The 57529-nt window shown below is 54.1% G+C and carries 55 protein-coding genes and 2 pseudogenes (2 of these 57 cut by a window edge); 45 read left to right on the top strand and 12 right to left on the bottom strand.

The window, feature by feature from the left end; genetic code table 11:
• The 3 genes from polA to yfbR all read right to left on the bottom strand — a co-directional run.
• Positions 1-1025 carry the 5' portion of a DNA polymerase I gene (polA, locus tag ADH66_RS14935; RefSeq protein ID WP_066539134.1) on the bottom strand. Its footprint begins 1543 nt before the window's first position, so the window shows 1025 of its 2568 coding nt (coding positions 1-1025); it begins with the start codon at positions 1023-1025; its stop codon lies beyond the left edge, outside the window.
• Positions 1026-1153: 128 nt separating this feature from the next.
• Positions 1154-2140, bottom strand: coding sequence for a tRNA dihydrouridine synthase DusB (dusB, locus tag ADH66_RS14930; RefSeq protein WP_066539135.1), 987 nt, complete (start codon positions 2138-2140; stop codon positions 1154-1156).
• A 328-nt stretch (positions 2141-2468) separates the two neighbouring features.
• Positions 2469-3116, bottom strand: coding sequence for a 5'-deoxynucleotidase (gene yfbR, locus ADH66_RS14925; RefSeq protein WP_066539136.1), 648 nt, complete (start codon positions 3114-3116; stop codon positions 2469-2471).
• A 152-nt stretch (positions 3117-3268) separates the two neighbouring features.
• Between yfbR and ADH66_RS14920 the strand changes: the two genes are divergently transcribed.
• The 22 genes and pseudogenes from ADH66_RS14920 (at position 3269) to leuS (ending at position 27702) form a co-directional block, all read left to right on the top strand.
• Positions 3269-5956 carry a YfhO family protein gene (locus ADH66_RS14920; protein ID WP_066539138.1) on the top strand — a complete coding sequence of 896 codons (2688 nt, stop codon included), beginning with the start codon at positions 3269-3271 and terminating at the stop codon, positions 5954-5956.
• Positions 5957-6931: a glycosyltransferase family 2 protein gene (locus tag ADH66_RS14915; RefSeq protein WP_066539140.1), complete on the top strand. Its 975-nt coding sequence runs from the start codon at positions 5957-5959 to the stop codon at positions 6929-6931.
• Positions 6932-7168: 237 nt separating this feature from the next.
• Complete coding sequence (gene infC, locus ADH66_RS14910; protein WP_066539142.1) at positions 7169-7702, top strand: translation initiation factor IF-3; 534 nt, start codon at positions 7169-7171, stop codon at positions 7700-7702.
• Between the two features lie 63 nt (positions 7703-7765).
• Positions 7766-7969: a 50S ribosomal protein L35 gene (gene rpmI, locus ADH66_RS14905; protein WP_066539144.1), complete on the top strand. Its 204-nt coding sequence runs from the start codon at positions 7766-7768 to the stop codon at positions 7967-7969.
• An 88-nt stretch (positions 7970-8057) separates the two neighbouring features.
• The gene (gene rplT, locus ADH66_RS14900) at positions 8058-8411 is read left to right on the top strand and encodes a 50S ribosomal protein L20 (RefSeq protein ID WP_066539146.1); all 354 of its coding nucleotides are present in this window, start codon (positions 8058-8060) and stop codon (positions 8409-8411) included.
• A gap of 82 nt (positions 8412-8493) precedes the next feature.
• Positions 8494-9312 (top strand): TrmH family RNA methyltransferase, encoded by an 819-nt coding sequence (locus tag ADH66_RS14895; protein ID WP_066539151.1) that lies wholly within the window; start codon positions 8494-8496, stop codon positions 9310-9312.
• Positions 9296-10441, top strand: coding sequence for a DNA-processing protein DprA (locus ADH66_RS14890; protein ID WP_066539158.1), 1146 nt, complete (start codon positions 9296-9298; stop codon positions 10439-10441). Before ADH66_RS14895 ends, ADH66_RS14890 begins: the two co-directional genes overlap by 17 nt.
• 19 nt (positions 10442-10460) lie before the next feature.
• On the top strand, positions 10461-12545 hold the full coding sequence (gene topA / locus ADH66_RS14885) for a type I DNA topoisomerase (protein ID WP_066539159.1): 2085 nt from the start codon (positions 10461-10463) through the stop codon (positions 12543-12545).
• A 4-nt stretch (positions 12546-12549) separates the two neighbouring features.
• The gene (gene trmFO, locus ADH66_RS14880; protein WP_066539160.1) at positions 12550-13881 is read left to right on the top strand and encodes a methylenetetrahydrofolate--tRNA-(uracil(54)-C(5))-methyltransferase (FADH(2)-oxidizing) TrmFO; all 1332 of its coding nucleotides are present in this window, start codon (positions 12550-12552) and stop codon (positions 13879-13881) included.
• The gene (gene plsX / locus ADH66_RS14875; RefSeq protein ID WP_066539162.1) at positions 13869-14864 is read left to right on the top strand and encodes a phosphate acyltransferase PlsX; all 996 of its coding nucleotides are present in this window, start codon (positions 13869-13871) and stop codon (positions 14862-14864) included. The genes trmFO and plsX overlap by 13 nt, the downstream gene beginning before the upstream one ends.
• 18 nt (positions 14865-14882) lie before the next feature.
• Positions 14883-15563, top strand: a complete 681-nt coding sequence (gene rnc, locus ADH66_RS14870; RefSeq protein WP_066539164.1) for a ribonuclease III — start codon at positions 14883-14885, stop codon at positions 15561-15563.
• Positions 15563-16567 (top strand): elongator complex protein 3, encoded by a 1005-nt coding sequence (locus ADH66_RS14865; RefSeq protein WP_066539165.1) that lies wholly within the window; start codon positions 15563-15565, stop codon positions 16565-16567. Before rnc ends, ADH66_RS14865 begins: the two co-directional genes overlap by 1 nt.
• A complete protein-coding gene (locus ADH66_RS14860; RefSeq protein ID WP_066539168.1) occupies positions 16567-17064 on the top strand; it encodes an AAA family ATPase in 498 nt (165 codons plus the stop codon). The genes ADH66_RS14865 and ADH66_RS14860 overlap by 1 nt, the downstream gene beginning before the upstream one ends.
• Entirely contained in the window at positions 17054-17593 is a 540-nt protein-coding gene (locus ADH66_RS14855; protein WP_066539169.1) for a GNAT family N-acetyltransferase, read from the top strand. Before ADH66_RS14860 ends, ADH66_RS14855 begins: the two co-directional genes overlap by 11 nt.
• On the top strand, positions 17544-21107 hold the full coding sequence (gene smc / locus ADH66_RS14850; protein ID WP_066539172.1) for a chromosome segregation protein SMC: 3564 nt from the start codon (positions 17544-17546) through the stop codon (positions 21105-21107). Before ADH66_RS14855 ends, smc begins: the two co-directional genes overlap by 50 nt.
• 20 nt (positions 21108-21127) lie before the next feature.
• Positions 21128-22036: pseudogene (gene ftsY, locus ADH66_RS14845) on the top strand (signal recognition particle-docking protein FtsY); the annotation flags it as partial.
• Between the two features lie 341 nt (positions 22037-22377).
• Positions 22378-22953: an RdgB/HAM1 family non-canonical purine NTP pyrophosphatase gene (gene rdgB, locus ADH66_RS14840; protein ID WP_066539174.1), complete on the top strand. Its 576-nt coding sequence runs from the start codon at positions 22378-22380 to the stop codon at positions 22951-22953.
• Positions 22954-22960: 7 nt separating this feature from the next.
• Positions 22961-23257: a YhbY family RNA-binding protein gene (locus tag ADH66_RS14835; RefSeq protein WP_066541904.1), complete on the top strand. Its 297-nt coding sequence runs from the start codon at positions 22961-22963 to the stop codon at positions 23255-23257.
• Complete coding sequence (nadD, locus tag ADH66_RS14830) at positions 23254-23862, top strand: nicotinate-nucleotide adenylyltransferase (RefSeq protein ID WP_066539176.1); 609 nt, start codon at positions 23254-23256, stop codon at positions 23860-23862. Before ADH66_RS14835 ends, nadD begins: the two co-directional genes overlap by 4 nt.
• Positions 23859-24440 (top strand): bis(5'-nucleosyl)-tetraphosphatase (symmetrical) YqeK, encoded by a 582-nt coding sequence (yqeK, locus tag ADH66_RS14825; RefSeq protein ID WP_066539178.1) that lies wholly within the window; start codon positions 23859-23861, stop codon positions 24438-24440. Before nadD ends, yqeK begins: the two co-directional genes overlap by 4 nt.
• A gap of 5 nt (positions 24441-24445) precedes the next feature.
• Positions 24446-24835, top strand: coding sequence for a ribosome silencing factor (gene rsfS, locus ADH66_RS14820; RefSeq protein ID WP_066539179.1), 390 nt, complete (start codon positions 24446-24448; stop codon positions 24833-24835).
• Between the two features lie 335 nt (positions 24836-25170).
• Positions 25171-27702 carry a leucine--tRNA ligase gene (gene leuS, locus ADH66_RS14815; RefSeq protein WP_066539181.1) on the top strand — a complete coding sequence of 844 codons (2532 nt, stop codon included), beginning with the start codon at positions 25171-25173 and terminating at the stop codon, positions 27700-27702.
• Between the two features lie 52 nt (positions 27703-27754).
• Here the strand turns inward: leuS and ADH66_RS14810 are convergent, their stop codons facing one another.
• The 6 genes from ADH66_RS14810 to ADH66_RS14785 form a co-directional block, all read right to left on the bottom strand.
• Complete coding sequence (locus tag ADH66_RS14810; RefSeq protein ID WP_066539183.1) at positions 27755-28069, bottom strand: hypothetical protein; 315 nt, start codon at positions 28067-28069, stop codon at positions 27755-27757.
• 24 nt (positions 28070-28093) lie between these two features.
• A complete protein-coding gene (locus ADH66_RS14805; protein ID WP_066539185.1) occupies positions 28094-30127 on the bottom strand; it encodes an ABC transporter permease in 2034 nt (677 codons plus the stop codon).
• Entirely contained in the window at positions 30120-30896 is a 777-nt protein-coding gene (locus tag ADH66_RS14800) for an ABC transporter ATP-binding protein (RefSeq protein WP_066539188.1), read from the bottom strand. The genes ADH66_RS14805 and ADH66_RS14800 overlap by 8 nt, the downstream gene beginning before the upstream one ends.
• 243 nt (positions 30897-31139) lie before the next feature.
• Positions 31140-32135, bottom strand: coding sequence for a sensor histidine kinase (locus ADH66_RS14795; protein ID WP_066539190.1), 996 nt, complete (start codon positions 32133-32135; stop codon positions 31140-31142).
• Between the two features lie 12 nt (positions 32136-32147).
• Positions 32148-32819: a response regulator transcription factor gene (locus tag ADH66_RS14790; protein ID WP_066539191.1), complete on the bottom strand. Its 672-nt coding sequence runs from the start codon at positions 32817-32819 to the stop codon at positions 32148-32150.
• Positions 32812-33510, bottom strand: a complete 699-nt coding sequence (locus tag ADH66_RS14785; protein ID WP_066539193.1) for a YjjG family noncanonical pyrimidine nucleotidase — start codon at positions 33508-33510, stop codon at positions 32812-32814. The genes ADH66_RS14790 and ADH66_RS14785 overlap by 8 nt, the downstream gene beginning before the upstream one ends.
• Positions 33511-33590: 80 nt before the next feature.
• On the opposite strand from ADH66_RS14785, the gene ADH66_RS14780 reads away from it, so the two are divergent.
• On the top strand, positions 33591-34838 hold the full coding sequence (locus tag ADH66_RS14780; protein WP_066539195.1) for a glycoside hydrolase family 10 protein: 1248 nt from the start codon (positions 33591-33593) through the stop codon (positions 34836-34838).
• 40 nt (positions 34839-34878) lie between these two features.
• On the opposite strand, the gene ADH66_RS14775 is transcribed toward ADH66_RS14780, so the two are convergent.
• Together ADH66_RS14775 and ADH66_RS14770 are read right to left on the bottom strand one after the other, a co-directional pair.
• On the bottom strand, positions 34879-35340 hold the full coding sequence (locus tag ADH66_RS14775; RefSeq protein WP_236757252.1) for a manganese catalase family protein: 462 nt from the start codon (positions 35338-35340) through the stop codon (positions 34879-34881).
• 520 nt (positions 35341-35860) lie between these two features.
• Complete coding sequence (locus ADH66_RS14770; RefSeq protein ID WP_066539196.1) at positions 35861-37084, bottom strand: IS110 family RNA-guided transposase; 1224 nt, start codon at positions 37082-37084, stop codon at positions 35861-35863.
• A 364-nt stretch (positions 37085-37448) separates the two neighbouring features.
• On the opposite strand from ADH66_RS14770, the gene ADH66_RS14765 reads away from it, so the two are divergent.
• From ADH66_RS14765 to ADH66_RS20165, 18 genes and pseudogenes are all read left to right on the top strand, one after another.
• On the top strand, positions 37449-38348 hold the full coding sequence (locus ADH66_RS14765; protein WP_066539197.1) for an AAA family ATPase: 900 nt from the start codon (positions 37449-37451) through the stop codon (positions 38346-38348).
• A gap of 242 nt (positions 38349-38590) precedes the next feature.
• Positions 38591-39178 (top strand): ComF family protein, encoded by a 588-nt coding sequence (locus ADH66_RS14760; RefSeq protein ID WP_066539200.1) that lies wholly within the window; start codon positions 38591-38593, stop codon positions 39176-39178.
• Between the two features lie 30 nt (positions 39179-39208).
• The gene (locus ADH66_RS14755) at positions 39209-40150 is read left to right on the top strand and encodes a DNA-processing protein DprA (protein WP_066539201.1); all 942 of its coding nucleotides are present in this window, start codon (positions 39209-39211) and stop codon (positions 40148-40150) included.
• 725 nt (positions 40151-40875) lie between these two features.
• Complete coding sequence (locus ADH66_RS14750) at positions 40876-42114, top strand: AAA family ATPase (protein ID WP_066539203.1); 1239 nt, start codon at positions 40876-40878, stop codon at positions 42112-42114.
• Between the two features lie 2 nt (positions 42115-42116).
• Positions 42117-42758: an RloB family protein gene (locus tag ADH66_RS14745; protein ID WP_201448080.1), complete on the top strand. Its 642-nt coding sequence runs from the start codon at positions 42117-42119 to the stop codon at positions 42756-42758.
• Positions 42759-42958: 200 nt separating this feature from the next.
• Positions 42959-43567: a type IV toxin-antitoxin system AbiEi family antitoxin domain-containing protein gene (locus ADH66_RS14740; protein ID WP_066539207.1), complete on the top strand. Its 609-nt coding sequence runs from the start codon at positions 42959-42961 to the stop codon at positions 43565-43567.
• A 122-nt stretch (positions 43568-43689) separates the two neighbouring features.
• Entirely contained in the window at positions 43690-44508 is an 819-nt protein-coding gene (locus ADH66_RS14735) for a ParA family protein (RefSeq protein ID WP_066539209.1), read from the top strand.
• Positions 44474-45421, top strand: coding sequence for a ParB/RepB/Spo0J family partition protein (locus tag ADH66_RS14730; protein WP_456236494.1), 948 nt, complete (start codon positions 44474-44476; stop codon positions 45419-45421). The genes ADH66_RS14735 and ADH66_RS14730 overlap by 35 nt, the downstream gene beginning before the upstream one ends.
• 19 nt (positions 45422-45440) lie before the next feature.
• Positions 45441-45806 carry an LPD28 domain-containing protein gene (locus tag ADH66_RS14725; protein WP_066539213.1) on the top strand — a complete coding sequence of 122 codons (366 nt, stop codon included), beginning with the start codon at positions 45441-45443 and terminating at the stop codon, positions 45804-45806.
• Between the two features lie 841 nt (positions 45807-46647).
• Complete coding sequence (locus tag ADH66_RS14715; RefSeq protein ID WP_066539218.1) at positions 46648-47001, top strand: TnpV protein; 354 nt, start codon at positions 46648-46650, stop codon at positions 46999-47001.
• A gap of 1919 nt (positions 47002-48920) precedes the next feature.
• A pseudogene (locus ADH66_RS22015) lies at positions 48921-49766 on the top strand (N-6 DNA methylase); the annotation flags it as partial.
• Positions 49767-50195: 429 nt separating this feature from the next.
• Complete coding sequence (locus ADH66_RS14705; RefSeq protein ID WP_162288760.1) at positions 50196-50900, top strand: lantibiotic protection ABC transporter ATP-binding protein; 705 nt, start codon at positions 50196-50198, stop codon at positions 50898-50900.
• Positions 50900-51649 carry a lantibiotic immunity ABC transporter MutE/EpiE family permease subunit gene (locus tag ADH66_RS14700; RefSeq protein WP_066539230.1) on the top strand — a complete coding sequence of 250 codons (750 nt, stop codon included), beginning with the start codon at positions 50900-50902 and terminating at the stop codon, positions 51647-51649. Before ADH66_RS14705 ends, ADH66_RS14700 begins: the two co-directional genes overlap by 1 nt.
• Positions 51649-52392 carry a lantibiotic immunity ABC transporter MutG family permease subunit gene (locus ADH66_RS14695; protein WP_016219410.1) on the top strand — a complete coding sequence of 248 codons (744 nt, stop codon included), beginning with the start codon at positions 51649-51651 and terminating at the stop codon, positions 52390-52392. The genes ADH66_RS14700 and ADH66_RS14695 overlap by 1 nt, the downstream gene beginning before the upstream one ends.
• 94 nt (positions 52393-52486) lie before the next feature.
• Positions 52487-52747, top strand: coding sequence for a NisI/SpaI family lantibiotic immunity lipoprotein (locus ADH66_RS14690; RefSeq protein ID WP_207652996.1), 261 nt, complete (start codon positions 52487-52489; stop codon positions 52745-52747).
• Positions 52748-52765: 18 nt separating this feature from the next.
• The gene (locus tag ADH66_RS14685) at positions 52766-53431 is read left to right on the top strand and encodes a response regulator transcription factor (RefSeq protein ID WP_066539232.1); all 666 of its coding nucleotides are present in this window, start codon (positions 52766-52768) and stop codon (positions 53429-53431) included.
• A complete protein-coding gene (locus tag ADH66_RS14680) occupies positions 53419-54786 on the top strand; it encodes a sensor histidine kinase (protein WP_066539234.1) in 1368 nt (455 codons plus the stop codon). The genes ADH66_RS14685 and ADH66_RS14680 overlap by 13 nt, the downstream gene beginning before the upstream one ends.
• A 361-nt stretch (positions 54787-55147) precedes the next feature.
• Positions 55148-55312, top strand: a complete 165-nt coding sequence (locus ADH66_RS20165) for a hypothetical protein (protein WP_157130672.1) — start codon at positions 55148-55150, stop codon at positions 55310-55312.
• 43 nt (positions 55313-55355) lie between these two features.
• Here ADH66_RS20165 and ADH66_RS14675 read toward each other — a convergent pair whose 3' ends face one another.
• Positions 55356-55712 carry a helix-turn-helix domain-containing protein gene (locus ADH66_RS14675; RefSeq protein WP_066539236.1) on the bottom strand — a complete coding sequence of 119 codons (357 nt, stop codon included), beginning with the start codon at positions 55710-55712 and terminating at the stop codon, positions 55356-55358.
• Between the two features lie 159 nt (positions 55713-55871).
• Here ADH66_RS14675 and ADH66_RS14670 point away from each other — a divergent pair, with 159 nt between their 5' ends.
• The 4 genes from ADH66_RS14670 to ADH66_RS14655 all read left to right on the top strand — a co-directional run.
• On the top strand, positions 55872-56195 hold the full coding sequence (locus tag ADH66_RS14670; RefSeq protein ID WP_066539238.1) for a DUF6664 family protein: 324 nt from the start codon (positions 55872-55874) through the stop codon (positions 56193-56195).
• Between the two features lie 76 nt (positions 56196-56271).
• A complete protein-coding gene (locus ADH66_RS14665) occupies positions 56272-56916 on the top strand; it encodes a hypothetical protein (protein WP_066541905.1) in 645 nt (214 codons plus the stop codon).
• A gap of 24 nt (positions 56917-56940) precedes the next feature.
• Complete coding sequence (locus ADH66_RS14660) at positions 56941-57318, top strand: DUF3783 domain-containing protein (protein ID WP_066539240.1); 378 nt, start codon at positions 56941-56943, stop codon at positions 57316-57318.
• A 75-nt stretch (positions 57319-57393) separates the two neighbouring features.
• A protein-coding gene (locus tag ADH66_RS14655; RefSeq protein WP_066539242.1) for a DUF3991 and TOPRIM domain-containing protein crosses the window boundary here: on the top strand, positions 57394-57529 show its 5' end (the start). It continues 833 nt past the right edge of the window; 136 of the gene's 969 nt are visible here — the first part of the coding sequence; the start codon lies at positions 57394-57396; its stop codon lies off the right edge, out of view.

The raw sequence follows: 57529 nt of genomic DNA, 5'->3' as shown, positions 1-57529 counted from the left end.
GCGAAGATAAGTGACAGGAGCTCCCCGGACTTGTCCCAGTGGCAGTAGAAGCAGGCCGCGCCCGCGTCCTCAAGCCGGGCCAGCAGGGGCGCGCCGTCCGGGAGCTCTATGACCTCGGGTCTGCCCGCGGCGACGGTGGTCTCCTGGGCGGGCGCGGCGGTAAGGCCAAACTTTTCTATCAGGGAAAATAGCTCCAGGCGCACCATTGTGCTCCCGGCGCTCTGGGGGTCGCCGGAGGTGGGGACATACTGGGAGAGGTCCGTCTCAATGGGCGCGTCCCGGCGGATGGTGCCCAGCTCGTAGCTCATAAAGGCGTTGTCCTTTGAAGCTTCAAGCTTCCTGCGGGCGGCGGGCTTTATCTCCGGGTCGTCGAGATTATTGTAGATATTTTCCAGGGAGCCGTACTTCTGCACCAGCTCCCCCGCGCCCTTGGGGCCGATGCCCGCCACGCCGGGGATGCAGTCGGAGCTGTCGCCCTGGAGGGCCTTGAGGTCAATCATCTGATGGGGGGTCACGCCGTACTCCTCCATAATTTTGGCCTCGTCGTAGACCGTCACCTGGGGCTGGCCGAACTTGGTGCTCATGAGCCGGACGGTGGTGGCGGAGGAGACCAGCTGCAGGCTGTCCCGGTCGCCGGTGGCGATGACGCAGGCGCTGCCCTCCCGCTCGGCGGCGGCGGAGAGGGTGCCCAAAATGTCATCGGCCTCCCAGCCCTCGCAGGTGACTATGCGGTAGCCAAGGTCCTTTAGAAGCTGCTGAAGGACCGGGAGCTGCTGGGCCAGCTCCTCGGGCATACCCTTGCGGTTGGACTTATAGCCGGCGTACTGCTTGTGGCGGAAGGTGGGGGCCCGCATATCGAAGGCGATGGCAACGGCGTCGGGCTCGGTTTCGTCATAAATTTTTCGGAACATGGTGAGAAAGCCGTAGATGCCGTTGGTGAAGTCGCCGGACTTGGTGGAGAGGAGCTTGATGCCGAAGAAGGCGCGGTTGAGGAGGCTGTTGCCGTCGAGGACTAAAAGTTTCATTGAGCACACTCCTTTGGGGATAGCTTATACAAAGAAACCCCGGAGTGCCGTCTCCGGGGTGAAGCCTTGCGCTTTACGAGTATATTTTAACACATATAAAGCAAAAATGCAAGGGTAATTTTGGCAGTTTATTTTTCTGAAAGGGAGGCTCTGTACACGTCCTCAATGAGCCTGTCCAGGTCCTCAAGGGTACAGAGCTCCCCGGCCCGCCGCCGGAACTCCGCCGCCCCGCGCATACCCTTTAAGTACCAGCCCACATGCTTGCGGGCTTCACGCATGGCCCGGCCCTCGGTCTTGTACTCGCACATCATGGAGATATGCCTGCGCATAGTCAGGAGCCGCTGGGAAAGGGGCGGAGGAGGTATTATAAGGCTTAGGTCTCGTATATGGGCGTTGATATCCCTGAACACCCAGGGGTTCCCAAGGGCGGCGCGGCCCACCATCACCAGGTCGCAGCCGGTCTCCGAAAGCATACGGCCGGCGGAGAGGGGGTCTGTCACGTCGCCGTTGCCGATTACCGGGAGGGACACCGCCTCCTTGACGGCCTTTATAATGGACCAGTCGGCGGCGCCCGAGTAGAACTGCTCCCGGGTGCGGGCGTGGACGGCTATGGCGTCGGCCCCGGCCTGTTCGCATATTTTGGCGGTCTCTACGGCGTTTATGTGCTCCGGGTCCCAGCCGGAGCGTATTTTTACGGTCACGGGCAGGCCGGACGGTTTTACGGCTTTTTTTACGGCATGGACGATCTCGCCGCATTTTTGCGGGTCCTTTAAAAGGGCGCTGCCTGCGCCGGAGTTCACTATCTTTGGGACCGGGCAGCCCATGTTTATGTCAATACCCGCCGGGGAGAGCGCCGCCATCTTCTCCGCGGCACGGCCCATGCAGGCGGGGTCGTCTCCAAATATCTGGAGGAATACCGGGCCCTGGTCGCGGGAAAGGTCACAGAGCTCCAGGCTCTTGCGGTCGTTAAAGTCCAGGGCCCGGGAGCTTATCATCTCCGTGACGGTGTAGGCTGCGCCGATGTCCGCGCATACACGGCGGAAGGCCGCGTCGGTGACTCCGGCCATGGGGGCCAGGGCGGCGGGGCCCTTTATCTCAAGGTTTCCTATTTTCAAGGGCGGGTCCTCCTTTACTTTATGTTGACAGAATTATACAATATAGGTTATAATGTGTTTGCTTGCCACCACCTACTCTGCAAGCAGAGAGGGGGTGAAAAGATGCAAGAGGCAATGTTATCTTTTGTGATGGCTGTCGCAGTAAATGTAGCATCGCACTACATAATCAAGTGGCTTGACAGCCTGAAGGGCGGCAAGTAAGCCTAAATGAACCCCCGGAGAGTGGCTTCTCCGGGGGTTCGCTTTGGTGAAAACATGCAAGAAATATTATCTTTTGCACTGTCATTATACCACGCCCGCCCAGAAAATGCAAGCAGGAAATCAAGAATTATTCCAGCGCCTTGGAAAAGAACATCTGGGAGTCCTCCGACACCTTCACCCCGGCGGTGGTGGAGTAGTTCTGCTCGTCCAGGGTCAGGCCGTAGCTGGGAAGGAACTCGCCTATAAAGTATTCCGCCTCGGGCAGGTCCATGTCTTTAATGAGCTTCATGGTGCTGCGTTCGGCCTCCCGGAAGTCCTGGTTGCCGGAAAGACGCTCCTCTATGCACTTTATGGCGGCGGAGATGCGGTCGGCAGCCTTTATCAGGAGCTTAAGCTCTCCGTCCCCCGGGGCGGACATGGTCATCAGTTCCCTATAATATGGGCGGAACTCCTCGGGCAGCAGGGCCACAAGGCGCTCCACCGCCAGGTTTTCCACCTCGGCATAAGCCTTGCGTATCTCCTCTGAGTGGTATTTTACCGGCGTGGGCATATCCCCGGTGATTATCTCCGACGCGTCGTGGAGAAGGGCCAGGGCCGCCGCCCGCTGGGGATCGTAGCTTTTGCCGAAGCGGGTGTTTCCTATAACCGCCAGGGCGTGGGCGATTATGGCCGTCTCTAAGGAGTGCTCTGAGAGGTTCTCGCTGCGGGTGTTGCGCATAAGGCCCCAGCGGTTTATGTACTTCATGCGGGAGAGCATGGCGAAAAAGTGGTACATCTTACGGCTCCTTTCAAGCTTATAGGGACTTTATTATAGAACAAGCTGCCGAGGCCTGTCAATATGGGGCGAAGGAAGAAAATAAAAAAGACTTCCCCCTGGCCAAGGATTGTGCTATAATATGGTAATAATATGCTTACGAGGTTGATACTATGGCGATAAAGACTCCGCAAAAGACCGGCTGGCGGGAGAACTATTTTCTCAAGGCTTTTCTCCTGGGGCTGGGGCTCAGCTTTGTGATATTCCTGCCCTTTATAATAGTGGACGGCGGCCGTTTCCTGTTCTACGGCGACTTCAACGTGCAGCAGGTACCCTTTTACAGGCTCTGCCACGACGCGATACGCTCCGGGAACTGGGGCTGGAACAGCCGCACGGACCTGGGGGCGAATTTCATCGGCTCCTACTCCTTCTACCTTCTGGGCAGCCCCTTCTTCTGGCTGACCATACCCTTCCCCTCGGAGTGGGTGCAGTTTCTGATGGGCCCGCTGCTGGTGCTGAAATTCGCCTGCGCCACCTTCACGGGGTATGTGTATATCCACCGCTATACCAAAAGCAAGGACTCGGCACTTTTGGGGGCGGTGCTCTATGCCTTCTCGGGCTTTTCAATATATAATATTTTCTTCAACCACTTCCACGAGGCCATCATATTCTTTCCCCTGCTGCTGGCCGCCTTGGACGAGTATATGTATAAACGCAGAAGGGGCGTGTTCGCCCTGGCGGTGTTCGGCTGCTGTCTGGTAAACTACTACTTCTTTGTGGGCATGGTGACCTTCACGCTTATTTACTTCTTTCTGCGGCTAATAGCGGGCAGCTGGCGTATAGGTCTTCGGGACTTTCTGCTTTTGGCCCTGGAGGCGGTGCTGGGGGTGGCCCTCTCGGGGGTGCTGCTGCTGCCGTCGGTGCTGGCGGTGCTGCAGAACAACCGGGTTTCTAACCCCGTAAACGGCTGGAACGGGGTGCTCTATAACCGCAACCAGCGGTATATGCACATAATCGAGTGCTTCTTCTTCCCCCCGGACCTGCCCGCCCGGCCCAACTTTACCCCGGACTCGGAGTCCAAATGGTCGTCTTTAGGGGCGTGGCTGCCGCTTTTCGGCATGACCGGCGTTATCGGCTGGCTCCAGCTTAGGAGAAAACACTGGCTGAAGAAGATGCTCTGGGTGCTGTTCACCATGGCTCTGGTGCCCTTTTTGAACGCCGCCTTCCAGCTGATGAACTCGGCCTACTACGCCCGGTGGTTCTATATGCTGACGCTTATGATGGCCCTCTCGACGGTGCTGGCCCTGGAGAACGATCGGGTGGACTGGAGGAGGGCAATAACCTGGAACTTTGTAATAGTCATAGCTATCGCGGGGGTAATAGGCTTTATGCCCGCGAAGGAGACCGTGGACGGCGTGGAGAGCTGGGACGTGGGGCTTATGGACTATCCCACCCGGTTCTGGAGCTATGTGGCCATATCCCTTGTGTGCCTGGGGCTGGTGGTGTTTCTGTTCCTCTTTTGCAGAAGCCGCAAGGCCTTCAAGAGGGGGGCCTTCGGGTGCCTGTCGGTGGTGACGGTGCTCTACTCCATCTTCTTCATCTCCCTTGGAAAGACCCAGTCGGACTATACCTGGGACCACCTTATCCCCTATGAGCTCAACGGCGGGGTAAATGTGCCCATCACAGACCTGCAGAGCTGCCGCTCGGACTTCTACGAGTCCATGGACAACGCGGCCATGTTCTGGCAGATACCCAGTATCCAGGCCTTCCACAGCATTGTGCCCGGGTCCGTTATGGAGTTCTATGATTCCATCGGAGTCCAGCGGGACGTGGGCTCCCGGCCCAAGGTGAGCCATTACGCCATAAGGGGCCTTCTGTCGGTAAGGTGGCTCTTTGACGACGAGTCGGACACGGAGTATTTTGCCGGCAGCGAGATGGACAACACGGCCATGCCCGGCTGGGCGTATTATGGCAACGCCAACGGATATGATATATGGGAGAACGAGTTTTACGTGCCCATGGGCTTCACCTATAAATACTACCTGCCCAGAAGCGAGTACGAGGAGCTTACAAAGGGCAGCGACACCTCTGTGGGGCAAAGGGAGCTCTCCATGCTCCGGGCCCTGATAGTGGAGGACGAGGACGTCCCGAAGGTGGAGGGGCTGTTGGAGCTTTTGCCCGAAGATATGCGGCACTTCAGCGAGCGGAACTATATGGACGACTGCCTTGAGCGGGCGGCGGAGGCCTGTAAGTCCTTTGGCTATAATAACTCCGGCTTCTCCGCGGAGATAGACACCGGCGGGGACCAGCTGGTTTTCTTCAGCGTGCCCTATGAGCCCGGCTGGAGCGCCCAGGTCAACGGCCAGAAGGCGGAGATACTCCGGGTTAACGTGGGCTTTATGGCGGTGGCGGCGCCGGGGGGAGAGAGTGTGCATATTGACTTTACTTATTCCACCCCGGGGCTTACGGCGGGAATACTCATGAGCCTGGCGGCGCTTGCGGGGCTGATAGCGTATCTTGCCGTTATGAAGCGTATGCCGGAGCCCGAGGGGCCCAAGTACCCGAAGCTCATGCGCGTGGGGAACGTGGCGGCCTGGGCGAAGAAGAACAGCCCCCAGAGCCGCAGGCCCGTAAGGCTAAGGCGCAGGCCGGTGCGCCGGGCGGCTCTGCCCCGGGTGGCTCCTGCGCCGCCAAGGGCCCCGGCACAGCCGGAGCCGCCAGGGAAGCAGGAGAAGAAGGAACAGGCCCCGAAAAGGTTCCAGCCCAGGCCTTGGCCTCAGCTTGAGGAGCCGGAGGGAGCTGCCGGGGAGGAAAAGAGACCGGAGGATACCCCGAAGACTGAGCGGAAGGAGGACGTATAAATGGGTCCGACTGTATATTTTGTGATACCCTGCTATAACGAGGAGGAGGTGCTGCCGGAGACCGTGCGGCGGCTGACGGAGAAGCTGGACTCCATGAGGGCGGGCGGCCTTGCGAACGAAAAAAGCCGTATGCTTTTGGTGGACGACGGCAGCCGCGACAGGACCTGGGAAATAATCTCGGGGCTAAACAGGGAGAACCCCTATGTGGAGGGGGTAAAGCTGGCCCATAACAGGGGGCACCAGAACGCCCTTCTGTGCGGGCTGATGACGGCCAAGGAATACTGCGACTGCGCCATAAGCCTGGACGCGGATTTGCAGGACGACGTGGACGCTCTGGACAAGTTCGTGGAGAAGCACCTTGAGGGCTGCGACGTGGTCTATGGGGTCAGGAACAAGCGGGAGACGGACACCTGGTTCAAGCGCACCACCGCCGAGGGGTTCTATAAGGTGATGAAGCTTTTGGGTGTGGATATAGTCTTTAACCATGCGGACTACAGGCTCATGAGCAAAAGGGCGCTTCAGGGCCTTTCGGAGTATAAAGAGGTGAACCTGTTCCTTAGGGGCATTGTGCCGCTTATAGGCTATAGGAGCGACTATGTGTACTACGACAGGCACGAGCGCTTTGCGGGGGAGAGTAAGTACCCCTTGAAGAAGATGATCTCCTTTGCCCTGGACGGCATCACCAGCTTCAGCGTAAAGCCCCTAAAGCTCATATCGAACTTCGGGATACTCATATCAATACTCAGTATATTCGGGCTTTTATACGCCCTGATATCCTACTTCGCGGGCCTGGCGGTGTCCGGCTGGACGGCCATAGTCTGCTCCATCTGGCTTCTGGGGGGGCTTCAGATGCTCTGCCTTGGCGTGGTGGGCGGGTATATCGGCAAGATATACAGCGAGGTGAAGGCCCGGCCCAGGTACAGGGTGGAGGAGCATTTGAGAAATACGGAAAACCCCCTTGACAAAGGGAAATAAATAGCGTATAATACCAGAGGAAAATAAAGCGGGAGACTTTGCGTAAGCGAATGTCAGACTTTGCGTAAGCGAACGTCATGCTTAGCGCAACGAAGTCTTCTCCACCTGCGGTGCAAATACGTACCATAGGTCAATACGGTTTGAGGGCCTGTTTTACGGGCCTTTACGCTATGTGTTGATCCTGCGGGTGGAGCGCGTTCCACCCGCTTTTTCCGTGAGGAACGAGGATATCGCTTGATGGAGGTGCGGAACATTAGCAGCAAGGAACTACAGATCAACGAACAGATCCGTGACAGGGAGATAAGGGTGATTGATTCCGACGGCTCCCAGCTGGGGATAATGCCAGCAAGGCGGGCCATGGAGCTGGCGGAGCAGAAGAATCTGGATCTGGTGAAGATCGCGCCCCAGGCGACCCCGCCGGTGTGCAAGATCATCGACTATGGCAAGTACCGCTTTGAGCAGAGCAAGCGGGAAAAGGAGCAGCGCAAGAACCAGCGGGTGGTGGAGATAAAAGAGGTTCGCCTGTCGCTGAACATTGACGTCCACGACTTTGAAACCAAGAAGAATCATGCCATGCGCTTTATCTCAGAGGGGAACAAGGTCAAGGCCTCCATCCGTTTCAGGGGCCGCGAAATGGGTCACCCGGAGCTGGGGCTGGAGATAATGAAGCGCTTTTCAGAGGCCATGGCCGAGGTGGCCAACGTGGAGCGCCAGCCGAAGCTGGAGGGCCGCACCATGATGATGTTCTTGGCGCCAAAACCGGCAAAGTGAGCGCCGTCCGATATTCTAGGGATGGGGCTTAATATTGGCTTTAATATCAAGGAGGAATAAAGTATGCCTAAACTGAAGACTCACAGCGGCGCGAAAAAGCGCTTCAAGCTCTCGAAAAACGGCAAGGTGATCCGCGCCCATGCGTTCACAAGCCACCTGTTCAACGGCCACGGCAAGACCCCCAAGGTCAAGCGCCATGCCAGGGGCACCACTGTTACCGACAAGACCAACACCGCAGCCGTAAAGCGGATGCTGCCCTATAAATAAGACTTGGGAAACTGCGTATATAAGCTTATGATAAGATAAAATGCGCGGAGCAGCTGTCCGCGTTTAACCGGGAAAGGATTGAGAAGCTATGGCAAGAGTAAAGGGTGCGCTGATGACGCGCAAGAGAAGGAAAAAGGTTCTGAAGCTGGCAAAGGGCTACTGGGGTTCAAAGAGCCGCCACTTTAAAATGGCCAAACAGGCCGTGATGAAATCCGGCAACTATGCCTACATCGGCCGCAAGCAGCGCAAGCGCGATTTCCGCCGCCTGTGGATAACCCGCATCTCTGCGGGCTGCCGCATGAACGGGGTCAACTACTCCACCTTTATGAATGGGCTTAAAAAGGCCGGGGTAACGCTGAACCGCAAGATGCTCTCTGAGATCGCCATCGCCGACCCCCAGGGCTTTACCGCTCTGGTGGAGAAGGCCAAGGCGGCACTGTAAACTGCCCGCCGCATACCGCGGCACCCGCGCCTGAGGCTCCCTGCCTTGGGCGTTTATATTCTGTATACGGGAGGGGAGCACTATGGAGCGTATCACCAGCCGCCGCAATCCCCTGGTAAGGTCCGCCGCGGCCCTGCTGGGCTCCTCCCGGGAGCGGCGGGAGCGGCGGGAGTTCCTGTGCGAGGGGGCAAGGCTCTGCCGGGACGCTGCGGCTTCCGGCGTGAAGATAAAGACGTGTTTCTTTACCCCCAGGGCTCGGGAAAAATACCGGGGATACCTGGAGAGGATACTGGGCGCGGCGGAGTCGGTCTATATGATAGAGGACCCGGTGGCCGGGCTTCTCTCGGACACCAAGAGCCCCCAGGGAATATTCTGCCTGTGCGCCTGGCCCCGGCAGGCGGCTAATAACGGGCAGGCGGCTCCTGACGAGCCGTGCCTGGTGCTGGAGAACCTCCAGGACCCCGGGAACCTGGGGACCATACTGCGCACCGCCGAGGCGTTGGGGCGTTTTCGGGTGTTCCTTTTGGGGGACTGCTGCGACCCCCTGTCCCCCAAGGCCCTGCGGGCCTCCATGGGCGCGGCTTTCCGGCTTTGGCCGGAGGGGGCGGCTTCGGCGGAGGAACTGCTTTGGCGGCTTAAGAACGAGGGGTATTCTATCCACGGCGCGGTGCCGGCGGAGACGGCCAGACCTGTTACCGGCATAGACTTTACCAAGGGCCGTCACACGGTGGTAATAGGCAACGAGGGCAGCGGACTTACCAGGGAGACGGCGGGACTCTGCCATGACCTTATCACCATACCCATGGGCGGCCGGGCGGAGTCGCTGAACGCGGCGGCGGCGGCCACGGTCCTGCTCTGGGAGCTTTTACGAAGGGGGGAGTCCGATGGCACAGCGGAATAATATAGTGTTCTGGATGTGGGCCCAGCAGGCCTTCGGCCCGGGCAGCGGCACGCCCTGGCACATATACAAGAGCTTCCCCGGGGGCTTGGAGGGCTTTTACCGGGCGGGGCCCAGGTGCTGGAACAGGCTGGACTATGTGTCGGAGGTCCAGACCGAGTCTCTGGCCGTGTGTACAGCGGAGGAGGCCATGGCCCGGCTGGAGTACGCCCTGCGGCTGGGCTGGCAGGTGGTAACGCCGGAGTGTGAGCAATATCCCCAGGAACTGAGGAATATTTCTGACCCTCCTGCGGTACTGTATATTAAGGGCGCGGAGCCCCGGGGGCTTACGGGCCCGAAGGTGGCCGTGGCGGGGGCCAGAAAGGCCCTGCCCGAGAGCCTTGACGCCGCGAGAAGCATAGGCTATCAGCTGGCCACGGCGGGCGGCGTTGTAGTTACCGGAGAGGCCGTTGGCGTGGACGCCGGAGTAATGGAGGGCGTTATCGCCGCAGGCGGCCGGGCCGTATGCGTGCTGCCGGTGGATCTGAGCAGCCCCTATATGGCCAAGACCGCCCATCTGCGCCGAAGGGTGCTGGAGCAGGGCGGGGCGCTTATGACGGAGTATTTCTCCCAGCGCAGTCCGGCCCAGGGCGGTTTTCAGCTGCGCAACCGGCTGATAACCGGGCTCTGTCCCAAGGTGGTGCTGATACAGGCCGCAGAGAAGAGCGGCACCATGATTTACGCCCGGCACGCCGCAGGACAGGGCAGGAGACTCTATGTGTTCCCGGGACCCGAAGGGGCCGGGGAGTTTGCCGGGAGCCGCAGGCTTCTCCGGGAGGGAGCCGTGCCTGTGTACAGCGGCAGCGAGGTACTGGGCACGGACAGGGCGATTGCAATGGAGACCCCGACGGCAGTAAAAAGCCCCGAAGGGGAACCGCCAAAGAAGCAGGGGCTGCCAGAGAGACAAGAATTGTCTTTTGAACAACAGGCGGTGCTGGCTCAGCTTGAGGAGGGCCCGCACACGGTGGACGAGCTCACGGAGGGCTGCGGCATGGACCCGGGAAAGCTTTTGCGGCTTCTGACCCGGATGGAGATGCAGGGGCTTATCGAGAGCGCCCCGGGCCGCAGATACAGCCGCCCGCTTAAACTATAAGAGATAGAGGAAACGAGATATGTCTAAATTAGTCATTGTGGAGTCGCCTTCAAAGGCGAAGACCATACAGAAATACCTGGGGCCGGACTATCAGGTGGTGGCCTCCATGGGCCACGTGCGGGACCTGCCGAAGGCAAGGCTCTGCGTGGACGTAAAGGACAATTTCAGGCCAAAATACACCATTATAAAGGGCAAGGAGCAGCTGGTGAAGGACCTGAAGGCCGCAGCCCAGAAGTCCGACGGAGTGCTGCTGGCTACCGACCCGGACCGGGAGGGGGAGGCCATCTCCTGGCATCTGGCGTACCTTCTGGACCTGCCCGAGGACGCTTTGGACCGGGTGACCTTCAACGAGATAACCAAGACCGGTGTATCCGAGGGCATGGCCCATCCCAGGACCATCGATATGGATCTGGTGAACGCCCAGCAGGCAAGGCGTATTCTTGACAGGCTTGTGGGCTATACCTTAAGCCCTTTCTTGGTAAAGACCATCAGAAAGGGCCTTTCCGCCGGGCGGGTGCAGTCCGTGGCGGTGCGCATGATAGTGGACCGGGAGGAGGAGATACGCGCCTTTGTGCCAAAGGAATATTGGAGCATAGACGCGAAGCTCACCGCGCCCCCTGCAAGGGTGGTGTTCCCGGCGGCGTTCTATGGGGACGAGAGCGGCGAGATAGAGATAACGAACAAGGAGCAGGCCGACGCGATACTCTCCGAGATACAGAAGGAGGAGTTTGTGGTGGGCCCGGTGAAAAAGGGCAGGCGGAGCCGCCAGCCCGCCCCGCCCTTTATCACCTCTACCCTTCAGCAGGAGGCTTCGAAGCGGCTGGGCTTCCAGGCCTACCGCACCATGCGGGCGGCCCAGGAGCTGTATGAGGGCGTGGACGTGGAGGGCCACGGGGCCGTGGGCCTTATCACCTATATGCGTACCGACTCCCTTCGGGTGTCCGAGGACGCCCTTCGGGACGCGTCGGAGTTTATAAAGGGCCGCTGGGGAGAGAAGTACCTGCCCCCGAAGCCACGGCACTATAAGTCCCGGGCTGGGGCCCAGGACGGCCACGAGGCCATACGACCCTCTACCATCAGCCTGACCCCGGAGCAGGTGAAGGGGTCCTTGACCCCGGACCAGTTTAAGCTCTATAAGCTCATCTGGGAGCGGTTCATCTCCAGCCAGATGGCAAACTGTGTGCTGAACACCACCCAGGCCAATATAAAGGCCGGGAGATATATCTTCAAGGCCAGCGGCTTCAACGTGAACTTTGAGGGCTTTACGGCCCTGTATGAGGAGACGAAGGAGGACGACGAGAAGGCCGGGAGGGACCTGCCGCCCCTGGAGGAGGGCATGAAGCTGCGGGTCCGGGAGCTGCTGCCGAACCAGCACTTTACCCAGCCGCCCCCGAGATATACCGAGGCCTCGCTGATAAAGACCCTGGAGGAGAACGGCATAGGCCGGCCCTCCACCTACGCGGCCACCATCTCCACCATCACCATGCGGGAGTACGTCACCAGAGAGGGCAAGGCCTTTAAACCCACGGAGCTGGGAGAGGTCATCACCAAGCTCATGAAGGAGCAGTTCCCCAAAATCGTGAACGTGCGCTTCACCGCCCAGGTGGAGGACGACCTGGACGCGGTGCAGCGGGGGGACGAGGAGTGGGTGGATACTCTGCATACCTTCTATGACGACTTTGACAAGACTGTTCAAAAGGCCAAAAAGGCCATGGACGGGGTGAAGATACACCTGAAGGAGGACGAGACCGACGAGATCTGCGACAAGTGCGGGCGGCCCATGGTGGTGAAGCACGGGCGCTTCGGCAAGTTTATCGCCTGTTCGGGGTACCCCGAGTGCCAGAACATCAAGAAGATTGTGAAGCCCACCGGGGCCGAGTGCCCCAAGTGCGGAGGGAACATTATAGAGCGCAAATCCAAGAAGGGCCGGGTGTTCTACGGCTGCGACCGCTATCCCGAGTGCGACTTCGTCAGCTGGGACCCGCCCAGTAAGGAGAAGTGCCCGGTCTGCGGCAAGGTGCTCCTGCAAAAGAAGACCAAGGATAAGCGGCTGTACTGCGTCACAGAGGGCTGCACCTTCCAGGGGAAGGTGCCCAAGGAGTGAGCCTATGGAGAGCATAACCGTTATCGGCGGGGGGCTGGCCGGGTGCGAGGCCGCGTGGCAGATTGCCAAAAGGGGCGTGCCGGTGAAGCTCTATGAGATGAAGCCGGAGAGGTTTTCCCCGGCCCATAAGAGCCCGGGGCTCGCCGAGCTCATCTGCTCCAACTCCCTTAAAGCGGCGCGTATAGAGAGCGCGGCGGGGCTTCTTAAAGAGGAGATGCGGCGGCTGGGGTCGCTCTTGATGGACTGCGCCGGGAGGTGCAGCGTCCCTGCGGGGGGAGCCCTGGCGGTGGACAGGGAGGAGTTTTCCCGCCTTGCCACAGAGGCCATAGAGGGCGAGCCACTTATAGAGCTCTACCGCCGGGAGGTCACGGAGATACCCGGGGGCGTTACAGTTATAGCCAGCGGGCCGCTGACAGAGGGCGGGCTTGCCGGGGAGATAGAGAAGCTCTGCGGGGGAAGGCTCAGCTTTTTCGACGCGGCCGCGCCTATAGTTGCGGCGGAGAGCATTGACATGACTAAGTGCTTCGCCGCTTCAAGGTATGGGCGGGGCGAGGATGACTATATCAACTGCCCCATGAATAAAGAGGAGTACGAGCGGTTCGTCACGGAGCTGGTGGGCGCTGAGAGAGCGCCTTTGCACGGCTGTGATGCGAGTTCCCCCGAAGGGGGAAGCTCGGAGGACCCGAAGGTTTATGAAGGCTGTATGCCCATAGAGGTCTTGGCCTCCCGGGGCCGGGATGCAATACGCTTCGGGCCCATGAAGCCGGTGGGGCTCACAGACCCGCGCACCGGTCACAGGCCCTGGGCGGTGGTGCAGCTTCGGGCGGAGAACAGGGAGAGGACCCTCTATAACCTGGTGGGCTTTCAGACGAACTTGAAGTTCGGGGAGCAGAAGCGGGTGTTCGGTATGATACCGGGGCTCCTGAACGCGGAGTTCATGCGGTACGGCGTTATGCACAGGAACACGTTTCTGGACTCCCCAAGGGTGCTGGACGCGGATTATTCCCTGAGGACAAGGCCGGAGCTTTTCTTCGCCGGGCAGATGACCGGCGTGGAGGGGTATATGGAGTCGGCGGCCTCGGGAATGCTGGCGGGCATAAATGCCGTTAAGAGGAGGCACGGACAGGAAACTTTGGTTTTGCCCGGGACCACGATGATAGGGGCGCTGAGCCGGTACATTGCCGGGTACGAGGGCAAGGACTTTCAGCCTATGGGCGCGAACTTTGGCATACTGCCGCCCCTTCCCACACATATTCGGGACAAGCGGGAGAGGTACGCGGGGCTCTCAAAACGGGCCCTTCTTGACCTCGGAAAGGAGATATCATGCGCATTATAGTGGACGGCTTCGGCGGGGACAACGCCCCGGGGGAGATACTCTTGGGCTGCGCCCGGGCCATGGAGGAACTGGGCATTGACATAAGCGTGGCGGGGGACAAGGACAAGCTTCTTAAAAGCGCCAGGGAGCTGGGGCTTGAGGGCAGCTTTAACAGGATGGAGGTCCTGCACTGCACAGACGTACTCACAATGGAGGACGAGCCGGACAGCGTGCTCAAGGCCAAATCCGGGAGCTCCATGGCAGTGGGGCTCCGGGCCCTCTGCGAGGGCGGGGGCGACGCCTTTGCCAGCGCGGGGAACAGCGGGGCATTGGCGGTTGGGGCCACCATGATAGTGAAGAGGATAAAGGGCGTGAAGCGCATAGCCTTCGCGCCGGTGCTGCCCACCACCAAGACCCCCTTTATTATATCCGACGGCGGTGCCAACGTCCAGTGCCGGCCGGAGATGCTCTTGCAGTTCGGGCTCATGGGCTCGGTGTACATGGAGAAGGTCATGGGGGTGAAAAATCCCCGGGTGGGCCTTGTGAACCTGGGCACCGAGGAGCATAAGGGGGACGACCTGAGAAAAGAGGCCCACGCGCTTTTGAAGGGCTGCGGCGGGATGAACTTTATCGGGAACATAGAGCCAAGGGACCTCCCTTATGGTATGTGCGACGTGGCCGTTGCCGACGGCTTTACCGGGAACACGGTGCTGAAGCTCTATGAGGGCACGGCCCTTGCCATGATGGGCATGGTGAAGGACATCTTTAAAAAGTCCCTTAAAAACAAGCTGGCCGCAGGGCTGATATACGGGGACCTGCAGGGCCTTAAAAAGACCATGGACTATAACTCCTACGGCGGCGCGCCGCTGATAGGGGCCGCGAAGCCTGTGTTCAAGATGCACGGCAACACAAAGGCCTACGCCGTGCAGAGCGCTTTGAAGCTTGTGCGGGACTGTACGGAGTCGGGATATGTAGAGGCCATAGGGGCCGCGCTGGGAAAGTAAATTTGGGGAGGTGCCTAAATGAGGGCGCTTGGGGAATACGAAAAGCTTATCGGGTATGAGTTCCGGGACAAGAAGCTGCTGGAAACGGCGCTGACCCACTCCTCCTATGCCAACGAGCATAAGACGGAGAGCTATGAGCGGCTGGAGTTCTTGGGGGACTCGGTGCTGGGCTTTGTTACGGCGGAGTACCTTTTTGAGAACATGGGCCACCTTTCAGAGGGACAGCTGACAAAGACCCGGGCGGCGCTGGTGTGCGAAAAGTCCCTCTGCGGGTTTTCAAGGAGCCTGGAGGTGGGCAGCTTTTTAAAGCTCAGCCACGGGGAGATGCACTCCGGGGGCCGGGAGCGGTCCAGCATTCTGGCGGACGTGTTCGAGTCCACCACAGCGGCCATATACCTTGACAGCGGGGAGCTCTCCGCCGCCAAGGAGTTTATACTGCGCTTTATAGTTCCCGCCGCAAAGACCAGCGGGCAGAAGGCCTTTAAGGACTACAAAACCACCTTGCAGGAGATAATCCAGCAGAACCCGGAGGAGAGACTGGAGTATGTCCTGACCGGGGAGAGCGGGCCGGACCACCAGAAGCATTTTACCGTTGAGGTGCACCTTAACAGCAACGTCATAGGCAAGGGCGGCGGCAGGAGCAAAAAGGAGGCCGAGCAGCAGGCCGCAAGAGAAGCTTTGGAACTGATGGGGTACTGATGGGCAGACACGCTAATATCGCCATATTTGTGCCCCATTTGGGGTGCCCCCGGCAGTGCAGCTTCTGCCAGCAGAGGACCATCACCGGGCAGCAGGAGGCGCCGGGGCCACAGGACGTGCTGGCGGCGGCAGAGACGGCGGCGGGGTCCCTTTCGGACTGCTCCGGCGCGGAGATAGCTTTCTTCGGCGGGAGCTTTACAGCCATAGACCGGGGGTATATGCTCTCCCTGCTTGAAGCGGCGAAACGGGCCGTGGAGCGGTACGGCTTTAAAGGGGTCAGGTGCTCCACCCGGCCGGACGCTATAGACAGTGAAGTGCTGGATATTTTGCAGGCCCACAGGGTCACGGCGGTGGAGCTGGGGGCCCAGTCCATGGACGACGGGGTGCTTCTGGTGAACAGGCGAGGGCATACCGCCGAAGACACCAGGAAAGCGGCGGGGCTTATACGCCGGGCGGGACTGGAGCTGGGCTTGCAGATGATGACAGGGCTCTATACCAGCACGGAGGAAAAGGACCTTGAGACCGCCAGGGAGTTTTTGAAGCTTCTGCCCGCCACGGTGCGGGTGTACCCCACCATAGTGCTGCCGGGGACAGAGCTCTGCCGGCTGTATGAGGCCGGGGAGTACAGACCCCAGGAGCTCGGGGAGGCCGTGGAGCTGTGCGCGGAGCTCCTGGAGATGTTCGAGGGCGCGGGCGTGCGGGTGATACGTATGGGGCTGCACCCGGGAGAGGAACTGGAAAGACGGAGGGTGGCCGGACCTTACCATCAGGCGTTTCGGCAGCTGGTGGAGAGCAGACTGTTCCTTGATAAGCTCCGGGCCCAGTTGAAGGAACCGGGGGAGTACCGGGTCAGGGTGAACCCTCGGGATATTTCCACGGCATTGGGCCAGGGGCGAGAGAACCCGCGGCGGCTCTCGGAGCTGGGGTATTCGGTGACGTTTATCCAGGACGAGACAGTGAAAAGGGGTGGTTTTGCCCCTGTGGACCAGCAAGGAGAAAAATAATGCGCAGACAAAAGCTTATAATACTCAGCGGCTCGCCCTGCGTGGGCAAGAGCACGGCGGGGGATATACTGTTCCGAAGCTACGAGAACTCGGCGTACCTGGACGGCGACTGGTGCTGGTGCGTGAACCCCTTTGACCTGGACGACCCCAGGCTCCGGGAGGGGGACAGGGCCATGTCGGCAGTGCTGTCGAACTATCTTCGGCTGGACTTTGAATATGTGGTGTTCTGCTCGGTGGTGGCCATGTATGAGAAAATCCGGGAGGGCATTTTGGAGGATATTACCGAAGAGGACTACCAGGTGATAGGCTTCACCCTGACCTGTTCGGAGGAGACCCTGAGAGAGCGGCACAGAAAGCGCGGCGATAAGAACGAGTGCTCTATGGAGTGGCTGCGCCTGCCGCACTATCCGGGGGATCATGTGATATATACCGACGGCAAAACGCCGGGACAGGTGGCACAGGAGATGAAGGAGATAATTGACGGATATGGAAATTAGGACCAGGGACCTTATACTGCGCACAGTTGGGCCCGGGGACATAGACGAGACAGCCCGCATGTGGGACTTTGAGCACGGGGATATCCCCCGGGATGAGGCCTTGAGGGTGCTGGAGCGCATGGAGGAGAACCACAGCAGGAACGTCCCCGGGCGCATATGGCACCTATGCCTGGCGGTCACAGAGAGGGACGAGCCCGGAAAAATCATAGGCTGGTGCGGGCTGGATGGTACCTCGGGGGAGGAGCTTCACATTTTCTATTCCATCGGGCGTGACTATAGGGGCCAGGGATATGCCACACAGGCCGCCCGGGCCATACTCGACTACGGATTCAGGACCGCGGGCGTGCCCTATGTGAACGGCGGCTGCCATAGGGATAACATCGCCTCCTATAGGGTGATGGAGAAGGCCGGCATGAGGCGGGCCGGACAGCAGGAGAACGGCGACCCCATCTTCTATTTGAGCAAGGAGACTTACCTTAATGATATTGAAATCGCTGGAGCTTCAGGGCTTCAAGACCTTCCCGGATAAGACCACGCTGTCCTTTGAGAGGGGCATAACCTCGGTGGTGGGCCCCAACGGCAGCGGCAAGAGCAATATAAGCGACGCCATGCGCTGGGTGCTGGGGGAGCAGTCCCTGCGCTCTCTGCGCTGCTCCAAGATGGAGGACGTCATCTTCGGCGGCACCCCCCAGCGGCGGGCCCAGGGCTTTGCCGAGGTCACCCTGACCATTGACAACGCCGACCGGGCGCTGCCCTTTGACAACGACCAGGTGGCCATAACCCGCCGGTACTATAGGTCCGGGGAGAGCGAGTATCTTATCAACAAGAGCACCGTAAGGCTTAGGGACATAAACGAGCTGTTTATGGACACGGGCCTTGGCCGGGACGGGTATTCCATTATAGGCCAGGGCAAGATCGACAGCATTGTGGCCGCCAAATCAGAGGACCGGCGGGAGATATTCGAGGAGGCGGCGGGCATATCCCGCTACCGCTACCGCAAGGAGGAGGCCGAGCGCAGGCTCTCGAAGGCCGAGGAGAACCTTGTGCGCCTTCGGGATATTCTAAGCGAGCTGGAGGGCCGGGTGGGCCCCCTAAAGGAGCAGGCCGAGAAGGCGGAGAAGTTTATAGAGTACGACGGGGAGAAGAAGGGCCTGGAGATAGGCATATGGCTCGAGACCCTGCGCCGGTCCGCCCAGGGCATTAGGGAGCACAGGGACAAGATAGGCCTCGCCCAGTCCCAGCACAGGCAGATAGAGGAGGAGCTGGAGCGCATAGCCCGGCGCACTGAGGAGAACCTGCGGGAGGTGAACGGCTGCACCGCCGCCATGGACGCGGCCCGAAACGAAGCCGCCGCCCTTGACGAGCAGGCTGTGCGGGCCGAGGGCGAGGCAGGGCTTTTGGAACAGGAGACAGCTCATAACGCCCAGGATATTTTAAGGCTCCGGGGGCAGATAGAAGCCGCGCGGCGGTCACGTGAGGACACGGAGAAGGAAATAGAAGACAAGCGGTCCCGGCTTACGGAGCAGGAGCGGCGCATAGAGGAGAGCCAAAAGAAGCTGGGCGATTTCACCCAGGCTCTTGAGGAACTGCGAAAGGGCGCGGACCAGGCTACCAGGGAGATAGAGCTGGCGGCGGCAAAACTGGCCGGGGTGAACGCCAGCCTTTCAGAGGAGCGGGTACAGATAAGCTCGGCCCAATCCTCCATGGAGGAGATACTGCGCCGGGCTCAGGCCGTTGAGGAGAGCGTCCGCCAGACAGAGGAGCGCCGGGAGGCCGCCGAGAAGGAGGGCCGGGAGCTCTCAGAACTCTTAGAGGGCATAGAGAAGGAGATAGCCGCAAAGGAGAACGCCGTAAAGGGCTATCAGCTGCGCCTTGAGAGCCGTAGGCAAAGGGTGCAGCAGAGCAAGGACCAGGTGGACAGGCTGACCCTTGACACCAACGAGCAGCTAAGGCGCGCCAAGCTCTTGGAGGACCTGGAGCGGAGCATGGAGGGCTTCGGCCAGAGCGTTAAGGCCGTGATGAGAGAGTCGGGGCGCGGGATGCTAAAGGGCATTTGCGGGCCGGTAACGCGCATAATCAAAGTGCCCGGGGAGTATGCCGTGGCCATAGAGACGGCCCTGGGGGCGGCAATGCAGAATATCGTGGTGGAGACCGAGGGTGACGCCAAGGCCGCCATCAGCTTTTTAAAGCAGCGGGACCAGGGCCGGGCCACCTTCCTGCCCCTTACCACCGTGAAGGGCCGGACCATAGACAGGCGGGAGATGGAGAATATCCCCGGTTTTGTGGGCATAGCCTCAGAGCTATGCGGCTGTGAGGAGCGCTTTGACGGCATAAAAGCCTCCCTTCTGGGCCGGGTGGCCGTGGCCGAGGACCTGGACAGCGCGGTCTCCATTGCCAAACGCACCGGCTACAGATACCGGGTGGTGAGCCTGGACGGCCAGGTGGTGAACGCCGGGGGCTCCCTGACGGGCGGCTCCCGGGCCAAGAACTCGGGACTTCTCAGCCGGGCCGGGGAGATAGAGCGCATTAGGGCGAAGGCGGCGGGCCTTCGGGAGCAGACGGAGAAGGCCGCGGCGGCTCTTAAAGAGAGCCAGCGGGAGCTGTCTGCCTGCGAGGCCGAGCTGGACGCGGCCCAGGGGGAGCTGGGCTCCTTGCAGGAGGAGCGCACCAAGGTGACGGCGGAGCTGGCTGCGGCCGGCCGGGAGCTGGAGAGCATAAGGCAGAGCGCAGGAGAGCTCATAAAGGAGCGGGCCAATGCCGGAGAGCGGCTGGAGGCCCTGAATAAATCCCAAGCTGAGAGCAAGGAGCGGCTGGAGGCCCTTGAGCAGGAGGCCAAGGACTGGCAGCAAAAGAGTCAGGCCCTTACTGGGGACAGGCAGGAGCAGCTGGACCGCTGTGACCAGATTGGCGAGACGGTCCAGGCTCTCAGGATGGAGGAGTTCTCCGCCAGGAAGGACCGGGACGCGCTTACAGAGACCCTGCGGGAGCTTGCGGCCCGGCAGGAGGACTCTGCCGGCGAGCAGCAGAGGCTTTTGGAGGAGATAGGCGCCCTTGAGGAGAAGAACCGGGGCCTTGAAGAGGATATATTAAGACAGAAGGAGCAGATAGAGTCCCTGAGGGCCTCGGCCCGGGACACGCGGGCAAAGGTCCAGGAACAGGCCGAAAAACGCGCGGAGCTTGAGCAGGAGTCCTCAGAGCTGAGAAGCACCGAGAGGGAGGCCCTGGCCCGCCGGGAGAGCGCCGCCGGGGAGCTGGCAAGGCTCCAGGAGCGGGAGGGGAATTTGCAGAAGGAGTACGACGGCCTTACAAACCGGCTCTGGGAGGAGTACGAGCTGACCCGCCGGGAGGCCGAGGAGGTGGCCGCCGAGATAGACGACCTGCCTAGGGCCCAGCGCAGACTGGCGGAGCTTAAGAACAAGATTAAGGCCCTGGGCTCGGTGAACGTGGGGGCCGTGGTGGAGTATAAGGAGGTCTCGGAGCGCTATGACTTCCTCAGTAAACAGGTGGGGGACGCGGAGAAGTCCAAGAAGGAGCTTCTGGACCTGATAACCCAGCTGGTGGGGGCCATGCAGGAGCAGTTTATCGAGCGCTTCGGCAGGATAAACGAGAACTTCGGCCATATCTTCCGGGAGCTCTTCGGCGGGGGAGCGGCAGAACTCAGCTTCTCGGACCCGGAGAACGTGCTCACCTCGGGCATTGACATAAAGGTGCACCCGCCGGGGAAGATAGTGACACATATCGAGTCCCTGTCCGGCGGCGAAAAGGCCCTGGTGGCCATATCCATATACTTTGCCATAATGCGGGTGAACCCGCCGCCCTTCTGCGTGCTGGACGAGATAGAGGCCGCCCTGGACGACGTGAACGTCACAAGGTTTGCCCAATACTTACGCCGTATGACCGGCAAGAGCCAGTTTATCACCATCACCCACAGGCGCGGCACCATGGAGGGGTCGGATATGCTGTATGGGGTGACTATGCAGGACCAGGGCATCAGTAAGCTCTTGGCGCTGCGGACGGACGAGGCGGCGGAGTATGGCTCATAACGCGAAAAGGAGAGTAAAAAATGGGAATCTTTGAAAAAATACGCCAGGGCCTGAAAAAGACCCGGGACAGCATCTCCGGGCAGATAGCCCAGATGGTGAACTCGTTCACAAAGATAGACGAGGAGCTCTTTGAGGAGCTCGAGGAGCTTCTTGTGATGGGCGACGTGGGCATGGACACAGCGGAGTTCATCACAGGGGAGCTCCGCCGGGTGATAAAGGAGAAGGGCATAACGGACCCGGCGCTTATAATGGACGAGCTCCAGGGAATCGTCCGGGAGCTGCTCTCTGGGGACTGCGCCCTGCATATTGGCACAAAGCCCTCGGTGATACTGGTGATAGGCGTAAACGGCGTGGGCAAGACCACGGCCATCGGGAAGCTGTCCGCCCTGCTGAAGGCCCAGGGCAAGTCTGTTATCCTGGGCGCGGCGGACACCTTCCGGGCGGCGGCCATAGAGCAGCTGGAGGTCTGGGCCCAGCGGGCGGAGGTGCCCATGATAAAGCAGGGCGAGGGCTCTGACCCGGCGGCGGTGGTGTTTGACACCATCGCGGCGGCCAAGGCCCGGGGCTGTGACGTGATAATTTGCGACACGGCGGGGCGGCTGCACAACAAGAAGAACCTGATGGACGAGCTTTCCAAGATATCGAGAATAATCGACCGGGAGCTGCCCGGCTGCGACCGGGAGAACCTGCTGGTGCTGGACGCGGCCACCGGGCAGAACGCCGTGAACCAGGCCAGGGAGTTCATGGGCGCGGCGGGGATAACCGGCATTGTGCTGACAAAGCTGGACGGCACCCCAAGGGGCGGCGTGGTGCTGCCCATCAAGCGGGAGCTGGGTCTGCCGGTGAAGTTCGTCGGCGTGGGGGAACAGATAGACGACCTGCAGCCCTTTGACCCGGGGGCCTTTGCGGCGGGGCTGTTCAACATGGAGGAGCCCGCCCAGGCTGCGCCTGATGTAAAGGAGGGTCCTTTACAGGAGGACATAGCTGCAAAGCAGAAGCCCTTGCAGACATCTGCGCCAGAACCCTTGCAGGTGCCTGAGGTTGAACCCGCACCTGAAAACGAGAGCCCGGAGGAGAAGCACGCCCGATTCAGGCGCTTTGCCGAGGGGCTTATGGCAAGGCTTGACGAAAACGAGAGCGTCCGGGACATACTCCCAGAGTTGAAGGTTTGGCTGGACGACCGGGAACTGGACCGGGACGACCAGCGGCTGGCCCGGAACCTTATGCTCACCGCCGGGAAGCGGGAGCAGTGACATAGGAGGACATCATCATGAAATACGTGATAGCGACCCATAACAAGGGCAAGCTGGTGGAGTTCCAAAGGCTTCTGGAGCCTATGGGCATAGAGGCTGTGACCATGGACATCGCGGAGCCCGAGGAGACCGGCAGGACCTTTGCGGAGAACGCCTTTATAAAGGCCGAAGCCGCCTGTAGGGAGACAGGCCTGCCCGCCGTGGCGGACGACTCGGGGCTCTGTGTGGACTATCTTGGCGGCGCGCCGGGGATATACTCGGCGAGATTTGCCGAACCGGGTAAAAGACGACTGACGGTCCTTGAGAAGCTGAAGGGCGTGCCCGAGGAGCAGCGCGGGGCGCACTTTGTCAGCGCGGTCTGCTGCGTGTTCCCCAACGGCGACAGGATAGAGGCCGAGGGCAGGTGCTTCGGCAAAATAGCCTTTGAGAGCCGGGGGGAAAACGGCTTCGGCTATGACTCCATTTTCCAGCAGGGGGACGTGACCTTCGGGGAGCTCTCTGCCCAGGAGAAGGACGCGCGGAGCCATAGGGGCCACGCCTTCGCGGAGTTTGAGAAGAAACTGAGGGAATATCTTGGTAAAACAGAGAAATGAGGGTGATATATTGACCAGCAAGCAGCGGGCGTATCTGCGCTCTTTGGCAGTGAACCAGGACACCATACTGTATGTGGGCAAGTCCGGTCTCGGGGCCCAGGTATTTAAGGAGGCCGGGGACGCTTTAAAAAAGCGGGAGCTCATAAAGGGCCGGGTCCTGCCGGAGACCTGCCCCAGCACCCCGAGAGAAGCCGCCGAGACCATAGCCGCCGCCACCGGCTCAGAGGTGATCCAGGTGATAGGCAGCAGATTTGTGCTCTATAAGCCGGACCCCAAAGAACCCAGGATAAAGCTGCCCAAATGAGGACGGGGGTTTACGGGGGGACCTTCAACCCCATACATCGGGGACACGTGCATATTCTCAGGGAGTTTATAAAGCGGCTGGACCTTCGAAGGGTGCTGCTTATCCCCGACGGCACTCCGCCACATAAGCGGGCCGAGGACCTGGCCCCGCCGGAGGACCGGGTGGAAATGTGCAGGCTTGCGGTGCAGGAGCTTGACATAGTGGAGATAAGTCAAATGGAGCTTGCGCGCCCCGGCAAGAGCTTTACCAGCGACACTCTGACCGAGCTCCACGGGCTTTACCCCAGGGACGAGCTGTATTTTCTCATGGGCGAGGATATGTTCCTGACCGTGGACAAGTGGCACGACGCGCCCACCATATTCCGGCTGGCGGTGCTCTGCGCGTCCCCAAGAAGCCCGGAGGGCTATAAGAGGCTCCTTGAGAAGGAGAAGGAGCTCATAGGGCTTGGGGCCCGGTGCCGGGTGGTGGATATACCCTTTCTGGACGCGTCGTCCACAAGGGTAAGGGAGCTTGCCCGGGCGGGCAGGGATATCTCCGGGCTGGTGCCGGAGGAGGTGGCCGGGTATATAAGCGGGAACAGAATATATGGAGGTGCGGAAATATGACCTTTGAGGAATACGAGGCGGCAGTAAAGCCCCATCTCAGCGAGCGCAGGTTTTACCACAGCCAGTGCGTGGCAAAATGCGCGGCGGAATTGGCGGAGAAATATGGCGCGCAGGTGGAGAAGGCACGGCTTGCCGGGATACTCCACGATGTGATGAAGGACACGGCCCCCGAGGAACAGTTGAAAATCATGGAGCGCTCTGGTATAATACTGACAGAAGCCCAGCGGCGCAACACAAAGCTCTGGCACGCCCTGTCCGGCGCGGCCTTTGTGGAGCGTGAGCTGGGGGTCACGGACCGGGAGATATTGGACGCCATCGCCTGCCACACAGGGGGCAAGGCTGGGATGACGGCCCTTGACAAGGTGCTTTTTGTGGCGGACTACATCTCTGCGGACCGGGACTATCCCGGGGTGGAGGAGCTGAGAAGAGCCGCCCAAAGCAGCCTTGAGGAGGTGATAGTAGAGGGGGTTACCTTCACCATGCAGGAGCGCATGGGGGAGCGTATGACCATGGAGCCCCGCTCTATCGACGCATACAACGAGGCGCTCTGGATATTAGAGAGCAAACAGAAAGGATGAAGCAAATGGAGTCTTTTGAACTGGCAAAAAGCGCCGCCCGCCTGCTGGACGAAAAGAAGGCGGAGAATATCAGCGTGATAAAGATAGACGACATCTCAAGCCTTGCGGACTATTTTGTGATAGCCAACGGCCGGGGCAGCACCCACGTGCGCAGTCTTTCGGACGAGCTGGAGGAGAAGCTGAAGCTTATGGGCGTTATGCCCATGAGGATAGAGGGCTACCGCTCTGACAACTGGGTGCTTATGGACTATGCCAATGTGGTGGTGCACATCTTCACCCAGGAGGCCAGGGACTTCTATGACCTGGACCGGCTTTGGGCCGACGGCGTTAAGACGGACTGGCAGGAGGACAGGTTTTTGATGGAGTATGAGGCGAAGACGGAGGAAACGCCTTGACAAACCCCGCCCCATAGTGTATAATCATCATCAGAAAAATAGCTAAAGACTGTGACGGGAGGAAGGCGCTGCGGCCGCTTTTCAGAGAGCCTGCGGAGGGTGCGAGCAGGCAGCAGGCACGGCGCGCATACTGGTCCCCGAGTCTCCCCACCCAAAGGCGGCGCTTAGTAGGCCGGGGACGTGTGGCGGCGTTATATGCCAAGCCTTGTTGGAGGCTGTGAGGGGGTATGCGTGAGCGTGCCCTGAAATCACGGGTGGTACCGCGAAATTTTCGCCCCGGACGCTATAGAATGAGCGTCCGGGGTTTTTAACTTTATCAGAAAGGATGATGCAAAATGAAATACGACCACAGATCCATCGAACCAAAATGGCAGAAAAAGTGGGAGGAAAAGGGAGCTTTCCACGCTGAAAATGGCTCCCCCAAGGAGAAGTTTTACGCCCTTATCGAGTTCCCCTACCCCTCGGGCGCGGGCCTGCACGTGGGGCACCCCAGGCCCTATATAGGTCTGGACGTTGTAGCCAGGAAGCGCCGCTTGCAGGGCTATAACGTGCTGTACCCCATCGGCTGGGACGCCTTCGGCCTGCCCGCCGAGAACTATGCCATCAAGAACCATGTGCACCCCGAGGGCATAACCCGGGAGAACATCGCCCGGTACAAGCGGCAGATACAGTCCCTGGGCATCTCCTTCGACTGGAGCCGGGAGATAGCCACCATCGACCCGGAGTATTACAAGTGGACCCAGTGGATATTTTTGCAGCTCTATAAGCACGGGCTGGCGTATAAGAAGGAGATGAACGTCAACTGGTGCACCAGCTGCAAGTGCGTGCTCGCAAACGAGGAGGTCGTAAACGGCGTGTGCGAGCGCTGCGGCAGCGAGGTGGTGCACAAGGTAAAGAGCCAGTGGATGCTGAAGATCACCGAGTATGCCCAGCGGCTTATAGACGACCTGGACAAGGTGGACTATCCCGAGCGGGTCCGTCTCCAGCAGAAGAACTGGATAGGACGCTCCACCGGCGCGGAGGTGGACTTCGACACCAGCGCCGGGGATAAGCTTAAAATCTACACCACCCGCCCCGATACCCTCTATGGGGCCACATATATGGTAATCTCCCCGGAGCACCCCTATATAGAGAAGTGGGCGGATAAGCTTGACAATATGGGCGAGATAAGGGAGTACCAGGCCCAAGCGGCAAGAAAGTCCGACTTCGAGCGCACCGAGGTGGCAAAGGAGAAGACGGGTGTAAAGCTCCTGGGCGTTACAGCTGTCAACCCGGTGAACGACAAGGAGATACCCATCTTCATCTCCGACTACGTCCTTGTAAGCTACGGCACCGGGGCCATTATGGCCGTGCCCGCCCACGACGACCGGGACTGGGACTTTGCCAAGAAGTTCAATTTGCCCATCATCGAGGTGGTGAAGGGCGGGGAGGTACAGTCTGCCGCCTTTACAGACTGCGAGACCGGCATAATGGTGAACTCCGGGATTCTCGACGGCCTGAGCGTTGAGGACGCAAAGGTTAAGATCACCGAGTTCCTTGAGGAGAAGGGCATCGGCCACGCCAAGGTGAACTATAAGCTCCGGGACTGGGTGTTCTCCCGCCAGCGCTACTGGGGCGAGCCCATACCCATGGTCTACTGCGAGAAGTGCGGCTGGCAGCCCATAGACGAGAGCGAGCTGCCTTTAAGGCTCCCCCAGGTGGACAGCTACGAGCCCACGGACACCGGGGAGTCGCCGCTGGCGAAGATGACGGACTGGGTGAACACCACCTGCCCCCACTGCGGCGGGCCGGCCAAAAGAGAGACCGACACCATGCCCCAGTGGGCCGGGTCCTCCTGGTACTTCCTGCGGTATATGGACCCCAGCAACGACAAGGCCCTGGCCTCTAAGGAGGCCCTGGAGTATTGGTCCCCGGTGGACTGGTACAACGGCGGCATGGAGCACACCACCCTGCACCTCTTATACAGCCGCTTCTGGCACAAGTTCCTCTACGATATCGGCGTTGTCCCCACCCCGGAGCCCTATGGAAAGCGCACCAGCCACGGCATGATATTGGGCCTTAATCCCCATAACCTCCAGAACCTGCCCTCCTCTGAGCAGAAGAAGCTCATAGAGGAGCACGGCAGCCAGGAGAAGGCTCAGGCGGCGCTCAGAGAGCAGTTTGGCGAGATGGCCGACCACCCCATTGTAAAGATGAGCAAGTCCCTGAATAACGTGGTGAACCCTGACGACCTGGTGGAGGAGTTGGGCGCGGACACCGTGCGGCTCTACGAGATGTTCATCGGCGACTTTGAGAAGTCCGCCCCCTGGAGCACCGCCGGGGTCAAGGGCTGCAGAAGGCTTGCGGACAGGTACTGGGCTTTGCAGGATAATCTTATAGACAGCGAGGATATCCGCCCGGAGCTTGAGACCTCCCTCCATAAGGCCATCAAGAAGGTGGGCGAGGACATCGAGACCCTAAAGTTCAACACGGCCATCGCCACCCTTATGGCCCTGATAAACGAGATAGGCCAGAAGGGCAAGGGCATAACCAGGGGAGAGCTCAAAATATTCACCCTGCTTCTGAATCCCTTCGCGCCCCATATCACAGAGGAGGTCTGGGAGGCCTGCGCGCTTGGCGAAGGCATGGCCTGCCAGCAGAGCTGGCCCGAGTACGACGAACAAAAGACCAAGGACAGCACCGTTGAGATAGTGGTGCAGATAAAGGGCAAGGTCCGCTCCAGGATAAACGTGCCCGCGGATATCAGCAAGGAAGACGCTTTAGCCGCCGCAAAAGCTGACGAGAAGATAGCCGCCGAGATAGCCGGGAAGGAGATTGTAAAGGAGATATATGTGCCCGGAAAGCTTGTAAATCTTGTGATAAAATAAGCAGTTTAAAAGCAGAAATCCCCGGTTCTACCGGGGATTTCTTATGCCTTTTTTACTTTAGCCTGTGCTGGTATTTCCGATAGGCATTGCTCCCGGCGGCGAACAGGGCCAGCAGCGCGCAGGCTATCAGCAGCACCCACATGATGACGGCGAAGATGCCCTTGAGGTCCAGCCCGCCGCAGTCCCAGAGCCAGTCAAGGCCTCGGGTGAAGGGGGTCAGCATAAGGTCGAAGATGGCCCCCAAAGCCCTCATGCCGAAGTTAAAGACGGCCCCGAAGAACCGCAGGCTTAAATCAGCCACCCAGGAGATAAGCCTCCAGGCGTAGCCGAACATGGTGGAAAAGAGATCGAAGATAGATAGTGTCATGTTAATACCCCCTGTATATTGTGTTTAGTTGGCGCTCTCGACTATTTTATAGTAGGTCCGGGCAGTGAGCAGGTAGATGACAAGGTAGAAGACGCTGAACACCAGCACACAGCCCGCCATAGACAGAAGTATCAGGTCAAGGTTCGTCATCATCATGAGCATGAGTATCTTTTGCAGCATGGGGAAGGCGAAGCACAGGTGCACGATAGCCATCAGAAGCGGCAGGAAGAAGACCATGAGCACCTGGCTGTGGATGCTGCGCTTTACCTCCTGGTGGCTCATGCCCACCTTCTGCATGATGTCAAAGCGCTTCGCGTCCTCATAGCCCTCTGAGACCTGCTTATAGTAGATGATGAGCACCGTACCCATTAAGAACATGGCCCCCATAAAGAGCCCCAGGAAGAACAGCCCGCCGAACAGGCCGGTGGCGTCCTCTCGCTCTTGTATCCTGTTATTGAAGGAGTAGCTCAGGCCCGAGGCGTTCAGCTCCTCAGTTGTCGCCCAGTTCCACTTCTCGTTTACGACCCAGTCCAGCAGCTCGTCATAAACGGCCTCTATGGTCTCCGGGTCGTGGCCGGAGAGGTCAAAGTCGAAGGTGTACTCCGGGTCCACCCAGGGCTTGTCGGAGGAGATACCCTCGCCGGGGTTGCGTATACGGCCGTCCACTATCAGCTCCGGGTCGCTTATCACCAGGCCGTACTTCTCGATACCTATATAGGCGGCGTACTCTGAATTGACATGGGGCATCTCTATCTCCTCCACCTGATAGGTCTTGCCGAAAAGGCCGATGGTCTCGCTGTCAAATGTGCCGTCCGGGTCGCTGAGGAGCACCCGCCCGCTGTCAAGAGTGTAATTTGTCCCGGCGAAGGCGTTGTAATCGTCCAAGTCAAAGACTGTGATGTAGGCGTAAATAGTCCCCTGCGAGGTCTCGTTCCTGAACTCAAAGCCGTCTCCCTGCCGGATAGCGCCCATGTTCCAGGCCCGGTACTCCAGCACGTCCTCTGTCTGCACGCCATGGGCGGCGGATATCTCCTGGGCCCTGGCCTTTACGGAGTCGAACTCCTCCTCCTTCACGCCGGTGAAGCCCAGGTTTATGTCCCGGGCGCAGCGGGTGCCTATCATGTCATCTATGCCGGTATACAGCGAGAAGGTGGTCGAAACTGTGACCAAGAGGCAGGTGAACAGTATGCAGATGGAGGCAAGGCCCGCCGCGTTCTGCTTCATTCTATAGAGCATACCCGATACTGTAGTGAAGTGCCGGGTCTTATAGTAGAAGCCCTTGTTTTTCTTCAGGAGCTTCAGCATGGCGGTTATGCCCACCATGAACAGCAGGTACGTGCCCAGTATCACAAGTATCACCGCCACAAAGAACATGGCAAGGGCCGCCACCGGGTCCTCGATGGTGAGGGCCAGGTAGTACCCTGCCCCTAAAAGCACCGCGCCTATAATGGCCAGGAGCCAGTGGGCCCGGGGCTCCTTCTCGCCGATCTCCCCGCCGTGGAGCAGCTCGATGGGCTTTGAAAGCCGCACCTGCAAAATATTGTAGAGGGCGGTCGCCAGAAAGATACAGGCGAAGAGTATGACGGTGTTCCTGATGCCGGAGAGGGGTATCAGAAAGGGGATAACCCCGGGCATACCCAGTAAGTTTTCCAGTATGAGGAAGAAAATCTTTGAGAATATTATACCGAAGCCAAGGCCCAGCAGGAGGCATACGGCGGCGGTCAGGACCGTCTCGGTCAGAAGGACTCCGGCGATATGCCGCTTCTCCATGCCAAGGATGTTGTAGAGCCCCAGCTCCTTCTTGCGGCGCTTCATCAAAAAGCTGTTGGTGTAAAAGAGGAAGATGGCGCCGAAGATGGCGATGACATATGTGCCGAGCTCCAGGGCCATGGCGGAGCTTGTGACTCCGTAGAAGTTAGACCCAGCGGTGCCCATAGTGAGGGCGAACAGCATATAGTACATCATGATTATCCCCGAGCCCGAGAGCAGGTAGGGCACCGTCACCCGGTAGCTGCTTTTAAGGTTGTGCACGGCCAGCTTTGGATACAGCTTAAACATTCCGCTCCTCCCCCTCTCTGCCGGTGGCAAGGACTGTCAGTGTATCAGAAATGCTCTGGTACATCTGGTCGTCGGTCTGGCTGCCACGGTATATCTGGTGGAAGACCTGGCCGTCCTTTATAAAGAGCACCCTGCCCGCCCGGCTTGCGGCCTGGGTGGAGTGGGTCACCATCAGGACCGTCTGTCCGGCGCGGTTCACCCCGGTGAAGATGTCCATTATCTGCCCGGCGGAGCGGGAGTCCAGGGCCCCGGTGGGCTCGTCGGCCAGTATCAGCTGGGGCTGGGTGATAATGGCCCGGGCGATGGCTGTGCGCTGCTTCTGGCCGCCGGATATCTCATAGGGGAACTTCTCTAAAAGCTCCTTTATCCCAAGGCTCGCGGCGATGGGTTCTAACCGCTGCCGCATTTCCGGGTACTTTTTCCCCGCCAGCACCAGGGGCAGAAAGATGTTGTCCTGGACGGAGAAGGTGTCAAGAAGGTTGAAGTCCTGGAACACGAAGCCCAGGTTGTCCCGGCGGAAAGCGGATATCTCAGACTCCCGAAGGGTGGTGATGTCCCGCATATTTAAAAACACGCTGCCAGAGGTGGGCTTGTCGAGGGCGGCCAGGATGTTTAAAAGGGTGGTCTTGCCGGAGCCGGACTCGCCCATTATGGCGGCGAACTCCCCCTGCTCCACGGTGAAGTTCACGTCTCTTATGGCCTGGACCTGGGCGCCGCCCAGGCGGTTCGAGTAGGTTTTCTTTAGATGTTCTACGTTTAGAAGGGGCATATGTTAATCTCCTTTTCGGTTTTTTGTTATGGTTTAAGTATAGCGGGTAATTCTTACAAAATCCATAAGACAGGCTTACAAAATGGGGCCGGTGGCTTACAGTTTTGTAAGGTTGCGGGCTTTGCCCGCCCCTTTTGTTTTTATGGGGAACTTCGTCCCCCATGCCCCCGCTTTTGCGGGCCCGGGCACGCTCTTTGGGCCGCTGTGGTCCGGGGCCCCAAAAAAGAAAAGCCCCCGAAGGGGTCAATCCTTCGGGGCCTCCGGCCGGGCGAGGTAGAGGAGCACCGTTGTGCCCTTGCCGGGCTCTGACTTTATCTCAAAGGGCGTTTGCAGCTTATCCAAAACTGACTTGCAAAGATACAGCCCCAGTCCGGTGCTGGACCTGTCGGCCCGGCCGTTCTGGCCGGTGAAGCCCCGTTCGCAGACCCGGGGCAGGTCGGCGGGGTCTATGCCTATGCCGGTGTCCGATATGCTCAGCACCTTGTCCCGGTCCATGGAGACAGTGACTCCGCCGGTGAAGGTGTACTTGGCGGCATTGGAGATAAGCTGTTCCAGCACGAAAAGCAGCCATTTTCCGTCGGTGACCACGCAGTTCTCAAAATCGCAGAGCTCGGCCCGCAGATTTTTGTAAATAAACTGGGTGGCAAACTTCTTCACAGCCTTTGCGGCAAGGGGCCGCACCGGGCATTTTTCAAGGCGCAGGTCGGAGCTCATGGAGTGCAGCCTGAGATACCCCAGCAGCATCTCCATATAGCGCTCTATCTTAAACAGCTCCTGACGCAGGGCTTCTGTCTCGCCGGCGGGGAGACGGCCCGACTGGAGTATCAGCCCCATGGCGGAAAGTGGGGTCTTTACCTGGTGCACCCATAGGGTGTAGTAATCCATAAGCTCCTCCTGCCGGGCGATGGCCTGGCTCTCAAGGCTGGCGGCCCTGGCGCGCAGGAGCTCGAAGGACTCCATAAGCAGAACTTCGGGCAGGGAGCCCCGGGGGGCGGCGGGCTCGGCAGCGCCCTGTGACGCCATGCGCTTTACAGCCTGGAGATGCCGGACTCTTCTATAGTACCCAACAAAATCGGGCACGGCCATAAATACGGCAAGAAGGAGGACAATAAGGGTGCAGTAGCCTGTCTCCAACGGCCGGAGCCCATAGAGCAGCATAAGGCCTGTCACGGCGGCCAGCAGTATAAGCCCGCAGAGCAGCACCCTGCGCCGGTCAAAGAGGTATCTGAAAAACAGCATATTTCCCTCCTGTCAGCCCAGCTGGTAGCCAAGGCCCTTTTTGGTGGCCAGCATACCCCCCAGCCCCACGGCCTCTAATTTTTTTCGCAGGCGCGATACATTCACCGTCAGGGTGTTGTCGTCGATAAAGCTCTCGCTCTCCCAAAGGCGCACCATCAGGTCGCTGCGGCTTACGGTGTGGCCGCCGTTTTCCATAAGTATCTGAAGGATGCGGAACTCATTTTTTGTCAGCTCCTGTTTGCCCTTTGGCCCCGACACCGTCTCGGCTCCAAGGTCCAGCAGGGCCTGCTCGTATTCCAGCAGGTTCACGCTGCCCTGAAGGGAGTAGGCCCTGCGCAGCACGGCCTGTATCTTGGCCGTCAGCACCGTGAGGTCGAAGGGCTTTGCGATAAAGTCGTCGCCGCCCAGCTCTATGGCGGTGACGATGTTGATATTGTCCGAGGCCGAGGACAGAAAGACCACCGGCGCCTTGGAGCGCTTTCTCAGCTCCTGGCAGTAATAATAGCCGTTATGCACCGGCAGGCCGATGTCCAGAAGCACCAGGTGGGGGTTAAAGTCCGTAAACTCCTCTATGACCCGGGAGAAGTCCCGGACAGAGCGGACCTGATAGCCCCACAGGGCCAGGTGCTCGGACACCGCCCGGCATATCACCGGGTCGTCCTCAACAATGAAGATTTTATACATTGCTCAGTATCTCCCGAAGCTCGTCGTAGCTCTCCGCCCGCCAAGTGTATTGGGGCGCTTTGCGCTCATTAGTCCAGGCTCCGGGCGGATCGTACCAGATGCTCCGAAGCCCGGCGTTGACGGCCCCCTGGAGGTCAGAGCTGGGGGAGTCGCCTATGACCACGGCCTCCGACCGGGAGAAATTCGGTATACTCGCGGCAACATGGTCGAAGTACCGCTTGTCCGGCTTGCCCACGCCCACGGCCTCTGAGACGAAAACCTCCTTGAAATAGGGGGCAAGGCCGGAGTTCCTTATCCGGGGGATCGCGCTGACAACATTGCCGTTGGTTATAATGTACAGATCATAGGTAAGGCTGAGTTCCTTTACAAGCTCCACCGCCCCGGGGTAGGCCGTGCCGGTCTCGGCCATGGCTGTGAAGTATTTTTCGTTTATAGCCTCCGGGTCCCCGGAAAGCCCGGTCTTTGAAAGAAACTCTATGAACCGGGAGATGTACAGCTCCTGCTTGGTGCACTCCCCCCGCTCGAAGCGGTCCCAGGCCCGGTTATTGCAGGCCTCATAGTGCCTGAGAAGCTCCTCCGAGTAGGGGCGCTGGGCTGCGAAGCAGGAGCCGTACATTATCTTAAAGGAGCGGACCATATCCTCGGGAAAGTCCAGAAGGGTATAGTCGGCGTCGAAAAGAAGAAAGCGCATATAATCATTCCTTCCCGCATATTTTATAGAGAAATTATACCCGCTTTTTGGGTTCGTGTCAATCTCGGGAGGACAAGTATATGAGAAGAAAAGGATTTCTAAAATACCTTGTGGTCTGGCTGGCCCTGGCCGGGTCGGTGGGGGCGGTTTGGCTCTTCGGCGGAGAGGGGAAGCCTTCGCAGCCCCAGATGCCCATGGTCAGGCTGGACCCCACAGGGGAGCCGGAGGAAATGGAGGTGCACGCGCCGGTGAGCAGTAAAGCAGAGGAGCTTGCGGGGGTCTGGGTGCCGTATATGTCCCTTGAGACCAAGGAGCACACAAGAGAGGCCTTTGAAGCCAATTTTAAGAGCATAGCGGACAGTGCAAAAGAAAAGGGGCTCAATGCCCTGTTTGTCCATGTGCGGCCCTTTTCCGATGCGCTTTATCCCTCTAAGCTGTACCCCTGGTCCCATATCCTTACGGGAACCCAGGGAAAGGACCCGGGTTTCGACCCGCTAAAGTTTATGGTGGAGTACACCCACGGGCTGGGGCTGGAGTTCCACGCCTGGATAAACCCCCTGCGGGTGTCCACGGACAAGACCCCGGGGGAGCTTTCGGGACAGATAGCGGAGCTTCGGGAGAGCGAGCCCTATTACTTTATGGAGTGGCAGGGGGCCCTATACCTGGACCCGGCGTACCCCTATGTGCGCACGCTGATAGCCAAGGGGGCGGGGGAGATAGCGGAGAAGTACCCGGTGGACGGCATACACTTCGACGACTACTTTTACCCCGCCGGGGACGAGAGCCTGGACGCGGAGGCCTATGGGCTGCACGTGGAGACGGTGTCCGAGCCCCTGGAACTCCAGGAGTGGCGCACCGCCAATATCAGCGCCATGGTGTCAGAGGTGTACAGCAGGGTTAAGGCCGCCCGGCCGGAGGTTCAGTTTGGCATCTCTCCCCAGGGGAATATAGAAAATGACCTGGGCATGGGCGCGGAGGTGAAGGCCTGGTGCGCCCTGCCCGGGTACGTGGATTATATATGCCCACAGGTGTACTATAGCTTTGAGAACCAGGGCCTGAACTATACAGAGGCCCTGGAGGACTGGCAGGGGCTTTATAAGCGCGAAGGGCTGAAGCTTTACATCGGTCTGGCCCTCTATAAGGCCGGGGACAGCGCCCAGGGGGAGGCCTGGGCCGGGGGCGACGTGATAAGCCGACAGATAGAAGCGGCAAGGGATTTGCCTTGTAATGGGGTAGTGCTTTACAGCAGTGCCTTTCTGGAGACCGAGCAGACCGCCATCGAGATGAAGAACGCAGTGGAGACCCTGGCGGGGGTGGAGGAAAAATGAAAGAGGGCCGGCGGCGAAAAGCCACCGGCCCTCTTTTGGCCTACTTGTCGAAGGAGGGGTTGAAGGCGTAGAAATTTTTGCTGTCCAGCCGGTCAGTGAGGAGGCGCAGCCCCTCGCCAAAGCGCTGGTAGTGCACGATCTCCCTCTCCCGCAGGAATTTGATGGGTTCGGCAACGTCCGGGTCGTCGGCAAAGCGCAGGATGTTGTCATAGCTCAGACGGGCTTTCTGCTCCGCCGCAAGATCCTCGTTCAGGTCCGCGATGGGGTCGCCGGTGACGGCGAAGGTAGCCGCAGAGAAGGGCGTGCCGGAGGCAGCCTGGGGATAGACGCCGGTGGTATGGTCCACGAAGTAATCCGCAAAGCCTGCCTCTTCTATCTGCTCGGGGGTCAGGCAGCGGGTAAGTTGATAGACGATGGTGCCGACCATTTCCAGGTGGGCCAGCTCTTCGGTGCCCTCCGAAGCACCGGTAATGTTCCGTTCGCGCTGTTTGGGGGCGAGCATGATACGGTGGGGTTTGCGATACATAGCTTTTCGACGTTTGAGAGGGTAAGGAAGTACGGCGAGGGGGAAAGCGCTGGAACACCTTATTCTATCAGGATTTCGGAGGTCGAGAGGAGGATAAACATATGTGGTGTGGCTTCCAAAAAATGTGAAATAGTGGAGTGGAAACCGTATGCTACTGGGTGGACAAGCTAAGGGGGGATTTTGTAGTAAACTACACCATCAATATACTTTGACAGGTTTGATTTACTGCACTTTCGATCCACTTCTCCGCACCCAAACGTCCTCAAATTATGGGCACAACGTAGACGCAGCCAGGAAAAGATTGATTTTTTGTCTGGCTTTGGGTATAATATTATAAGAAAGTCCAGTGGTAAGAAGTCAATAGAGAAATAGATGAAAAGTCAAAAGAAAAGCGGTGAAAAAGAAATGACATAGCAGCAAAAAGGCAACACCAACCAAAGCCCTGCCCCATGATATTTTTTTGAACAGGGCTTCGTTACCGAAAAGCGAGTAGGACTCAGCCCTCCGGCGGTATGTAGTTCCGCCCCTCCTTCAGCAGTCGAAAGACGAGCCGAACCAGTTTTCTGGCAGTTAAAGCGAGTGCGCGTTTGTGCTGGTATTTATTGACCTGTTTGTACTTGAGGTCATAGTAACGCCTGAACTCGGAGTCGCATCTTCTCACAGAGTTGGCGGCTTCCAGCAGATAGTAGCGAATGAAACGGTTGCCGGACTTAATGAGGCGGGTGTTCTGGGCTTCAAACTCACCGGACTGGTGCTGTTTCCAGACAAGACCGGCATATTTGGCGACAGAAGCCTGGGATTGAAAACGGTTGATGTCACCGATCTCAGCGATAATCCCGGCGGAGTAGACCTTGCCGATGCCGGGAACGGAGGTCAGGGTGTTTGGAAGGACAGCAAATATCTGTTCAATTTGTTTGTCAAGAACCTTGATTTGCTTTTCCAACGCCCGCATGGTGGCAATACAAACTGACATAGCTTGATTCACAGAATTATTTACAGTGATAGGCAGACGATAGGAGTTTCTGGCAGCAGTCTGAATGGCTTTAGCTTTTGCGGCAGGGTCGGCGAAGTTGCGGCCCTTCTCATCAATGAAAGCTGTGAGTTCATCCAAATCGGCATAAGCCAGCTCGTCCACAGTTTCAAAGCGTTCCATAAGAGCGATGGTGGTGGCGCTGGAGTTAGCTATGTCCTTGCCCTGCGCGAGACCGGAGCATTTCAAAAACAAATAGTTCGCAAAACGCTGTTTTTCACGGGTCAAGTCTTGTACAGCATAGAATCTGGCTCTGGTCAAGGTTTGCAGGGCTTTGTAGCGGTAGTCGTCCATATAGACCTCCTGGGTGATACGACCAAAACGGAGCTTATCGGCAATCACAAAAGCGTCCACATCATCGTTCTTGGGCAGTTCGGAGTAGGATTCCTTGAACTTGCTGACCTGCTTGGGATTGAGCACATGGATCTTGCGCTGGAACCGGCCCAGGGCGCCATCTTCCCGGAGAGCGTACACGAGATTATCTCCGTAGATGCCGGTGGCCTCCATGCCGATCACGACCTGTTCCAGGCCCATCGCGGTAAGTGCCGAAACGATTTTATCAATCAATATTTTAGCACCGCCTTGAGTGTTTTGTACTGTGAAATTACTGTGCTTTTCCCCATCAGGCCGCATGAGATAGGCTGTGTTCCCGCGGCTTCCCACATCAATGCCAACGAATAATTGATTCACGATTTCACCTCCTCGGGGTGGAAATTTTAGGACCAGCAGGCTCTAAGATACCCATGATAACCGGAAGCCTCAGCAACCTCGCGTATGAGAATCATTCCGAGGAGCGGCCGATGCGATTCCCTCCACTGCCTGTCCCAGCGGCTCGCCGCTGGGACAGAGGGGGCCGCACCACGGCAAACAGCCAGTGAGTTTGCAGCTTACTTCCGGCTCGGGGGGACGGACTTTCTTTGTAGCAACCTTGCGGTTCTACCGGAGAATATAGAACTTATCCTGCTGTCCTACAGCTATTGTATCACGGGTATCTTACGGCCTGCTGGTACCTGATTTATTAACTTATAAACTTATTATACGAGGAGGATTGGCTATGCTGATACAGTTCCGTTTTGAAAACTTTAAGTCCTTTCGTGATGACACCATCCTGGACTTTTCAGCTACCGAAGAGGAAAACCATGCTGATCACGTTATTATAGTAGGAAAAGAAAAGCTTCTGCCTGCTGCTGCGATTTTTGGTGCGAACGCCAGCGGCAAAACAAACGTGATCGAAGCCTTCCTCTTTATGGTAAAATATGTAATAAACTCATTTGCTTATGGTGGGGATGGAGAAAGAAAAGAGACAGACCAGCCAGTCTATACCCCTTTCCTCATGGATTCAGTGAGCCGGGAGGCCGAATCATCCTTTGAAGTTTTCTTTACGGGAAATGGAGAAGATGACGGAACAACATACAACTATGGCTTCACACTGAACCGTGGTGGCATAGTTGAAGAGTGGCTGAATGTAAAAGAGACACGGAATCGGAAAGTTTTACTTCGGCAGAAAGATTCGCTCGAACTAACTGGAATCCCTGCCAAGCAAAAGGAAAATGTCCGACTTTCGCTTGAGAAAGAAACCCTGGCTGTGTCTCTTGGGGCCAAGTTGCGAATTGAAATTTTCAAGACGGTACGTGATTGGTTCTATAACTGGGTATTTGCCGATTTCGGAGACCCTAAAGAAAACATGGCTTTAGCCACAATGGTACCCGCTGGCTTTTCAAAAGACAGTGAAGTCCGGAAAAGAGTAGTCACTTATCTGAGCTCCTTCGACCCATCCATTATCGACTTCCAAGTTGAAGTGCTTTCAGAAGACGATAACATGAGCCAGATCAAGATTGACGCAGTCCACAGAAAAAATGATGGAGGAACTGTCAACATCCCTCTGAATCAAGAATCCAGTGGAACTCTAAAGATGTTTGCCCTTTATCCGGGGCTGATACGAATGGCGATATAGGATTTACGCCATAAAACCAGTGGTACCAACGGTTTGAGAGCAATAGAGCAACGATACTTACATCCGAAAAACAGAATATGAACTTGGATTTTGAGGATGTTTAGCAATGGTGTGGCCTTTTCTCGCTCAATGCAAGCAAGTGGTAACTTTACTTCTACTAAAATCAAGGGTTGAACAGTGAACCCTAACTATGATATAATATCAACTATATTTTTACAAATAATAAAGGTGGGGATGTTACTGTGGCTGTTGAAATTCATCCAATTCAAATATGGGGAAACTGGGATTTGGGGTTTTCCCTAGATGTTCATGTTGTAAAAAGCATTCCGCTTGGCGAGGATGACTATGGACATCAACAATTCTCCAATACTAGATCCGCAATTGGAGAATTGTTATATCAGTTCAAATATAAACAACGATATGACTACTTACAAGAAATTGTTGATACAATTATTTCTTTTTTGGATACACATTCGGAGATGAAAGGTGTCAATACTATACTACCTGTTCCCCCTACGAAAAACAGAGGATATCAGCCAACATTTGAAATTGCTGATAAACTTGCAACAGAACTTAACATCTTTTGTTGCTGTGATGTTTTGGAAAATGTGTCGCAAGTTGAGGCAAAAGGTCTTTCATTTGACGAAAAGAAAAAATTGAATGGTTCTATCATCAAAAGGAAAATGGCAACACGTAGACATAATACACTCCTAATTGATGACTTGTATGATACAGGGACAACACTTAATCAATGTGTAAATGCTTTGCGTCAAGATCCTCTAATTGACAAAATATATGTCCTTACAGTTACAAAAACAAAAAATCAATAGCTGTTTGTCAAACCAGAAAGAGGTATATGTATGTATGAGGAGTTTTTACTTCAACTAATGCTTTCAAAGGGTATTGGTGATATTGCAATTAAGAGAATCATAAGACATGTATCTAACAGTGCATATGATACATTTGAATCTTTATGTCAAAATCCTGAAAAACTGTTGCCTATCATCAAATGTAAAGATAGTATGTTTGAAAACATTATGGAAAACAAAGAGCGCGCCAAAATTCTCTGTGCTGAACTAAAAAGGCAGAAAATTGCTATATTGCTTGAAACAGACCCACTGTACCCATTTCAACTGAAAACAGTATTAGGTGAGTATTGTCCTCCTGTTTTATTCCTAAAGGGAAATATAAATTTATTATCTACGCTATCGGTTGGATTTTGTGGATCTAGAAAAGCATCTGAGAAGGGAATTGTGATTACAACACAGTGTGCGGAACAGCTGGCTGAAAAGGGAGTAACTGTTGTTAGTGGTTATGCTGCTGGAACAGATTTAGCCGCGCACTCTGCTGCTATGGCGCATAATGGAAATACTGTTTTTGTCTTAGCAGAGGGAATTCTGAAGTGTACAGAGAAAAAAGCCATTAGAGATTTGTTGACTCCCCAAAATCATGTGTTTGTTTCACAATTTTTGCCACAGGCATTATGGAATGTTGGAAATGCAATGAAACGGAATTCGTTAATTATCGGCTTATCGGAGGCGATGATTCTTGTTGAATCGGGAAAAACTGGCGGAACCTTTGCGGCTGGCGAGGAAACATTGAAAAGAGCACAACCTCTTTTTGTTATTGACTATGCTAAACCTGAGGTATCAGCGGAAGCTAACCCCTATTTCATCGGACAAGGAGGGCAACCCATACGCGGGAGAAATGGAGTTCCCAATCTTGATGGTGTGTTCGCCGCGATAAATACTGATAATAAAGAGGCTAACCATTACGAGCAACTTACAATTAATTGGAATTAGATGACCTTTCATGATTTATATAGGAGTAAGCGTTTATCGACAACTTGTAAACTGAGAAATGGCTAGTTCAATAAAGTATTATACTATATAATTCCTTAACTCTTGTTTTAAGTAGGTAAAAACCATCCAGTACTATTCTGTCTCGAAAAATCAGCAAGATAGAGGAGTCTTATTTCGACATTAATGAGAATTTCAATATCAAGCCGTTTGTTCTATGCAGAATGAGCGGCTTTTCTTTTTGTAATTCCATAACGACCTTATTTTTGGTAAAAACACGCTGTCAAGTCTGCGATTCCTACCCCTCAGAAGCACCGGTAATGTTCCGTTTGCGCTGTTTGGGGGTGAGCATGATACGGTGGGGTTTCCGATACATAGCTTTTCGACGTTTGAGAGGGTAAGGAAGTATGGCGAGGGGGAAAGCGCTGGAAAGCCTTATTTTATCGAGGTTTCTGGCGTTGAGAGGACGATAAACATATGTGGTGTGGCTTCCAGAAAATGTGAAATAGTGGAGTGGAAACCGTATGCTACTTGGGGGACAAGCTGAGGGGGAATTTTGTAGTAAACTGCACCATCGGTGTGCTTTGGCGGTTTGATTTACTGCACTTTCGATCCACTTCTCTGCACCTACATATCCTCAAATTATGGGCACAACGTAGACGCAGTCAGGAAAAGATTGATTTTTTGTCTGGCTTTGGGTATAATGTTATAAGAAGGGAGGATTGGCTATGCTGATACAGTTCCGTTTTGAAAACTTTAAGTCCTTTCGTGATGACACCATCCTGGACTTTTCAGCTACCGAAGAGGAAAACCATGCTGATCACGTTATTATAGTAGGAAAAGAAAAGCTTCTGTCTGCTGCTGCGATTTTTGGAGCGAACGCCAGTGGCAAAACAAACGTGATCGAAGCCTTCCTCTTTATGGTAAAATATGTAATAAACTCATTTGCTTATGGTGGGGATGGAGAAAGAAAAGAGACAGACCAGCCAGTCTATACCCCTTTCCTCATGGATTCAGTGAGCCGGGAGGCCGAATCATCCTTTGAAGTTTTCTTTACGGGAAATGGAGAAGATGACGGAACAACATACAACTATGGCTTCACACTGAACCGTGGTGGCATAGTTGAAGAGTGGCTGAATGTAAAAGAGACACGGAATCGGAAAGTTTTACTTCGGCAGAAAGATTCGCTCGAACTAACTGGAATCCCTGCCAAGCAAAAGGAAAATGTCCGACTTTCGCTTGAGAAAGAAACCCTGGCTGTGTCTCTTGGGGCCAAGTTGCGAATTGAAATTTTCAAGACGGTACGTGATTGGTTCTATAACTGGGTATTTGCCGATTTCGGAGACCCTAAAGAAAACATGGCTTTAGCCACAATGGTACCCGCTGGCTTTTCAAAAGACAGTGAAGTCCGGAAAAGAGTAGTCACTTATCTGAGCTCCTTCGACCCATCCATTATCGACTTCCAAGTTGAAGTGCTTTCAGAAGACGATAACATGAGCCAGATCAAGATTGACGCAGTCCACAGAAAAAATGATGGAGGAACTGTCAACATCCCTCTGAATCAAGAATCCAGTGGAACTCTAAAGATGTTTGCCCTTTATCCGGGGCTGGAAACGGTGATGAAAACCGGAGGAGTTTTCTTTGTGGATGAGCTTAACTCTCGTCTACATCCGCTGCTGGCCCGCAGTTTCCTGCTTACTTTTTTAAATCCAGAGATCAACGTCAATCATGCACAGATTGTGTTCACTACTCATGACGCTTGGCAACTGTCTAACCGTTTGCTCCGCAGGGATGAAATCTGGTTTACGGAAAAAGGGGAAGATGGTGCTTCTACACTTTATTCTCTCGCAGATTTTGAAGAGAAGCCGGAGAATTTTGGTAAGGAGACTTATGAGGAAAACTACTTGCTTGGCAAGTATGGGGCTATCCCGACTATGAAATATCTGGACGTACTTGGGGGAGAATGAAAATGCCAAGAGAACGGAATGGGAAAAGAGCAGAACGTGGAAAGCAGAAGAAATGGGTTCCAGAACTTGGCTACTACTATATCGTGACCGATACAGAAGAAACCGAGAAAAATTACCTGAATGGGCTACGGGATTCACTTCCTGAAAAGATAAGAAACCGGTTAGTCGTAAAGGTAGCTTCTGCCAAACATACCAAGGATATGATTTCTACTTGTGAGAAAGCAGATGTAGACCCCCAATATCGCCAAAGCTGGATTGTATTTGACCGGGATCAGGTACAGAGCTTTGATGAAATAATTTTGGAGGCAGAGAAGAAAGGCATCAGAGTTGGATGGTCTAATCCATGCATTGAAATTTGGTTCTTTGCGTACTTTGGGAAAATGCCTACTATGCAAGGGTCTGTAGAGTGTTGTCGGGACTTCGGAGAATTATATAAAAAGGAGATAGGGCAGAAATACGTTAAATCCAATCCACAGATATACAAAGTGCTAAAAGAGAATGGCGATGAAGTGAAAGCAATTCATAGGGCGCAGCAGCAGTTCATCAAGTGTCAGAATGATGGTAAGTTGAAACCCTCGGAGATGTGTCCCGGGACCACGTTGCACTATTTGATCGAAGAGATACAGGGAAAAGCCAAGAAATAAGATTATTGTACATAGCAGCTTTTTAGGATGAATAATTAAGAACTACTAATGAGCAGATCAACAAAAGGCTGGTCTGCTTTCTATTTTAAGAAAAGAAGCTTTTCTCTGCCTCGATTTGACTTTATCTGGATAGTGGAATATAATATAGCCAGCTATTCAGGCATCGGAAATTGCCCACGCGGTTCACTACAGAGGTAACAATGCTAACACAAAATGATAAACGAACCTTTGGCGAGACTTTTTCAAGATATGGGTATGTTATGACGACAGCCCAGCTAACAGCGGAGAAGTTGTTTTATAGGGATATTCAGCATATGCTCGACGAAGGCTTGATTGAAAGAGTGCGGTGGGGGTACTATCATTGGATAAACGACCATGGAGCCAGCGAGGTTATTTTTATTAACCGGTTGTTCCCCGACGCGGTTCTCTGTATGGAAACCGCCCTGTTCTATTATGGGTACAGCCGTCGAACTCCAGCTCAGTGGAATATTGCCATTGATATAAATGTTTCCAGGCAGCGGTTCAAGATAGATTACCCTGCGATCAGAGCATATCGGGTCAAGCCGGAGTTACTTCTGCTAGGGGAAACAAAAGGGCAAATTGATTTAGAAGATGTGCGCATTTATGACCGCGACCGTACAATTTGTGATGTGCTGCGGAATATGAACAGGATGGACAGGGAGATTTTTCATTCTGCAATTCAGGGCTATGTAAAAGACCAGAAGAAGAATATACCTAACCTCATAGAGTGCGCGAAAGTGTTGCGAGTACAGAAAAGAATGAAAGATTTGATTGGAGTATGGCTGTAATAGCATACGTTGACATATAGCATTATATAGCGCCGTTTATTCTGAAAAGAGTAAGCGGCTTTTTCCTACATAGCCGTCCACTTAATTGTGGGCGGCTAATTTAATGGAAAGGAGGAACCCGTATGGCAAACACAAAAGTAATCGCGGTAGCAAACCAGAAGGGCGGTGTTGGAAAAAGCACGACCGTGTTCAACCTGGGCGCTGGGCTGGCTATGGACGGAAAGAGCGTCCTGCTGGTGGACGTTGACCCCCAGGGCGACCTCACAAAAATGCTGGGCCAGCGTAAACCTCACGACCTTCCCCTGACCCTGGGCAACGTCATGAACGATATCGTTGCCAATGTCCCCAGGGAAGGCTACCCGGAAATCATGCACCATGGCGAGGGCTTTGACTTTGTTCCCGCAAACCGTTCCCTGACGGCGGTGGAAATCGGGCTGGTCAACGCCTTCAGCCGAGAAACGGTATTGAGGCAGTATCTAACTGACGTTAAGGACAAGTACGACTATGTGCTGCTGGACTGCCGCCCGTCCTTGGGTATGCTGGTCATCAATGCGCTGTCAGCCGCTGACTATGTGCTTATCCCCGTGCAGGCGGACTATCTTGCCGCCGAGGACATGACCGAACTGATCGGCACGGTACAGAATGTCCAACAGCATATCAACCCCAAGCTCAAAGTCGGCGGAGCGTTCCTGACCATGTCTAACGACACTAACTTCCGCAAGGACATTGTGAAATCGGTCAAGGAGAACTTTGGAAAGTACCTGCCAGTATTGCAGACGGTTATCCCCTCTACGGTGCGGCTTGCCGAAATCAGCACGGCGGACAAGAGCATTTTCCGGCACGAACCCAGGGGCCGCGCCGCTGACAGCTACCGCAGTCTGGTAAAGGAGGTGACGGACATTGGCAATAAACAGCGCAGCAAATCTACTCTCAGTAGATAGCCTGTTCACCACCCAGGAGGAACGCGACGAAGCCCAGCGGGAAACCGTCAGGGACATCCCGCTGGCAGAAATCAGCGATTTCCCCAATCATCCATTCAAGGTGCGCATGGATGAGTGCATGACAGAGATGGCAGACAGTGTGCGGCAGTACGGCGTTCTTGTTCCTGGCCTGGTGCGACCCAAACCGGATGGCGGGTATGAGATGGTAGCCGGACACAGGCGCAAAAAAGCCAGTGAACTGGCTGGGGTTGAATCTATTCCTTGCATTGTCCGCGACCTGACGGATGATGAAGCTACTATTATCATGGTGGATTCCAACTTGCAGAGGGAGCAGATTCTGCCCAGCGAGAAAGCATTTGCTTATAAAATGAAGCTAGACGCTATGAAACGGCAGGGGCAAAGAGTAGATTTAACTTCTGACCCACTGGGGCAGAAGTTAAAAGGAAGTATTTCTGTTGAAGTTTTAGCAGGAACCTCACCTGATGGCAAAACACAAATCCAGCGCTATATCCGTCTAACCAACCTTACCTCTGCCCTGCTGGATTTAGTAGACAACTCTGTGCTGAAAGAAAAGGACAAGCCCCAAATGGCGCTCCGTCCCGCTGTGGAGCTTTCTTACCTGACCCCGGAGGAACAGACCGCCCTCTTTGAACTTATGGAACTGGAGGACTGCACACCATCCCACGCCCAGGCCATCAAGATGAAAGATTTCTCCCAGGCCGGCAAGCTCAACGAGGACGTCATGCTCTCCATCATGCAGGAGGAAAAGGGCAATCAGGTGGAGCAGTTCAAAATCTCCAAGGAACGTATCAGCAAGTATTTTGCGCCGGGGACGCCCGCGCAGAAGATCGAGGATACCATCATCAAGGCGCTGGAAATGTACCGAAAGCGCCAGCGGGAAATGGAACGGTAGGCACTCACAAGGGGTAGCTATGCCTTATCGTTTGGACGCTATGAAAGAGGTTTTCGAGGTGGTCACGGTGCTGGGGAAACCCATGCTGTTCACTCCCTGCCGTATCGACCGCAATACCATTCCCATGGGCCTTTATATGTACGAGGTGCGCCACGACGATGACTGCCGGGGCGACCCGGTGCAGATTGGCAAGTGGGTCATGGTAAACCATTGGGGTACGCTTATTACAAGCTCTCCCATAGGGCTGGATTCCTATAAAACGGGAAACAACGCTTTTCGCGATATCGACCCGGAAAAAGATTGGGGCTATGAGGGCGTAGATTCCACTGTCAGGGAATATTTAGAGCGGCACCCGCCGAAAAAAGAAAAAGAGTTTGAGCGTTAGGAGGTGAATCGGGTGGCGAAAAAATTTGAACTCATTACGGAACTGTACCGCAAAACACTGAAAAGTGTTACGGCCCCGGAAAGCTGGCAGAAGTTTTTGACCGCAGCCAGCTACAACTATAAGCTGTCCTTTGACGAGCAGCTCCTGGTCTATGCTCAGCGCCCGGACGCCACCGCCGTTCTGGAAATCGAGCGCTGGAACCGGCAATTTGGACGTTGGGTAAACCGGGGAGCCACGGGCATTGCCGTCTTTGACGGCGAATATAACGGCAGGGCACGGCTGAAGCACTATTTTGATATCTCCGATACCCATGAAACACCTCATTCCCGCCCTGTTCCTTTGTGGACGATGAGGGAAGAATATGCCCTGGATATTATCGAAACATTAGAAAATAGCTTTGGTGAATTAGAGGATAAATCCAATTTGCCTACGGCTCTGCTTTCTGCCGCAAAAAATGCCGTGCAGGATAATATTGCCGACTACTTGGCGGAACTTCGCGGCTTCACCGAGGGCAGCTTTTTGGAGGAACTGGACGAACTGAATGTGGAAATGCAGTTTTCCACCGCCTTGCAGAACAGTATCGGGTATATGCTGCTCTCCCGCTGCGGTTGTGATACCAGCGAGTATTTTACTCCGGAAGATTTTCGCTGTGTGCAGGATTTCAACACCCCGGAAACCCTCAACGCCCTGGGCACGGCCACCGGAGATATTGCCAAGATGTGCTTGTCGGAGATTGCCCGGACAGCGCTGAGCTTACAAAAGCAAAATCGCACCTTTGAAAAATCCGATAAAATCCTATATCCTGTTGAAAAAGAAGCCCATGCGGAAAGGAGTTTTGAATATGACCGAAATCACATATCGGACGGAGAACGGCTACCTCCTGCCGAACCTGCTGCCACCCCAGGAGCCGGAGATCAGCCTTGGGAAATACGCGTTACTGCGCCGGAAGTTCCTGAAACAGCACCGCCGCGTGACGTACACCAACCTGCTGACCTCGGGCCGGTTGAACCAGCACCTGATGGAAGTGGAGCAGACAGCCCTCTCCCGGATGGAGCAGATAACATCGGAGATGGCGAAGTCCCTGGGGGTGACGGAGGAACTGAAAGCCCGCGACCAGATGAAATGGGTGGGCCTGATGAACAATATTCGGCAGTCGGCGGAGGAGGCGGTTCTGAACGAGCTGATCTACAGTTAGCCGAAGCCTCTGACCTACCCCCCCTTTTGGATGAAAAGCTCATTTTGGCGCTGGTGTCCAATAAGTATGACGATTTGAGGTACAAGAAGCGCCAGATAGAGCTTTTCTTTTCCGTCCACACGGATATGACCGAGAGGGCCGAGTATTTGAAATCGGCCTATCAGGAGCGGTACACGGAGATTTTGGTGGACGGCATACGGCTAGGGCACAAGCCCCAGGAAAACGGACTTCTGATGTGGGAGGGCGCTTACCTCACACGCACCAAGGAGTCCGTTTTTTCGTGGAATCTTGTGGCGGAATGGGTGTCCATGCTCGTTGATAAAAAAGAGTATTATATCAACACCGACATTAAGGCGCTGAAAAATCAGGAGAGCCAGCAGCTATCACTTTTCGGCCTTGATATTCCTCAATCGGAACCTGTTATGCCTAAGCTGAAATATTCTCAGCAGGTAATCGACACGGCCCTTTGCCTTGGTGGGAATGAGCCGGACTGCTTGGAACGCATTTTCTCGTGCTTCTCTAAGGACTATACGCTGGAACAAAATGCGCAATTTCTGCAAAAAGAGTATGGGCGGGACGGCAAAGGCTTCTTCCTTGGCGAACGGCCCTATTCCCTCCGGTTCGATGAAAAGGGCCTGCGGCTGTCCTCTGGTAAATCGGCGACCGGCAGCACGGCTATAGTTCTTACTTGGGAAGATGTGGCAAAACGCATACGCGAACTTCTGGATTTAGGGCGGTATGTGCCGCAGTCTGTTATTGACCGCGCCGACGAAGTGGAGAAGAAATTTATTGCAGAGCGGCTCCTGTTTCTTGTGCAGGACTTCACGGATGAAGCCAGAGAATCCGGATATCTTCCCACGGTGCAGGAAGTCTATAATACGCGGGCGGGCTACCCGGACATGACGGTAAAGCTTGCGGGAAAACTGGATGACCACGAAACTGTCCAAAGCCTTTTCAATGAGCTGTTTGGATTTTTGGCTGCGCAGGACGGGCGGGAGCTGCTACGCTCCTACCATCATAAGCAGACACAGTTATTAGGGCAGCTTGACGGTCTTTTGCGGGAAACGGTGGTTTTCCCAGCCCCGGAAGCCCCGGACGAACCGCTCAAGCAGTTCATTTCCGAGGATGAAATCGACAAGCTGCTCATTGGCGGCGCGCATATCGAACACAGCAAGTTCCGCATTTATTCCTACTTTTTGGAGGAACACACGCCGAAAGAGAGGGCGGATTTTCTAAAAAAGGAGTACGGTGACGGCGGTTTCGGCAGGCTGGGTTTTGACGAGAGCCACGACAGCAAGGGTATCACCTACGCCCGGGAGGATAGGTTGTTCACGCCCTATGACAAGGTGGTGCTGTCTTGGAGCAAGGTTGAAAAACGTATCAGTGCACTTATTCGCCAAGGGCGTTATATGTCGGAGGAAGAATTGGCATATATCCCCGCCTATGAGAAGCACGAGCTGGCGCGGGATATTTGCACGTTCTTTGATAATGTACCCATAGAGCAGCCTCGCCCGTTTCCTGTTGGCTTTGATTTTTATGACAAGGTAAAAGTAGTTCAGCCGCAGCTCGACGACCCGGAAAAGGTAGAGGAACTCTACCAGATGATGGTGCCGGTTTGGGAATCTACGGTGCAGGATGACAGGAATTACGCTTGGCGTAAAACGGCCTTTGAGAATCTTTGCGCTTTTCGTGAGGGAACATTCTCCCTGTTTGGGGAGAAGAAAGTACCAAGGGTACTTCCCACACCTTCCCAAGACAATTCTGTCCCCGAACCTGTTGTAGATGTCCCTGCGCCGGAATCTCCACCCGAGGAACCACCAGCCGAAGAAGAAAAAATCACCCTTGCCCCACCAAAGCCCCGGCGCGAACGTATCACTTTCTCAACCTTGCACCCGGAAATCCCCGCTGAACAGCGCCACAATTTTCACATTACAGACATGGCGCTGGGTGACGGTACACGCAGTGAAAAATACGCAGCCAATGTTGCCGCTATCCGTCTGCTGAAACTGATTGAGAGCGAGGAACGCCTTGCTACCCCCGAGGAGCAAGAAATTCTTTCCCGCTATGTAGGCTGGGGTGGTCTGCCCGATTGTTTCGACGAGCGCCATGGCAAATATCTGGAACTGAAATCCCTGCTGGACGAGGATGAATACGCAGCGGCCAGAGCCAGCAGTCTGACTGCTTTTTACACTTCTCCGGTTATCGTCAGTGCCATGTATAAGGCGCTGGCACAGATGGGTTTCCAGTCAGGGAATATTCTGGAGCCATCATGTGGCATTGGGAATTTCATAGGTATGCTGCCGGAATCTATGTCCGGGACAAAAGCCTACGGCGTTGAGATTGACAGCATATCCGGCAGGATCGCCCAACAGCTCTACCAGAACAGCAGTATTGTGGTGAACGGCTTTGAGAAAGTGCAAATGCCGGACAGCTTTCTTGATGTGGCTATCGGCAATGTGCCCTTCGGCGATTTCAAGGTGCTGGACAAGCGGTATGACAAGAACCACTGGCTTATTCACGACTACTTTTTTGGCAAGGCGCTGGATAAAGTGCGCCCCGGCGGTATCGTGGCGTTCATCACCAGCAAGGGCACCATGGACAAGGAAAACAGCGCTGTCCGCAAATATCTGGCCCAACGCGCCGACCTTATTGGCGCGATTCGCCTCCCGGACAACGCCTTCAAGCGCAATGCAGGTACGGAAGTAACCAGCGACATCCTGTTCCTGCAAAAGCGCGACCGCATGGTGGATATGGAGCCGGATTGGGTGCATTTGGATGCCGACGAGAACGGCATACGGATGAACAGCTATTTTGTGCAGCACCCGGAGATGGTGCTGGGCAGGATGGTCATGGAATCTACCCGCTTTGGCATGGACAGCGCCTGCAAAGCCATTGAGGGTGCTGACTTATCCCAGCAGCTTGATGAAGCTATCCGGAATCTCCATGCGGAAATCACCGCCTACGAAGTAGAAGATTTTGACGAGGAAGACCGTTCCATCCCCGCCGACTCCGATGTGCGCAATTTCAGCTATGGCTCATGCCAATAAACATTAAAGCAAAATTAGCTTTTCTTGTTTACCCTATACTGATATGGCGGGCGTTAATCAGGATTTTAAAAAGGCTCCTTATCTTTATGAAATCTTCAAAAATGTGCAGTACCCTTTATGTATCAAAATCAAGAAAGGAAATGAAACATTATGGATTTCATATTGAAAACAACAAATCTTTGCAAGAGCTTTGGAAAACATTCCGCTGTAACAGATGTGTCAATTCATGTACGGGAAAATAGCGTATACGGATTATTAGGTCCGAATGGAGCAGGAAAATCTACAATCTTAAAGATGGTAACAGGTATGCTTCATCCTACCAAGGGTACGATTGAATTTGCCAATCACTCATGGAGCAGACAGGATTTAATGCATATCGGAGCTTTGATAGAAAATCCCCCGTTATATGAAAACTTGACGGCGTATGAAAATTTAAAAGTAAGGACTATTTTGTTGGGGTTGCCAGAGCAGCGTATCAATGAAGTGTTGGAGCTTGTGGATTTACAAAACACAGGAAAGAAAAAGGCAGGACAATTTTCAATGGGAATGAAACAGCGGTTAGGCATTGCGGTTGCATTGCTAAACAATCCGTCTTTACTAATTCTCGATGAACCGACAAATGGATTAGACCCGATTGGCATCGGAGAGCTACGAAACTTAATCCGTCTATTTCCACAAAGAGGAATAACGGTTATATTGTCAAGCCACATTCTTTCAGAAGTGCAGCTTATTGCAGATGACATAGGTATCATTGCAAACGGCAGGTTTGGATATGAAGGTAAAATGCAGCATAGCGAAAACCTTGAGGAATTGTTTCTTAAGGTCGTTGAAGAAAGCAGGGAGGTAATGTGATGAAAGAATATGTATCTTCCGAATGGATAAAGCACAAACGGACTTTTGCAATAAAACTCGTTATTCTCGCCCCTGTTATTACCCTGCTTATGAATGTGTTTGCACCAATGTGGTATCAGCAAAACTCATTTAACTGGTGGTATGTTTTGCTTTTCCCTGGATTTCTCACTTTGCTTTGCACGATGTGTGAACAACGGGATGGCGGAAAGCTGAAATACAGAAGTCTTATCCCGCTGCCTATAAAACTTAAAAATGCGTGGATTGCAAAGGCAATCGTCATATTGATTTTGGATATTATAGCGAATTTCATTTTTTTAGGGTTGAATATGCTTGGCGGTATAGCGGTTTACTTTATTTATGAAATCCCAATTAGTATATCGCTATTTCAAGCTGCGGCAGGTATTTTTTGTATTATCGTAGCTTCTATGTGGGAAATTCCAATATGTTTGTGGCTGTCGAAAAAGATTGGTGCATTTGCGACGGTTGTAATAAACGCAGGAATAGGCTCAGCCTTGGGCGTAATATTTGCAAACACAAAATACTGGATTTTTTGTCCGTATAGTTGGATGCCACGCTTAATGGTTCCAACAATCGGTATTTTGCCAAATGGAGTGCCTGTTTCTGAAGAAGCAGGAAATTTGCCAGTATCATTGGTTATGGTTATTTTAGCATTGCTGCTTTCTGTAATACTATTTTCAGCTTTAATAAGGCTTGGTGCAAAAGGATTTTCACGGCAGGAGGTAAGATAATGGGAACAGTATTAAGATGTGTCAGAGCAGATTATCTAAAAGCAAAGCGTTCTATGTTGAATGTTATTTATATAATCGTGCCTCTTATACTTGCTTTGGCATTTGCAGGCTATTTTCATATTTCGAGTTGGAACAGAACACTTAAAATAAGTGCTTTCTTTGAAATGCTGGGCATAATATATCCTTTTCTAGTTGGAATTATTGTGGGAATTATTGCCCAGCGGGAAAGTCAGGCAGGTCATTATCAATTTATACTTAGTACTGTTTCTTCAAGAACGCACATTTATATAGGGGAACTATGTTTTCTGCTGATAAATTCTTTGCTATTTTATACACTTGCAGTCGGCAGTTTTGCCCTTATGTTTCCGTTTACTTCTATAAGCGGATATGTGCAGGTTATAGGGCTTCTGCTTTTATCTTCTACACCTATATACCAAATACATTTTTTGTGTGCTTTTATATTTGGTAAAAGTGCTTCTATGGGGCTTGGAATTGCGGGCAGCTTACTATCTGCGATTATGCTCACAGGTTTAGGAGATGTATGCTGGCAGTATATTCCGTGGGCATGGAGCGTTCGGTTTATGGATTTCTGGCTTCTTGCGACTACGAACAAGGATGCTTATTTGCAGAGTTGCAGTACCTTCTATGTTGGAATTATAATAAATATCGTAGCCATACTTGTGCTATTCGCTGTTAGCATTATGTGGATTAGACTATGGGATGGAGGGAAAGAAAATGATTAAAAAATTCCGATTGCTATGCGTATGTCTGATAACTTTAACCATCTTTTTTATGGGTTGCAATAACAGAATATCAGACACGGCGGATAAGAATAATATGTTGAATGACACTCTGCCCAAATACGAACTGAATGTTGCTGATTATAACGAGATAAGTTTTGACAATAAGACATATATCATTACTGAAAAGACAATCTCATATTCAGAGTTAGAGGAAGAAATCGGGCAGGTTTCTCAAAACATTACAACGGTTGAGGGAAATAAATTGCGATATGGATATGTTTATAATATTGATGAAACAACAGATATTGCGGTAAACATCAATGAGAAGTACTATATTGCAGAATTAGCAGAATGATAAGGGAGGTGCTTTGAGTTGGCACGATTGCTAGTAATTGATGATGAGAAAGCCATTCTTGACTTAGTTAAGAATGGCTTGGAAAAGGATGGACATATCGTTACTGTATGCGAAAGCGTGGCAGATGTTACAATAAATGCTTTAAAGAATTATGATTTGATTTTGCTAGATATTATGATGCCAGATGTTGACGGATTTATGTTTTGCAAAAAAATCCGAGGAATTGTAGACTGCCCTATTCTATTTCTCACAGCAAAAGTAATGGAAACAGACATTATCTACGGATTAGGAATAGGTGCTGATGATTACATTACAAAGCCTTTCCGAATAGGCGAATTACGAGCCCGTGTTACTGCCCACCTGCGTCGGGAAAGACGGGAGCATCATAATACATTAGGATTTGAACAGGAAATCAAGTTTGATTTATCTTCAAAGGAACTTTTTATTAAAGGTAAGAAAGTTGACCTAACCAAAAGCGAGTATGAAATATGTGAGTATTTAGCCAGAAATAGAGGGCAGGTATTTACAAGAGAGCAGATTTATGAAGCTGTTTTTGGATTTGACGGTAACAGCGACAATTCAACGATTGCAACACATATAAAGAATATTCGCAGCAAGTTGGCAGGATATGGTGTTACTCCGATTAACACAGTCTGGGGGGTAGGATATAGATGGGAAGGATAAAACGGACTTCATTGCAAATGATTTTCTGGAAATTTTTAATTATTCTCATATTAGGATTGCTCTTATCGGCGGCAGTTCCTTTTTTGCTCCTTGCATTTGCTTCAAGTGCAGGGTATGTGACTTATGCTAATAATGCGGAACATTCCGTACAGGAAATATCGCCGATAATTGCGGCTGCACCAGATATTACAAAGGTTGCAATCCCTTCCTATTGTGAATATCTGATACTTGATGAAGATTATAATGTTCTCTATACAAACATGGATACAACGGAGCAGGAAAAGGTGTTGGAATTTGCAAAAACTGGAGAAAACAGTGACCCTACAAGCAGGACACAATACCAATTCATACCGAGGGAAACAGAATATTGCGTACTGAAATATTATGTGGGTTCGCAATATAAAAATGACTGGATGCAGAAACATTTGCCTGCTCCCGAAATATTATTATTGCTGTTGATAGGGGTAAATTGCATAGCGGTTTGCGTTTGTCTGACAATACGATATTCCCGAAAACTGAAAATTCAGTTATCTCCGTTGATTATGGCAACAGAACAAATACAGAAGCAAAATCTTGACTTTGAGGTAGAAAGCTCTGAAATCAGTGAATACAATGCTGTATTGAACTCTATTTCAGAAATGAAGGATAGCTTAAAATTATCTTTAGAACAACAATGGAAGGCAGAGCAATCACAAAGGGAACAAATAGCCGCACTTGCTCATGATTTAAAAACACCTTTAACTGTTATCCAGGGGAATATAGATTTAATGAACGAAACGAAACTTGACGATGAGCAACGATTATATGCAGGGTATATTACGGAAAGTTCGGAACAGATACAAGTATATATAAAGACTTTGATTGATATATCCCGTACAGTCACAGGCTATCAGCTTCAAGTAGAGAAAATTGATATAGCGGATTATATGGAACAAATTGAAGCACAGGCAAGTGCGTTATGTATTACAAAGGAAATTCGCTTAAACATGGAAACAGAAACGGATATGGGATGTTTTGAAGCGGATAAATTGTTGTTGGAACGGGCAATTATGAATGTTGTCAATAATGCCTTAGAATACTCCCCGCAAAGAGGAACAATATATGTGGAAACGCAGAGGAAAGAAAACTTTCTGCAAGTTATTATAACAGACGAGGGAGCTGGTTTTACGAATGAGGATTTGCGCCATGCAAGGGAGCAGTTTTTTATGGGCGACCACAGCCGAAGCTCTAATATGCACTTTGGCATGGGGCTTTATATCACAAACAGCATTGTAAAGCAACACAACGGGGAACTTACTCTTAAAAATTCCGATAAAACAGGCGGTGCAGAGGTTACAATAAAAATTCCATACTAGGATTTAATGGGCGATGGAAAGCATCGCCCATTATTTTTGCAAATCTTTATGAAATCTTCAAAAATACCTCGTAGTATTTAAAAAGTGAACGGCTGAATTTAAAGTCCGCCAAATAAAAAAACGGCGTTTTGGTGGGCTGTATCTTCACGCCTAAATGAAAATAGTTTAACCCTCCAGACCTGTTTGAGTTTGGAGGGCGTTTTAATGTTCTTTTTTCGGGCAGTTATCTATCTGCTCATGAGCGTTTCCACCATCATCACGCTGTCTTTCCTCGTCCTGCATCCTGCTTGCCACAAAGCAGGCTGTTGTCCGGGATGAACTGGCCGATACGGAAAAGCAGTTTGCCAGCGCCAGGGAGGAAATGGACGCTCCTTTTGCCAGAGAGGAGGAGCTGGCACAGAAATCCGCGCGGCTGAAAGAACTGAATATTCTGCTCAACATGGATCAGAAAGACCGCTCTATTATGGACGATGGGCCGGAGGAAGAGATGCCGGAAAAGGTAAGAGCGCGGGAACACGCACGGTAAAAAAAGGGGCAAGCTGCAAACTTGCTCCTTTACATAGGACACACTATAATTGGCTTCTCAGGTGCGCGTCCCTGCGAAGCGTATCCTTGAGGGCCTGGGCCATGTCCGCTATCATGCGAATCTCAAATTCGTCGCAGTCCGCGAGGGTGTCCGCGATATCCTGTTCAAACTGGACACGGCATTTCACAAGGTTGTCGCACATAAGGTCGTCCATGATAACGCCCAGCGCGTTGGCGATGGCCACCATAGTCGTCAGGCTGACCCGCGTGGAGCCGGTTTCGATATTGCTCATGTAGGCCGGGGAAACGCCTGCCTTCTCCGACAGCCTCTCTTGGGTGAGGTCGGCTTTTATACGCTCGATTTTGATGCGCTTGCCGATGGCCCTATAGTCCAATTTCATGTTCTTCTCCTTTGTGCCGGAAATTCTGTCTGGACTATTGTAACCTTGGAGAAGATATATTATAATAGTCTATATCCGTATACTACGGATATAGATGGACGCACATTTGATATTTTCATCTTGACAGGGTATAGTAAGGAAAAAACTAGGAGGTTCAATATGAGCGACACATATATGGATTTGGCTGCACGGTTGGAGGATTCTTTTCCGGAGATTGAGAATGAGATCATCTTGGATTTGCGGGAGAATAACGAGGATTATATGGCCCTGCTGAATAAAATTTCTGGCATAGAGAACGAGAACGCCTTTATTGGTCAGGCGCTTAATGGAAGTGGGGAAGTCCATTTGACAGCCGAGGAACACAAGGTTCTGACCGAGTATCTTCGGCTTAGGTTCAACTTGGACGATATGGAGCGGCTGCAAATCTATTTTAGGGGGCATACGGACGCGGTAGCCTATTTGAAGAAGATAAAGGCCCTCTGAAAAAGAGTTTTGATTGACACGGAGCTTGCCAGCCGATATAATGTTTGTGGTTGTTAAAATCTGGACTGACAAGGGAATGAGAAAACTGAAATTTCACAACGTATTTTTTATAAACGGCACGGCCTACGCCGGAAAATCCACCATGGTGAAGCTGCTTGCCGAAAAGTACGATGGTATCGCTTGCGAGGAGAATTATCACGATTCCATGCTGCCCGGTTTGGACAGCCGTGAGTTTCCCTGCCTGACCTACACCCGGGACTTGCAGGACTGGCACGATTTTGTCAGGCGGACGCCGGATGAGTATGAAGCGTGGGTAAATGGTGTCTCAAAAGAGTGCGAAATTGTTGAGCTGCAAATTCTGGACAAGCTGGACGCAACGGATAAGCCAGTATTTGTGGACACCAACATCTCCCTGGAAACACTGCGGGAGGTTTCCAATTATGACCATGTGCTTATCATGCTGGCCGACCCGGAGGTTTCGGTGAAGCGCTTTTTTGAGAGGCCCGACAGGGAAAAGCAGTTCCTCTACCGGCTGATGATGGAGGAACCCGAGCCGGAGCGGGCGCTTCAAAACTTCCGGCAGTGTTTGGAGCGGATCAACTCTCCCGCTATATATGACGAGTTTCTCCACTCAGGGTTCCGGGTGATTTTGCGGGATGACAGCCGGAGTATTGAGGAAACTCTCGCTTTGGTGGAGCGGGAGTTTGGATTGCAAAGGTGATAGATTATTTGGAGGGGAATTTTCATGGCGAATAACGCACATATCCTTTTATTCCATGTGGAGCCGCTCAAGGCCACGCATATTGAGAGCCTGTGCAAAAATCTCGGCATACGCACTTCCCGGATAAAGCAGGCGGATTACTCCCAAAAGCTGGCATATCTCGCCGGAATACCCGGCTTTCCCAGGGAAGATATCGACTATGCCGGGCCGGAGTTCCCCTCTGAGATGATGGTGTTTTCCAATATGGCAGATAGACTTGACCAGTTTTTGAGCGAATACAAAAAAGCAGGCATACCGCCCATCGGGCTGAAAGCCGTCATTACCCCGCACAATATATTCTGGAGCGCCGCAGATCTGTATGAGGAACTTTACAAAGAACATCAAGCGTTCCAGAAGAAATAACCGCTTTATTTACATAGCCGGGAGGTTTCCTCGTGAAATCCCCCGGCTATTTTTATTTGAACGGAGGTGAAAAGTATGCCATATATTCCACCCGAAACCGTGTCCAAGGCCCGCGAGATGGACTTACTCACCTATCTGCGCAACTACGAGCCGGAGGAACTGGTACACTTCGGCGGCAGCACCTACTGCACCCGGGAGCATGACAGCCTGA

Source organism: Acutalibacter muris (assembly GCF_002201475.1).
GTDB classification, from domain to species: domain Bacteria; phylum Bacillota; class Clostridia; order Oscillospirales; family Acutalibacteraceae; genus Acutalibacter; species Acutalibacter muris.
The sequence above is the reverse complement of the archived record's forward strand: the minus strand, read 5'-3'. Positions and strand labels throughout refer to the sequence as shown.

Bases quoted from the DNA above. Each gene is read 5' to 3' on its own strand.
- yfbR (WP_066539136.1), bottom strand. From the start codon at position 3,116: ATGTACCACTTTTTCGCCATGCTCTCCCGCATGAAGTACATAAACCGC.
- ADH66_RS14920 (WP_066539138.1), top strand. From the start codon at position 3,269: ATGGCGATAAAGACTCCGCAAAAGACCGGCTGGCGGGAGAACTATTTT.
- ADH66_RS14915 (WP_066539140.1), top strand. From the start codon at position 5,957: ATGGGTCCGACTGTATATTTTGTGATACCCTGCTATAACGAGGAGGAG.
- infC (WP_066539142.1), top strand. From the start codon at position 7,169: ATGGAGGTGCGGAACATTAGCAGCAAGGAACTACAGATCAACGAACAG.
- rpmI (WP_066539144.1), top strand. From the start codon at position 7,766: ATGCCTAAACTGAAGACTCACAGCGGCGCGAAAAAGCGCTTCAAGCTC.
- rplT (WP_066539146.1), top strand. From the start codon at position 8,058: ATGGCAAGAGTAAAGGGTGCGCTGATGACGCGCAAGAGAAGGAAAAAG.
- ADH66_RS14895 (WP_066539151.1), top strand. From the start codon at position 8,494: ATGGAGCGTATCACCAGCCGCCGCAATCCCCTGGTAAGGTCCGCCGCG.
- ADH66_RS14890 (WP_066539158.1), top strand. From the start codon at position 9,296: ATGGCACAGCGGAATAATATAGTGTTCTGGATGTGGGCCCAGCAGGCC.
- topA (WP_066539159.1), top strand. From the start codon at position 10,461: ATGTCTAAATTAGTCATTGTGGAGTCGCCTTCAAAGGCGAAGACCATA.
- trmFO (WP_066539160.1), top strand. From the start codon at position 12,550: ATGGAGAGCATAACCGTTATCGGCGGGGGGCTGGCCGGGTGCGAGGCC.
- plsX (WP_066539162.1), top strand. From the start codon at position 13,869: ATGCGCATTATAGTGGACGGCTTCGGCGGGGACAACGCCCCGGGGGAG.
- rnc (WP_066539164.1), top strand. From the start codon at position 14,883: ATGAGGGCGCTTGGGGAATACGAAAAGCTTATCGGGTATGAGTTCCGG.
- ADH66_RS14865 (WP_066539165.1), top strand. From the start codon at position 15,563: ATGGGCAGACACGCTAATATCGCCATATTTGTGCCCCATTTGGGGTGC.
- ADH66_RS14860 (WP_066539168.1), top strand. From the start codon at position 16,567: ATGCGCAGACAAAAGCTTATAATACTCAGCGGCTCGCCCTGCGTGGGC.
- ADH66_RS14855 (WP_066539169.1), top strand. From the start codon at position 17,054: ATGGAAATTAGGACCAGGGACCTTATACTGCGCACAGTTGGGCCCGGG.
- smc (WP_066539172.1), top strand. From the start codon at position 17,544: ATGATATTGAAATCGCTGGAGCTTCAGGGCTTCAAGACCTTCCCGGAT.
- rdgB (WP_066539174.1), top strand. From the start codon at position 22,378: ATGAAATACGTGATAGCGACCCATAACAAGGGCAAGCTGGTGGAGTTC.
- nadD (WP_066539176.1), top strand. From the start codon at position 23,254: ATGAGGACGGGGGTTTACGGGGGGACCTTCAACCCCATACATCGGGGA.
- yqeK (WP_066539178.1), top strand. From the start codon at position 23,859: ATGACCTTTGAGGAATACGAGGCGGCAGTAAAGCCCCATCTCAGCGAG.
- rsfS (WP_066539179.1), top strand. From the start codon at position 24,446: ATGGAGTCTTTTGAACTGGCAAAAAGCGCCGCCCGCCTGCTGGACGAA.
- leuS (WP_066539181.1), top strand. From the start codon at position 25,171: ATGAAATACGACCACAGATCCATCGAACCAAAATGGCAGAAAAAGTGG.
- ADH66_RS14810 (WP_066539183.1), bottom strand. From the start codon at position 28,069: ATGACACTATCTATCTTCGATCTCTTTTCCACCATGTTCGGCTACGCC.
- ADH66_RS14805 (WP_066539185.1), bottom strand. From the start codon at position 30,127: ATGTTTAAGCTGTATCCAAAGCTGGCCGTGCACAACCTTAAAAGCAGC.
- ADH66_RS14800 (WP_066539188.1), bottom strand. From the start codon at position 30,896: ATGCCCCTTCTAAACGTAGAACATCTAAAGAAAACCTACTCGAACCGC.
- ADH66_RS14795 (WP_066539190.1), bottom strand. From the start codon at position 32,135: ATGCTGTTTTTCAGATACCTCTTTGACCGGCGCAGGGTGCTGCTCTGC.
- ADH66_RS14790 (WP_066539191.1), bottom strand. From the start codon at position 32,819: ATGTATAAAATCTTCATTGTTGAGGACGACCCGGTGATATGCCGGGCG.
- ADH66_RS14785 (WP_066539193.1), bottom strand. From the start codon at position 33,510: ATGCGCTTTCTTCTTTTCGACGCCGACTATACCCTTCTGGACTTTCCC.
- ADH66_RS14780 (WP_066539195.1), top strand. From the start codon at position 33,591: ATGAGAAGAAAAGGATTTCTAAAATACCTTGTGGTCTGGCTGGCCCTG.
- ADH66_RS14775 (WP_236757252.1), bottom strand. From the start codon at position 35,340: ATGCTCGCCCCCAAACAGCGCGAACGGAACATTACCGGTGCTTCGGAG.
- ADH66_RS14765 (WP_066539197.1), top strand. From the start codon at position 37,449: ATGCTGATACAGTTCCGTTTTGAAAACTTTAAGTCCTTTCGTGATGAC.
- ADH66_RS14755 (WP_066539201.1), top strand. From the start codon at position 39,209: ATGTATGAGGAGTTTTTACTTCAACTAATGCTTTCAAAGGGTATTGGT.
- ADH66_RS14750 (WP_066539203.1), top strand. From the start codon at position 40,876: ATGCTGATACAGTTCCGTTTTGAAAACTTTAAGTCCTTTCGTGATGAC.
- ADH66_RS14745 (WP_201448080.1), top strand. From the start codon at position 42,117: ATGCCAAGAGAACGGAATGGGAAAAGAGCAGAACGTGGAAAGCAGAAG.
- ADH66_RS14740 (WP_066539207.1), top strand. From the start codon at position 42,959: ATGCTAACACAAAATGATAAACGAACCTTTGGCGAGACTTTTTCAAGA.
- ADH66_RS14735 (WP_066539209.1), top strand. From the start codon at position 43,690: ATGGCAAACACAAAAGTAATCGCGGTAGCAAACCAGAAGGGCGGTGTT.
- ADH66_RS14725 (WP_066539213.1), top strand. From the start codon at position 45,441: ATGCCTTATCGTTTGGACGCTATGAAAGAGGTTTTCGAGGTGGTCACG.
- ADH66_RS14715 (WP_066539218.1), top strand. From the start codon at position 46,648: ATGACCGAAATCACATATCGGACGGAGAACGGCTACCTCCTGCCGAAC.
- ADH66_RS14700 (WP_066539230.1), top strand. From the start codon at position 50,900: ATGAAAGAATATGTATCTTCCGAATGGATAAAGCACAAACGGACTTTT.
- ADH66_RS14695 (WP_016219410.1), top strand. From the start codon at position 51,649: ATGGGAACAGTATTAAGATGTGTCAGAGCAGATTATCTAAAAGCAAAG.
- ADH66_RS14690 (WP_207652996.1), top strand. From the start codon at position 52,487: ATGTTGAATGACACTCTGCCCAAATACGAACTGAATGTTGCTGATTAT.
- ADH66_RS14680 (WP_066539234.1), top strand. From the start codon at position 53,419: ATGGGAAGGATAAAACGGACTTCATTGCAAATGATTTTCTGGAAATTT.
- ADH66_RS20165 (WP_157130672.1), top strand. From the start codon at position 55,148: ATGGACGCTCCTTTTGCCAGAGAGGAGGAGCTGGCACAGAAATCCGCG.
- ADH66_RS14675 (WP_066539236.1), bottom strand. From the start codon at position 55,712: ATGAAATTGGACTATAGGGCCATCGGCAAGCGCATCAAAATCGAGCGT.
- ADH66_RS14670 (WP_066539238.1), top strand. From the start codon at position 55,872: ATGAGCGACACATATATGGATTTGGCTGCACGGTTGGAGGATTCTTTT.
- ADH66_RS14665 (WP_066541905.1), top strand. From the start codon at position 56,272: ATGAGAAAACTGAAATTTCACAACGTATTTTTTATAAACGGCACGGCC.
- ADH66_RS14660 (WP_066539240.1), top strand. From the start codon at position 56,941: ATGGCGAATAACGCACATATCCTTTTATTCCATGTGGAGCCGCTCAAG.